We start from the raw sequence: 43,005 nt of genomic DNA, 5'->3' as shown, positions 1-43,005 counted from the left end.
CTTTCAAATCAACATCATGCAATGTCAACTTTTATGCGGTATTAGCTATCGTTTCCAATAGTTATCCCCCGCTAAGAGGCAGGTTACCTACGCGTTACTCACCCGTTCGCAACTCATCCGCTCGGTGCAAGCACCAAGCTTCAGCGTTCTACTTGCATGTATTAGGCACGCCGCCAGCGTTCATCCTGAGCCAGGATCAAACTCTCATTAAAATAATTGTTTGTCTTAAACTCATTCTGTCACTGACAGATTTATTGTTTTTTTATTGTTCAGTTACTATAACCTTAGTTATAGCGCCCTGCACATTGGTTCGTCTTGTTCAGTTTTCAAAGGTCTTTGTCGCTCTCGCGCGACAACTATATTAGTATATCATGACCTCTCCTTACTGTCAACACTTTTTTCCAAAAAAATTTATTTTTTTGAAAGTTTTTTTGAAATAAAAAAATAGAGAGGGAATCCTCTCTATTTATATTCTTGTCTGTATTTGTTTTCTTCAGCTTTGTTAGCCCATACATAATGACCTGGTTTAATTTCAACCATTTGTGGTTTATCTTCAGAATAATCATGTTGTTCTGGATCGTAGATTTTTAGAACTTTTTTACGTTCTAGAATTGGATCTGGAATTGGGACCGCTGAAAGTAGGGATTGGGTGTATGGATGGATTGGGTGGTTAAATAGCTCTTCAGTTTCTGCTACTTCTACAATAACCCCTTTATAGATAACTGCAATACGGTCAGAAATGAAGCGCACAACTGACAAGTCATGGGCAATAAAGAGATAGGTCAAGCCTAATTCTCTTTGGAATTTTTTCAAAAGGTTCAAGACCTGTGCACGTACTGAAACGTCAAGGGCTGAGATTGGTTCATCCGCAATGACAAATTCTGGTTCCATGACAAGTGCACGGGCAATACCGATCCGTTGACGTTGACCACCTGAGAATTCGTGAGGATAACGTGTCAAATGTTCTGCTAGAAGTCCAACCTCATGCATAATATTTTTTACTTTTTCCTGACGTTCTTCTTCACTGTTAAACAAATGGTGGTTGATCAAACCTTCAGAGATAATATAATCAACTGTTGCACGTTCATTCAAACTTGCTGCTGGGTCTTGGAAGATCATTTGAATTTTTCGGATCAACTCTGATTTTTCACTGTGAGAGTTTCTTCCGTTGATCTTGCGACCGTCATAAATAATTTCTCCAGCACTTGTATCATTCAAACCGATGATCGCACGTCCAATTGTCGTCTTCCCACTTCCTGATTCACCAACAAGAGAGAACGTTTCTCCCTTATTAATGAAGAAGTTGGCGTTCTTTACAGCAACAAATTTTTTACTTCCTTCACCGAAGGAAATTTCTAAATCTTTAATTTCAACTAATTTTTCAGTCATTTCCTTCCTCCTATTCTGTAATGTGAGTAAAGCCCATTTTTGAGCCAATCTTTTCGTGAAGGTTTTCGATTACTTCTGGTTTATGAACTGTCGGTGCATCTGGATGGAGCAACCATGTCTTAGCCCAGTGAGTATCGGTTACTTTGAAAGCAGGTGCCTCTTCTTCAAAATCAATCTGCATCGCATAGTCTGAACGAAGTGCGAAAGCATCTCCTTTAATCGGAGCATACAATGAAGGCGGAGTTCCTGGAATAGAGTAAAGATCACCATCTGAGGTTGACAATTGAGGCAAGCTTGAAAGCAAGCTCCATGTGTATGGATGTTTTGGATCGTAGAAAATTTCTTCTACTTTACCAAACTCAACAATTTCTCCAGCATACATAACGGCTACTTTATCTGCAATACTTGCAACCACACCTAAGTCGTGGGTGATAAAGATAACTGTAAATTGGTATTCTTTTTGAAGGGATTTCAACAAATCAATGATTTGCGCTTGAATGGTTACGTCAAGGGCTGTTGTTGGTTCGTCACAGATTAAGATATCTGGACGGCAGGCCAAGGCGATGGCAATAACGATCCGTTGACGCATCCCACCTGAATATTGGAATGGATACTCATCAAAACGACGTTCCGCATCTGGAATTCCAACTTTCTCCATATAGTCCAAAGCCATTTCTTTGGCTTCTTTAGCTGTTTTCCCTTGGTGTTTGATAATGACTTCTGTAATTTGTGAACCAATTGTGTTGATTGGGTCCAAACTTGTCATTGGGTCTTGGAAAATTGTAGCGATCTTAGATCCACGAATATTTTCCCAATCTTTATTCGATTTCAAATCTGTCAATTCTTGACCACGGTATTTAATCGAACCTTGGGCAATACGGCCGTTATCTTCTAACATTCCGGTGAACGTTTTTGTCAAAACTGATTTCCCTGAACCTGACTCACCAACTAAGGCAAGAACTTCACCTTCTTCTAGCTCAAGCGATACGCCACGAATAGCTGTCAATACGCGATCGCGCACGTCAAATTCCACTACGATATCTTGAGCAGATAAAATAATATTGTTATTTGATGTCATATCTACTCCTCCTATCTATGTGTACGTGGGTCGCTGGCATCGGCCAAGTTTTGTCCGACGATAAAGAATGACAAGGATACTAAAATCAAAACAGTAAGCGGAATCCAGAATAGGTAGGCATTTGTAGTTACGTTTTGAGAATAGTCAGAAATCAACCGTCCCAAACTTGGAACTGTGATTGGAAGACCAAGTCCGAAGAAGGAAAGGAAAGCTTCGTAAGAAATAAAGCTTGGAAGTAACTGTGATGTTTGTGTCACGATAACAGATACCAATTGAGGCAAAATATTTTTCGTAACAATTTTCAAAGTTGGTGTTCCTAATGTTCGGCTGGCCAAGTTGTACTCCAAATCACGGTAACGCATGATTTGGACACGAATGGTATAGGCAATTCCGATCCATCCAGTTAAGGACATGGCAAGAATCAAGTTCCAGAAACCAGATCCCATTGAGTAAGTCAAGACGATAACGATCAACATAAACGGAATGTTTGAAATAACGTTATAAACTTCCATCATGATACGGTCGATGGATTTTGAGATCCCCCAAATTCCACCAACGATAACTCCGACAACCACGTTAATAACAGTGGCGATGAAGGAAATGATAATTGAATTCCGAGCACCAAACCAAACTCCATCAAAGAGGGATTTACCGTTATTATCTGTACCAAAGAAAGCTTTGGCACTTGGTGGATTCAAACGTGCTGAAAAGTCATTTACCTTACTTACGTCGTTGTAATCAAAATTTGAAAACATAGGATAGACAAAACTCATCAAGAGAATCCCAATCAAAATAGCAAGCATAATGATAGTGGTTCTTTTTTTCAAGAATTGTCTGAATACAGATTTCCAGTATGAATACGCTGGAGCATCGATTACTTCAGAGGCAAAGTCATCACGTTTTACAAACTGAAATTTATTTTTATCGATTGTAGCCATTATTTGCCTCCTTTCGTATTCGTTAATTTAATCCGTGGATCAAGCACTGTCATCAAGATATCACCTAACATGGCAGCAAAGATACCAAGTGATGTGAAGATGAAGACAAGTCCGATGACCATGGTGTTGTTTGATGCTTTAATAGAGTCAATCAACATTTTACCCATACCTGGGAAAGCGAAGACTGTTTCAGTCAACGTCGCACCTGAGATAACTCCAATGATAGCCCCTGGAATTCCAGAAACTAGTGGAACCATCGCATTTTTGAAGATGTGTTTTCTTGAGATCTCACGTTCTGACAATCCTTTTGAACGAGCAAAACGGACGAAATCCTGAGAGTGAATATCGATCATATAACGACGAATCCAAACGGCGATAAATGGCGCACTCAATAAACCAAGAATCAGAGACGGCAATACATATGAACGCCAGTCCTGTGCTCCAAGTACTGGGAATGAGTCTGGAAGTCCAAAGAATGAACCTGCTAGACGCACGATATAGACAAGGGCAATGGTTGGGAGAGACATCATAAATGTCAAGGCCGCAGTAGAGATGCTATCAAACCATGAGTCCTTGAAAAGAGCCATATAAGATCCTAGTGGGATCGCAATCAAGTAGGCAATCGCAATACCAATCAAACCAATGATTGAAGAAGATGCAATCATGGATGGATTCTCATAGTTGCTCAACGTTGCTGTATAGGCATCCCCTTTACCAAATCGACTGATATCTTGTGAGTCTGCCTTACTTGGTGATTTGTAGGTACGTGAGTAGATATCGATGGAAGATGTCTTTTTACCTGTTGGGAAGTTCACTTCACTCTTCTTAGTCGTTCCTTGTCCTTGGGTAATAACTTGAAGAACAGGGGTATTTGAATAAGTTGGATATGAATTTCCAAGGTTTAAGGTCACAAAGTTTTGGTGTACATATGGGAACTGACCATTAAAGTACAAGAGGTATTTGTGTTTCGTACCAGAACCCACTACAGACCATCCAATAGATGGATCATTTTCAATACGGATATAGCGTTTAAGATTTGGATTCGAGGCATCTTTCACCCAACCTGGATGATCAAATTGAATCAAATTCGCATAGAAGCTAATAACACGTTCAAAAACCGGAATTTCACGCACCGCATAGAAAGACTTACTTTCTGGGAAACGTTTCAACTGCCAACCATGACCTAATTTTTCAATATATTTTTTGTAGATCTTTTCATTGGCATTTGTCGCATCAACCGTTACGGAAGAATCTTCTTTACTTGCTTTTTGTTGCAAGCTCTTTGAATCCATGTATTCCAAATAACCCATGCGATCATAGACTGTATTTTCGTAGTTGATCTTCGAATCTTTTGTCTTTGCTACTTTATTGTAGTTGGGGTCATTCTTAAAGATGAGATTTCTCGGTGTTAGCGTATAGATAATCATGTAGGTTAATGTCGTGACGAGAAAGATCGACACTAACGAACGCAAAATACGCATAAAAACATATTTTTTCATATTTCATTCCTTTAATGTCCAAAAGAACTTTCTCCCCTAGAAGAGAAAGTTCTAATGAAAAGCAATAATTTAATTATTTAACGTGTTTTTCAAGATCTTGTTGAGCTTTTTTGTTTGACTCAACTTTTTCTTTTTGCCATTTCTTAAGAGCTTCATCGTATTGTTTCTTAGTAACAGGTTCATCTTGAACTTCTACATATTTGAAGTATGCTGATCCTTTGTTACCAGCTTGAGCTGAAGCACCAGAGAATGGTACCACTTTAGAGATAACAGTTGCTGCTCCTGATGATGACATTGTAGGTACTACAATTGCGCTATCTGTCAACCAAGCTTGAGCTGCTGCATATTTTTCATAACGTTTCACAACATCTTGTGTTTCGTTGTTTGCATCGTCAAGAAGTTTTGCAAACTCATCCAAACCTACAGCTTTAGCTGATGGGTTATCTACACCACCTGCAAAACCAAGGTAAACTTTTGTTTGGTCTTCAGAAGATGGTTGAAGCGTATCAAGGTAAGTTGATGGATCTTGATAGTCTGGGTTCCAACCGACCATACCTTGAAGATCCCAATCTGCATCTGCAGCTGATGGAACATTCAATGTGATGTTCAACACTTCGTCTTGGTCCATCATTTGAAGGTCAACAACTACGTTGTCTTTACCAAGAGTTTCTTCTACCGTTTGTTTCAATGATTGCATACGTGTAACTATACTTGTTGCATTTTGAATAACAGGAACGTCAATATGAATTGGGAATTGAACGCCGTCTTTTTGAAGTTCAGCTTTGGCTTTTTCAAGTTGTGCTTTCGCTTTATCTTTGTTGTAAAGACCATCTTGACCATCTTCAAGGTTGATACCCTTCCATTGGTCTCCATAAGTAGTCAACTTATCTGCAACTACATTTCCGAAGTCTTTTCCGTCTACTTGTACGAATGCAGGTGCAACATATGTATTACGGATAGCTGGTTTAGCAAATTCTTTACCATTGACTTGTGCTGAGTAGTTTTCACGGTTCAAGGCAAAAGTGATGGCTTGACGGAAATCTTTGTTCAAGATTGCTTTCTTAGTAGAAGATTTTTCAGCATCTGATTTCTTTGCAGTGTGTTTGTAAGATTGACGATCGATGTTGAAACCAAGGATTGCTACACCTGAACCAGCTGGTGTGTTATAGATATTGTCCTTGTATTTTTTCTCTACTGTTGCAAAGTTTGAGCTTGATGGGAAAAGACGAGCAGCTGTATAAGCTCCATCAGAGAAACCACGTGCCAATGAATCTTGGTCTGATCCATCGTAATAAGTAAGTTTTACTTCCTTGACGTGAACGTTTTTCTTATCCCAGTAGTTGTCATTCTTTTCAAATACAACAGATGATTTTGATGTAATAGATTTAAGAAGGAAAGGTCCGTTTGCAAGGACTGATTTCACATCGTTTGGTTGACCAAAATCATCTCCCTTACTCTTCAAGAAATCTGTGCTAATTGGGAACAAGATTCCGTTTGTTGTTTTAGAGTTCCAGAAGGTTTCAGGTTTGTTCAATGTATATTGAAGTGTGTAATCATCAACCGCTTTGACACCAACTTGGCTGAAGTCTGTAGTTTTTCCTTGCACATAATCATCCAAGCCTTTGATTGAGCCTTGAACTAGTGGAAGTTCTTCTGATTTTTTATCAGCAGCGTGTTTCAAACCAGTCACGAAGTCTTTGGCAGTCACTTCACCGCGTTCTTCACCATCTGCATCGTACCATTTAACACCCTTACGAATCTTGTAGGTATAAGTCAAACCGTCTTTTGAAACAGACCAATCTTCCGCAAGTGATGGCACAAGATTTCCATACTTGTCATTTTCCATCAAACCGTCTACGATGTTTGTAGTGAGATCTTGAGTGGCAGATTTAGAAGACACAGTATAGTCCAAAGTTGTTGGGTCAGTAGTGTAGACATAACCATAGTTTTTGTCTTCGCCTGAGCTTGCTTTGCTAGTATTTGAACTAGAACATGCAGCTAACAATCCAGCTGCAAGGAGTGTTACTCCGGCAACTGCGAATACTTTACCTTTTTTCATAGGAATTCTCCAATAGTTTTTTTAGATTTGTTTAAGATTATATCACAAGTAGAAAAAAAAGTAAACTAAATTTTCTGAATATTCGTTTTATCACTATTCAAAAACCTTGCTATGACTGACTTTTTAGCCTAATTGATGATTTTACAATTTTCCATTAATCATTTGTATGATACAATATAGAGGACTAAGCAACGAGGAAACAACTGTGAAAAAATTCTTTCTTTCTTTTTTAACCTTCATCCTGCTGTTATGCAGTTTACCTTATCAAGTCGTTCTGGCAGATGAGCTAGAACTTCCTGCTCAAAGTGCTATTGCTGTTGAAGCTGATACAGGTAAAATTTTATATGAAAAGGATTCAGAGAAAAAGCGAGATGTGGGGGGTCTATCTACACTCTTGACCACTTATCTGATTTTCGAAGCTATTCATGAAAAAAAACTTTCTCTAAAAGATCCTATCAAATTGTCTGAGAAAGCTCTGGCTTTAAATGATATCGAAGGTGCTGGTACTCTTCCTATGGAAGCGAACCAATATACGGTTGAACAGTTATTGACTGCTCTTTTAGTTGGAAATTCTAGTACTGCTGCCTTGGCCTTAGCTGAGAAAGTGGGGGGCTCCGAAAAAAGCTTCGTTGAAAAAATGAAGCAAAAACTTTCTGAATGGGGCATTCAATCTCCTCATTTAATTAATGCTACCGGATTAAATACTCAAACCATTAGCGGAGATCCTGACGGGAAAGGAGACGAAAATCAATTGAGTGCTTATGATATTGCTGTTATTGCCAAGCACTTACTCCAGGATTTTCCTGAAGTGACCAAATATACTTCAAAACCCACTGCTCTTTTTTCAAACACGCAGATTGAAAACCCCAATCTGATGCTAGAAGGCATGCCGAATTACCGTTCAGGCGTTGACGGCCTTCGGGTCAGCAACTCTACCAAAGGAGGCATCACCTTTGCTGCATCAACGACGCAAAATGGCATCCATATGATCACAGTTGTCCTAGGAGTTGAGGCAGTTGACGGTGATCCATACGCACGCTTTGTGGCTACTTCTTCTCTGATGAACTACGTGGTACGGACCTTTGTTTCTTCCATCGTCGTCAAAAAAGGAGATCCCTACGGAAAAAGTAAGGCAACTATCATGGATGGGAAGTCAGAGACTGTTTTAGCTGTTGCAAAAAAAGACTTCTATATCGTCGAAAAGCAAGGCAGCCAAGCGGAACCAAAAATTCAATTCAAGAGTAACCAAGAATCATTCCGAGCACCTGTCAAATCAGGCACAAGTCTTGGAAAATTACACTACACTGATCCAGATAAAATCGGACGTGGCTACTTAGAAGATCAAGAACCAACAGTCGATATGGTAGCAGGAAGAACCATTGAGAAAAGCTTTTTCTTAAAGGTTTGGTGGAATGAATTCGTCCGTTATGTCAACGAAAAATTATAAGCAAAAAAATCACAATGGAGTCAAATCCATTGTGATTTTATTTTGCTATTAAAACGAATTATCCTACAGATCCTTCCATTTCGTAGCTAATAAGTCGGTTTAACTCAACGGCATATTCCATTGGAAGTTCTTTTGTAAAGGGTTCTACAAATCCCATGACAATCATTTCTGTCGCTTCTGATTCAGACAGACCACGACTCATCAAATAATAAAGTTGCTCTTCTGAGATTTTTGAAACCTTAGCTTCGTGCTCCAAAGCAACTTGTGAGTTGTGGATTTCATTAAATGGAATCGTGTCTGATGAAGATAAATCATCCATGATAATAGTGTCACACTCAATGTGAGAAACTGATTTTTTAGAGTTCTTGTTGAAGGTCACTTGTCCACGGTAGTCTACCTTTCCGCCACCCTTCGCGATGGATTTGGATACGATAGACGAGCTAGTGTGAGGGGCATTGTGGATCATCTTGGCGCCTGTATCTTGGTGTTGACCTGCATTCGCAAAGGCAATGGACAACATGGTCCCACGCGCTCCTTCTCCATCCAGATAAACAGATGGGTACTTCATGGTTGTCTTCGCTCCTAAGTTCCCGTCGATCCACTCAACTGTGGCATCTTTTTGAGCTTTGGCCCGCTTGGTGACCAAGTTGTAGACATTGTCCGACCAGTTTTGGATGGTCGTGTAACGCATATAAGCACCATCTAAGGCAAAGATCTCAACAATCGCTGCATGCAGGCTATTGCTTGAGTAGGTCGGCGCTGTACAGCCTTCCACATAGTGAACACTTGCTCCCTCATCCACGATAATCAACGTGCGCTCAAACTGACCTGTATTTTCATTGTTGATACGGAAGTAAGTTTGAAGGGGGACATCTACTTTTACGCCTTTTGGTACATAAATGAAGGTTCCACCAGACCAGACTGCTGAGTTGAGGGCAGCCAATTTGTTATCCGTTGGTGGCACTAACTTCGCAAAATACTGTTTGAACAGGTCTGGATATTCTTTTAGGGCAGAATCCGTATCGGTAAAGATAATCCCCAACTTTTCAAACTCTTCTTTCATATTGTGGTAAACCACTTCTGATTCATACTGAGCAGAAGCCCCCGCTAAGTAAGCACGTTCTGCTTCAGGAATCCCGATACGCTCAAAGGTTTCCTTGATTTTCTCTGGAACTTCGTCCCATGAACGGGCAGGTTTATCCGAAGGTTTTTGATAATAGATCAAATCATCAAAGTCAATCTCTGATAGATCGGCTCCCCAGGTTTGCATGGGCATCTTTTTGAAGGTTTCAAAAGATTTCAAACGGAATTCGAGCATCCATTCGGGTTCATTTTTTGCTGCAGACAATTCACGAATAACCGCTTCATTCAATCCCTTCCCGGTAGAGAGAATGGGTTGAACATCATCGTGAAATCCAAATTTATATTCACCGAGATCAATTGGTTTCGGTTCGACTCTTTCTTCAGCCATAATTTCCTTTCTTTCTCTGTTTCTTCTTTTAACTATTTGCTACGTTCGATCGCTTTTTTAAGAGCATTCCATGAGAGGGTCGCACATTTAATCCGTTGTGGGAATTTTGAGACTCCAGATAAGAAGGCTGCGTCTCCCAATTCCTCTTGGCGAGGATCTGACTGGCCTTGGACCATTTCTGAAAAGACCTGCGCCAATTCTTCGACTTCCTCTTTTGTTTTTCCCATTACAGCATCCGTCATCATACTAGCTGAAGCGGTTGAGATCGTACATCCTGAATTAACAAAGGCGATATCTTCCACCCTGTCATTCTCATCAAATTTCACACTTAACTGGATCACATCTCCACAAGTTGGATTGTTGAGTTGGATCTGATCAACATCTTCAATCTGGCCCTGATGGTGAGGGTGTTTTGAATGGTCAGCTACGACCGCCATGTACAGCGAATCTAATTTAGAAAGTGCCATTGAAAAACTCCTTTGCTTTGATCAATGCCTCAATTAATTTATCACAGTCCGCTTTAGTGTTGTAGATATAAAAACTTGCTCTCGTTGTCGCTGGAACTTGTAGGTATTGAAGGAGCGGTTGTGCACAGTGGTGACCTGCACGAACAGCAATCCCTTCATAATCTAATGCTGTTGCTAAGTCATGCGGATGGAGATCTCCTAGATTGAAGGAAATGACGCCAGAACGTTTTGCTAAGTCTTGGGAACCATAAATGGTCAAGCCTTCGATCGCCTGTAATTTTGGAAACACATAGGCAATCAATTCTTGCTCATGCGCTTCTACCTGGTCCATCCCCAGCTCTTCTAAGTAATCGATTGCTGCACCGAGACCAATTGCTCCCGCCATATTAGGTGTTCCAGCTTCAAATTTCCAAGGCAATTCCTTCCAAGATGCAGATTGTTCGTAAACAAAGTCAATCATCTCGCCCCCAAACTCGATCGGAGACATTTGCTCTAAGATTTCTTCCTTCCCATAGAGGACACCAATCCCTGTTGGTGCAGCCATCTTATGGCCAGAAAAAGCAAAGAAATCCGCATCTAAGTCTTGTACATCAATGGCCATATGAGGGGTTGATTGAGCCCCATCTACGACCATGATCGCTCCAACTTCATGAGCTAATCGAGCAATTTCCTTGATCGGATTGACTACCCCTAAGACATTCGAAGCATGGGTGATGGAGACAAATTTTGTCTTCTCACTAAGCTTGCTCTTTAAGTCCTGCATATCCAGTAAGCCATCTTTTAGATAGACATAGACCAGTTTTGCTCCTGTCTTCTTGCAGGCTTGCTGCCAAGGAATGATATTGGAGTGATGTTCCATGATGGAAATCAGGACTTCATCCCCTTCCTTTAGGACTTCTTCTGCATAGCGGGCTACCCAGTTGAGTCCAGTCGTTGTCCCTCTTGTAAAGAGCACTTCCTTGGTTGATGAAGCGTTGATAAATTTTCTGACTTTCTCACGCGCCGCCTCATAGGCTGCTGTCGCTCGTTCAGCCAAAGTATGGACTCCACGATGGACATTGGCGTTATCTTGCAAATAATAGTGATTAACTGCTTCAAGAACACGTTTAGGTTTTTGCGTCGTCGCTGCATTATCTAGATAAACCAAAGGCTCATCATGGACTAGTTGATCGAGAATGGGAAAATCTTGAGCAATTGTATTTTTATCTAGCATTGTTTCTCCTTAGCGTTGAGATAACTTTTCTTCAATGGTGGCAATCATTTCATCACGTACTTCTTTAACTGGGATTTCAACAATAACAGATCCCAAGAAACCACGCACCACTAAGCGTTCCGCTGTGTGTTGATCCAGACCACGACTCATGAGGTAATACATATCTTCTGGGTCCACTTGACCGATCGATGCAGCATGGCCTGCTGTGACGTCATTTTCATCAATCAAGAGGATTGGGTTGGCATCTGAACGTGCTTGATCCGATAACATCAAGACACGGCTTTCTTGCTGAGCATCTGCTCCTTTAGCCCCCTTGATAATATGACCAATTCCATTGAAGGTCAAGGTTCCTTTTTCAAGAATAACCCCGTGTTGCAAGATATTTCCGATCGAGTTGCAACCAAAGTTGGTCACGCGGGTGTCAATTCCTTGAACCTGACGACCGCTTGATAAAGCAACGACTTTCAAATCTGCATGACTTCCGTTTCCAACCAAGTCACTGTCAAAGTCTGCAACCACGTTACCTTCGTTCATAACACCGATAGCCCAATCAATGCTGGCATCCTGACCTAGTTTCCCACGTCGACTGATGTAGGCTGTGACATTTTCACCCAGACGGTCAATCGCCGCAAATTTCACTTGGGCACCTGAGCGGGCGATCACCTCAACCGTCACATTCGCAGTTGCTGTTGCTGAGCCTTCACCTTTTGATTCTAGGCGTTCCAAATAGCTAAACTTGCTGTTTTTGCCTGCAATAATCAAAATGTGTTTATTAAAAGGTACATCACTATCACTATCCTGGTAGAAAATACCTTCGATGGGTTCTGAAATTTCGACATTTTCTGGAATATAAAGGACAGCCCCACTATTAAAATAAGCCGTGTGGTAAGCTGCTAGTTTATCATCGTCGTATTTAACCGAAGACATAAAGTAGTCTTCTACCACCTGCGGAATTTCTTCTAGGGCAGAATGGAAATCTGTGAAAAGAACTCCTTGGTCTGCCAAGGCTTGTGGCACCTGTTCAAATACAGTTTGGGTTCCAACTTGGACTAATTTTAAATTTGAATCGAGGACTGTAAAATCGGGAACATTGGCAGAAGCCTCGCTTTCTGTGATCGTCCCATCTCCAAGATTCCAGCGGTGGAATTTGACACGTTCAATGGCTGGCAATTCCAACTGATCGATCTTGTCAAAAGCTTTTTTTCGTAAATCTTGCAGCCAGCTTGGCTCAGCATGCAGTTCCGAAAAGAGGGTAATATTTTCAATACTCATTTTTTTCTCCTAATAAAGATACTATCTGTTTGATTTTATGACAACATTAGATCACTTGTCATCAGGTTATAGTTCTTCTTTATAGTCGTAACCGAGTTCTTCTGCGAGTTGTGCATAGCCTTCACGTTCCAAGCGGGCAGCCAATTCTGGTCCACCTGAAAGCACGACACGGCCTTCCATCATCACATGGACGACATCTGGAGTAATGTAGTTCAACAAACGTTGGTAGTGGGTGATGATCATAGCTCCAAAACCTTCACCCCGCATTGCATTAACCCCTTTAGATACGACCTTAAGAGCATCAATATCCAAACCAGAGTCAATTTCGTCCAAAAGGGCAAATGTTGGTTCCAACATCAACAATTGAAGGATTTCATTGCGTTTTTTCTCACCACCTGAGAACCCTTCATTCAAATAGCGTTCTGCCATTTCTTCTTTCATGTTGAGCAGTTCCATCTTTTCATCCAATTTTTTGATGAAATCACGAATAGAGATCTTCTCGTCCTCTTCTTTACCAGCATTCATGGCTGCACGTAAAAATTCTGCATTCGTAATTCCTGGGATTTCTGAAGGGTATTGCATGGCAAGGAACAAGCCCATCCGTGCACGTTCGTCTACTTCCAATTCCAAGATGTTGACACCATCAAACAGAATCTCCCCTTTGGTTACTTCATAATTTGGGTTTCCCATAATGGCAGCTGACAGAGTAGATTTCCCTGTTCCGTTTGGTCCCATGATGGCTGCGATCTCACCAGTTTTTAGGGTCAGGTTTACACCTTTTAAAATTTCTTTGCCTTCAATTTCAACGTGAAGGTCTTTAATTTCTAATGTCGACATTGCATTCCCTTTCTTTTTACTTTGAAGTCTGGAAGGTTTCTCAAAGCAAAGATTCCTTCATCACAAAGTATTTTTTTACCTTTCAAGTATATCAAAAAAAAGCCTAAATGGCTTTTCTTTTGATTAGAACTATTCTTATTTAGTTTTTTCTTTTCGTTTTTGACGAACTTCCTCCCGGTAGGAAGAATTCCCTATATAGCGCAGAACATTTAACAAAGGACTATGATGTGGACCCAGAACCCCGATCAATTCTGCTAACAACTCTACTCCAAACAAGAGCCCGATCACAAGTAGGACGCCCCCAATGCGGCTCGAGATATTGAGTAAGAGAGAAATCAAGGAGAAGATCATCGAAATCCCATAGATCACAAGCACAGTTCCCCGATGTGTCAAGCCCAGAGAAAGAAGTCGGTGGTGCAAGTGATTGCGATCCGGTTTATAAAATTTTTGACCAGAAAGAGTCCGACGGATAATGGCTAAAAAGGTATCTGTAATCGGTACACCGAGAATAATCATTGGGGTGACTACCGCAACAGCTGTCGCATTTTTCAAACCTTGCAAGGACAAGACAGAAATCATAAATCCGATAAACAAGGCACCGGTGTCTCCCAAATAGAGAATGGCCGGATGGTAGTTAAAGGGAAAGAAACCAGCGATGGACGCAACCAATACAAAGATCGTCATGGTCAGAAAGAGATTGGGTACTGGTAGAAAGAAATAGGACACAATCCCCATTGTCACTAGGGAAATAATAGAGACCCCACTCACCAAGCCATCTAATCCATCAATCAGATTGACCGCATTGGTAATAGAAACAATCCAAATCACCGTCAAAAGATACGATAGCCATGGTTCAAAATGAAGTAAGGGCCCACCGAATGGAATCTTAAAATCATTTAGACGAAAATCTGTCAAAAACCAGACCAGACTCGCTGCCAGCAGGATGCCGATCATCTTTTTCTTGGCAGACAATTCTTTTACATCATCGATCAAGCCTGTGAGCGCGATAATCCATCCTGCGCCCACGACCGGCAAGGTATAAGATAGGTAACTTTTGATTGGTGCGGTAGTGGATGTCAGCATAGGAATAAACACAAGAGTCGCAATTGAAAAAGCAATCACAATAGACAGTCCACCCGCGCTTGGCATGGGCTTGGTATTGATCCGACGCGCATTCGGATAATCTACGGCATCAATCTTAAAGGAGAATAGGCGAACCAAGGGCGTCAATACCAAGGCAATCATAAAAGTCCCAATCAGCACCAGAACAAATTGCAAGGAAAAGGACATCATAAGCTAGCAACTTTCTTCAAATTCTCAATCGCACCAGACACCATTAATAAATGACCATGTTCCTGCAGAACAGCTCGTGTCACTTCTGAATCATCCGCATACTCCCGAATGATGGCAAGTAACCAGGTTGGATATTGATTTGGTTGATCCTCTGTATTGATCAAGACAGTTAAATAATAATCGGATCCCATTTTGTATAATTCAGAGGTATCCACTGGAAAGCTGACCGTTTTTGAAAAGGCAACTGCTTGCTGGATATTTGAAAAGCGCAAAATGTAATAAATATACTGACTTACTGGTGCTTCAGATGTCGGATCTTGTTCTTGATTGTCCCGTAACTCTTCTTGTTCCAAATGGTGAATAGCTTCTGCATCCCCTTTTGTCTTATCAGAGATTGTTTTTTCCAAGGTTTTGATAAATTCATCTGGAGTCATGCGCGACAACTCTTCCATATCAGGAAGATCTGACAAATCCTCAAAATCCAATTGTTGGTCAATTTTTGATTTGGTAACAAAAACATCCAATTTATCTGGTTTTGGTGTCACTCGAAAACTCAGCATTCCACTATCCAGGAAGCTTTCTGGCATTTCGAGCTCATCCAAAATGGCGTAGAAAAATTCTTCTGTTTTTTCTTGCGGGACAAGGAAATCAGCAATTTCCATCCCACGTTCTTCTAAGTCTTCTAGTTGGATCGTGATCTTAATAGTTGAATCACTAATTTGCTTCATCTTCATAGCATAACCTCATACTTCTAGTCTTACTATTATACTAAAAAATTGGATAGAATTCAAAAAAAGGATGCATCGAAAAGAGGTCGGGACAAAAGTCTCCAACCTCAGAAAACAATTTGATCAAGTTCAACCGTTCTCTTAGAAAATAATACGGAAGAGTCCATACAATAGCAAGATGGAACCAAGAACAATCCGGTATTTCCCAAAGACGGTGAAATCATGATTTTTCACATAATCTGTCAAGAAGCGTATGGCATACATGCTGACCACAAAGGCCACTCCCATCGCTACCAGTAGAATAAAGAGTTGCCCCAGTGCTAGTGAATGTCCGCCAAGAGCGAATTTTCCAACCTTTAAGAGGCTAGCCCCAAACATGGCTGGAATCCCCAAATAAAAGGTAAATTCTGTCACCACTGGACGGCTAACACCATTGATCAAGCCACCTACAATCGTAGCACCTGAACGGCTTGTTCCTGGAAATAGCGATAAGACTTGGAAGAGTCCGATATAAAGAGCTGTTCGATAAGGAAGCTTATGCAATTCCGTTACTGCTGGCTCAACCTGTTCCCGTCTTTCCAGATAGATAAAGGCAATCCCGTAGGTGATCAACATAATCGCAACGGAAATCGAATTGTGGAAATGCGCCTCAAACCAATCATCCAATTTAAAAACAAAGACAAGAGGGAGGGTTGCAACCGCAACTTTTGCCCATAATTGCCAGGTCCGACGTACTTCTAGTGGAGATTTACCAGGTTTGAAGGGATACAATTTATCGAAATAAATCACCACAACCGCTAGGATTGCACCCAATTGGATCACGACATTGAACATCTCCATAAAGGCCGGATCTTGATTTTTAAACTGCACAAAATCCTGTAACAGAATCAAGTGACCTGTACTTGAGATCGGTAACCATTCTGTAATCCCCTCGACAATCCCAAAAAGAACCGCCTTGATTAATTCGATCAGAAACATCTTTTTCTCCTAAACTTACATTTGCTCTATTATATCATAAATCTATGGACTGGACCAGGCCTTCTAAACTAGAAGGGAAAGAGCTACCAAGACCATTCTTAGTGCTACTTAGAAGGCACCAAAGCCTCCTCCGCCTCCTCCGCCAGAGAAACCTCCTCCACTACCAGAGGAAACTGTGAAATGACTAGCTGTCGATGCTGTCGATCCATAAGTAGACATGGCATGACTTGAGTGGGTCACATCATGATAGAACGGGGTGTAAACGAAGGCGTTTAAGGCTTGATTTTCTAAATGAATATTCCGAAGCTTCATGACCTTTGTGACCTGATCAGCTACACCATACAAGGCCGCATAGACCAATAAGCGATTCCATAGGACCAGAGACTGCAACTCTGCATCGTTGAGGTGGGCAATCTCTTTCAACATCCGACCAAAACTATCCCAGTAATAGCGTTGCTCAGCACCCGCAAGATTGACAACACCATCTCGTAGGCAGGCTTTAAAGACACCATTGAAGCGCACTGGCATAAACCAAAGTATGAGGATCCCTATCAAACAAGGAACAGAGAACCAACCCATCCCAAAGATGGCAAAGATTTCTGCTCCAAGGGCGATAAACCAAGCAGCCCAACCAAAGAAGAGACTTCGTCTAGCTTGCGCTTCTTCTTTTGCTTCTAAAGGGCGATAGTAGCTTGGCAAATGGAGATCTTCCACCTTGCGATGAACATCTCGGGCCACTTGGTTGACAGCCGTATCAAAGCGGCCTTGAGCCCAACTTCCTAGTGAACGAATGGCATCTTGATCTGCTTTTTTGGCATGTTTGTATACATCATCACTAAATTTATAATTCTCAAAGAGACGGTTAACAGGACAGGAAACTTGATCCCCAAAAGCCATATTCATAAAGGAACGTTCAAAATCATCTACATGCCCATGAGACTTTCTGGTCAAAACGACTTCATTTCCTTGTTGCTCGTAGACAATCACTCCACGATCCATCAAATCCAGCAATGTAGCTTGAAGCATTTTTTCAAATGTAAACACCGGCGGAGTTGCCTTCTCTTTATTGGTAGGGGAGGCCTCGTCTAATTCAGCTGAATAAACAACCGAGCTCATGACAAGAGGTGCAATATCCTGTGGAATTTCATAAAGACGAGTATCAGTCGGATAAGTCACACCAGGCCAAATCATTTTTTTGAACCGTTTGCGACCCAAGAGAGAAAGAAGCCAGAGTGCAATCAATAAGGCTGGTAAGATCCAGTTCCAAAACATGCGTGTCCAGTATTTTTCCTGTTCAATTTTAGCTTGGTTCTTGTGAAATTCATCCAATTTGGTCAATCCTGTATTTCGACCAGAATCATACAAGGTAGTTAGGTCTGACTTCAACCAGTAACCATACAACTCCACAGCTTTTCCTTTGCCTAGGTTATAGAAAGTGGCAGAATAGATTCCATCTTCTTTCTTTACAGTCACATCCGGTCCCATAAAGGCTGTATGGATATACAGTTCCGATTGGGCATTTGCGGGCGCAAACTTAGGAATAACACGAAATTGAACCTCGTCCACCTTCTGATCCCCATCTGTGATCGGTTTCCAGTTCAACTCCAAGATATCCTTGTGTGAATAGAGGAGATTTTTTAATTTCCATGTAACTTTAATTTTGACTGTATCTGTCGCTACACCACTGTTATAAATTTTCACTCGGTAGCCATCACCTAGATTCGTAATCTCGGGTTCTCTTTGAAGCTCACGACCTTCCACCTCAACCTTTGGCGGTATCTCAATTGCAAAGCCTTGTGGCATGTTCCCCGCAGTTCCTAGGCTAACATACTGCCCTCTATAAGAATCTTTGAAATAATAAACCAGTTCTTCCTCATAGGTGGCGTCGTCCCAGGTGTCCAAGGTCAAGGTTCCACCATAGTAAAGTACATCATAAGATGGACTAGATGCATGGACATTCTGACTGACAAAAAGGCAGGCCAGAAAGGCGAAAAAAACATACAAATACTTTTTCATTTGATCACGCTCCTTTGTATTATTATAACATTTTTTAAATAAAAAGAGGAGTATGTTTGAAATGTAGCCTATTTTACTGTACAATAGGAGAAGTTAAAATAAGGAAGAGGAGAAAAAATGAAAAAAACATTATTCGCGCTCTTAACAGGGCTTTTCATTTGCCTGGGGATCACACAGGTTGCTCATGCAGATGACTATTTACGAATCGGAATGGAAGCAGCCTACGCTCCTTTCAACTGGACCCAAGAAGATGATGCAAATGGAGCTGTTAAAATTGACGGTACTAATCAATATGCCAATGGGTACGATGTCCAAATCGCCAAAAAAGTTGCTGAGGAGTTAGGTAAAAAACCTCTGATCGTAAAAACATCTTGGAACGGTTTAATTCCAGCCCTCACTTCTGGTAAAATCGATATGATTATCGCTGGGATGAGTCCAACCGCTGAACGTAAAAAAGAGGTCGCCTTCTCCAAGAGCTACTATACCAGTGAACCGGTCATGCTCGTTCGTAAAGATGGAAACTATGCAAACGCCACTAGTCTAGATGACTTTAAGGATGCAAAGGTCACCTCTCAACAAGGGGTCTACCTCTATTCTCTCATTTCCCAACTCAAGGGTGCGAAACAAGAAACTGCAATGGGTGATTTTGCCCAGATGCGTCAAGCTTTAGAATCGGGTGTTATTGATGCCTATGTTTCTGAACGTCCCGAAGCCCTAACCGCCGAGTCCGCTAATTCTAAATTTAAGATGATTCAATTCAAAAAAGGATTTGAAGTTGGGGAAGAAGATGCGACTATCGCTATCGGGATGAAGAAGGGTGACACTAGAATTGACCAAGTCAATGCCGCACTAGCTAAGATTTCGTCTGAAGACCAAGTTAAACTCATGGATGATATGATTAAGAAGCAACCAGCTTCCAGTGATGCTAGTGATGATAAGCAGACATTCTTTAGCCAAATGATGAAGATTTTAAAGGATAATGGCCCACAGTTCTTACGGGGAACTGGAATGACCCTCTTAATCTCTATGACTGGAACTATCGCTGGGTTGATTATCGGTTTGTTAATCGGTGTCTTCCGGACAGCTCCGAAGGCTAAAAATAAATTCCTTGCTGGATGCCAAACTGCCTTTGGTTGGTTCCTCAATGTCTACATTGAAATCTTCCGTGGAACTCCGATGATCGTTCAATCCATGGTCATTTTCTACGGTTCCGCCCAAGCCTTCAACATTTCCTTGGATCGTACCTGGGCCGCCATCTTTATCGTATCCATCAATACCGGAGCTTATATGAGTGAGATTGTTCGTGGTGGGATCTTAGCAGTGGATCCAGGTCAGTTTGAAGCAGCGACTGCTCTAGGAATGACCCATGGACAAACCATGCGCAAGGTCGTCCTTCCACAGGTTGTTCGCAATATCTTGCCAGCAACAGGGAATGAATTTGTTATTAACATCAAGGATACATCTGTTTTGAATGTTATCTCTGTAGTTGAACTGTACTTTACAGGAAATACGGTCGCAACTCAAAACTACCAATACTTCCCAACCTTTACGATCATTGCTGTGATTTACTTCGTTCTCACCTTTACTATCACACGAATCCTTCGCTACATCGAACGTCGCTTAGATTCTGATACTTATACTACAGGTGCCAATCAAATGCAAGTCAAAGAGGTGAAATAATGGCAGAAAAAATTCTTGAAATCCAACATTTAAAAAAATCTTACGGTCAAAATGAGGTCTTGAAAGATATTTCGCTCACCGTTGAAAAAGGAGAGGTGATCTCCATCATCGGGAGCTCTGGTAGCGGAAAATCAACCTTCCTTCGCTCCATCAATCTTCTAGAGACTCCTACTGCTGGAGAGATTCTCTATCGTGGACAAAATGTTCTTGATCCTGAGTATGATCTTACCCACTACCGCGAGAAATTAGGGATGGTTTTCCAAAGCTTTAATCTCTTCGAAAATTTAAACGTCTTGGAAAATACGATTGTTGCACAAACGACCGTCCTCAAGCGTGATCGTGAAACTGCAGAAAAAATCGCCAAGGAAAACCTTGAAAAAGTCGGTATGGGATCTCAATATTGGGCTGCCCGTCCGAAACAACTTTCAGGAGGCCAAAAACAACGGGTTGCTATCGCACGGGCCCTTTCCATGGATCCTGATGCCATCCTCTTTGATGAACCAACTTCCGCCCTGGACCCTGAAATGGTTGGAGAAGTTTTGAAGATCATGCAGGACCTCGCTAAAGAAGGTTTGACCATGATCGTCGTAACCCACGAAATGGAATTTGCCCGCGATGTCTCTAGCCGTGTCATCTTCATGGACAAGGGGGTCATTGCTGAACAAGGAGATCCAAAAGAAATCTTTAGCAATCCAAAAGAAGAACGGACCAAGGAATTCCTTCAACGCTTCTTACATTAATCTCTTGAAACAGTTTGCTTACCAGTATGGAAGCAAGCTGTTTTTTGTATCGCTTCTGCTTTTGAGGCATCGAAAAAAACCAGAGAGCAAACTCTCTGGTTTTCAATTGGAACAACAAATTAATCTTCGAATTTTTGATGATTTTTATCATAAAAATCAATCAATCCAAGTGCCGTTTCGAACGAGATGTTCTTCACTTTTGCACGTCCTTGAGCCAAGGCAATGATAGACATTTCACGGGCATTTGTTTCCTTACTGATACGATACCCTGTGATTTTCTTATCACGTACCCATCCAACAACTGATTCTACTTTTTCAAAGTTCGATTTAGCCATGATCTTTCTCCTATATTATTATTTCCAATACTAATATAAATTTTTTTGCACATTTTGTCAACTAAAATCGCTGAAAATACGAACCTTTTTTAAAAAATGAAAAAAAGTTTACTTTGCTTTCAAGGCTGATAATATTTGTGTACGAATGTTTTCGACGCCATCTGGGTTTGCTGGTAGGAAAATCGTATTATTCCCTTCTTTATCTGCAAAATTATTTAAGGTATCCAAGTATTGGTTGGTTAAGAGAATAGACATGATTTGTTCTTCGGTTAAATCTACATTCGCACCTTTTAACTCTTTAATAGAGTCTGCCAATCCATCGACAATGGCCTTCCGTTGCTCGGCAATACCAACCCCGTGCAAACGGTCTTTTTCCGCCTCTGCTTCGGCAGCAGTAACGATCTTGATCTTGTCTGCTTCTGCCAATTCCTGAGCTGCCACGCGTTTTCTTTGCGCCGCATTGATCTCGTTCATGGATTGTTTCACTTCGGCATCTGGCTCAACTTTGGTGATCAAGGTTTTAACAATAATATATCCATAAGTTGACATTTCTTCTGCTACTTGTTTTTGAACTTCAAGGGCGATTTCATCTTTTTTCTCAAATAATTCATCCAAGGTCAACTTAGGCACAGAAGAACGAAGAGCATCTTCAATGTATGATTTAATCTGTGATTCTGGACGCATGAGTTTGTAGTAGGCATCCTTTACGTTGCTTTCGTTCACTCGGTATTGCGTCGCCACATTCATGGTAACGAACACGTTATCCTGAGTTTTTGTTTCAACCACGATCTCACTCTGCAAGACGCGCAATTGAACACGTGCTGCAATTTTATCGATGCCAAAAGGCGCTCTCATATGAATACCACTGTCGCTAATTTTTTGATAACGTCCGAATCGCTCGATGATGGCAACTGATTGTTGCTTGACCACATATAGTGAGCTAATCACAATGAATCCTGCAACCATTAGCAAGAATAAAATAAAGATAAAAAATCCAGGCATAAAAAGTTCCTCCTTTTAATTTACGCATATCATATCACAAGTCTTCATAAAAAAGCAATATATTCCATAAAAATATATTGCTTAAATAGTCGATTATTTCTTCATGATACTCAGACCAGCATATTATAGAGAGTTTCATTTCCGTTCAAGTTAATGAAAGACGGATCAAAACGCTCAATACGATTGACCAAACCTGCATAGTCATGCTTATTGGCCAAAGTAACCCCAATCAAGACAGGGCCTGTTCCTTTACTAGCACGCTTGATGTATTCAAAACGTGTAATATCATCATTTGGCCCTAAGATATCATTTACAAATTCACGAAGGGCACCTGGACGTTGTGGGAAATTGACGATAAAGTAGTGTTTGACCCCATCGTAGATCAAGGCACGTTCTTCCATCTCAGGCATACGGTTGATATCATTATTCCCACCTGAGATAATACAACAAATGGTTTTCCCCTTGATGTATTCGCGCAAGATTTCAAGGGATGCCACACTGGCCGCTCCTGCTGGTTCAGCTACGATCCCTTGTTTGGAATAAAGATCAATCAAAGTCTCTGAAATCAAGCCTTCATCGACCCCAACCAAAGTTTCCACATGTTGACGGGTCACTTCATAAGTCAATTGTCCCACTTTTTGCACAGCAATCCCGTCTGCAAACTTATCGATTTCTGGCAATTTGACGGGACCACCTGCTTCAAAAGCAGCCTTCATAGAGCGCGCTCCTTCGGCCTCTACCCCAATGACTTCAATCCGAGGCTCTGTTTCTTTGATGTAGGTAGAAACACCTGAAATGAGCCCACCACCTCCTACAGGAACAAGGACTGCATCAAAAGCAATCGATTCTTTTCGAGCTTCCTCAAGGATTTCGTAGGCCACTGTTCCTTGACCAGCCTGTACGTTTGGATCATCAAACGGGTCAATAAAGGTCCGTTTTTCTGCAAGAGTAAATTCTTGGGCTGCCTTCGCTGAAGCGTCAAAGGTATCCCCCACCAACTTGATCGTTACATAATCTCCACCAAAGAATCGGACTTGGCCGATCTTTTGTTGCGGTGTCGTAATCGGCATGAAGATGGTCGCTGGAATCTTCATTTCATTACAAGTATAAGCAACCCCTTGCGCGTGGTTTCCCGCAGAAGCACACACTACCCCACGCTCACGCTCTTCTTTTGAGAGTTGAGAAATTGCAAAATACGCTCCACGAATCTTGAAAGAGCGAACGCGTTGGGCATTTTCTTTTTTCAAATAAATCTTTGCCCCATATTTTTCAGATAAATAGTGGTCGTATTCAAGAGGCGTATTAACAACGACCCCTCTTAATATTTTATGGGCCTTAGCCACATCTTTTGCTGTTATCATTTCATACCTCTGTTGCTGTGTTTTGATGAAAAAAGCAAGCCAGGGTGTCCCAACTTGCTTAGTCTTCTACAGACAATTAGTTGTAGATTTTGAAGGCGTCATCGTCGTTTTGACCAACGAACGGCATTGCTTTACGTAATTCAGCACCAACTTTTTCAATTTCAAGGTTAGCAGCTTGTTCACGGTAAGCAGTTAATTTTGGACGTCCAGCTTTGTAGTCGTTAACAAAGTCGTTAGCGAAGTTACCATTTTGAATGTCAGCAAGAACAGCTTTCATATTTTCTTTCACTTGCTCAGTGATGACACGTGGGCCTGATACATAGTCACCGTATTCAGCAGTGTTCGAGATTGATTGACGCATTTTCTTGAAGCCACCTTCGTAGATCAAGTCCACAATCAATTTCATTTCGTGAAGAACTTCAAAGTAGGCCAATTCTGGAGCATAACCAGCTTCAGTCAATACTTCAAAACCTGCTTCGATAAGGGCAGTCAAACCACCACAAAGTACCGCTTGTTCTCCGAACAAATCTTCTTCCGTTTCTTCTTTGTAGGTTGTTTCAAGAAGACCAACGCGTGCCGCACCAACACCTTTACACCAGTCCATAGCGATATCTTTGGCGTTACCTGTAGCATCTTGATAGACAGCGTAAAGTGCAGGAACACCAAAACCTTCAGTATAAGTACGACGAACCAAGTGACCTGGTCCTTTCGGTGCACACATAAAGACATCGACATCCGCTGGAACTTTGATGAATTCAAAGTGGATATTGAATCCGTGTGCAAAACCAACAGCATTACCCGCTTCAAGATTTGGCGCAATTTCTGTTTCGTACAATTCTTGTTGGATTTCATCCGGAGCCAAAATCATGATCACGTCTGCCAATTTAGTCGCTTCTGCTACTGTATAGGTATCAAAGCCATCTTCTTTTGCTTTATCGAATGATTTACCTGGACGTACACCGATGATGACATCGTGACCTGTATCACGCAAGTTTTGTGCATGCGCATGACCTTGTGAACCGTAACCGATAACGGCGATTTTTTTACCGTCAAGTGCTGCAACTTTAACGTCTTTTTCGTATTCCATTTGAACTGCCATAAGTAAAATCTCTTTTCTATTTTAATTTGCCTTTTTAAGGCGAGGATAACAATTTTCAGTCGAGAATTAATCTCGAGTAAAACCGGTTGCACCGGTGCGGGCAATGTTTTTAATCCCATAAGGTCGAATAACACGAATGAGGGCTTCGCTCTTTTCTGCATTTCCCGTCATTTGAACGGTGATAGAGCTTGGGGCTACATCGACCACGGTCGCACGGAAAGGTTGAATAATGGCCAAGATTTCCGCCCGCTTCTCAGCAGGTGCAGAAACTTTCACCAGGATCACTTCGCGCTCCAAGTGTGGTTTATCAGTGATATCCCGGACACGGATCACATCCACTTGGCGGTTGAGCTGTTTGATGATTTGCTCTACTTCATCATGCGAAGCAACATCAATGATAATGGTAATCCGCGATACATTAGGGTTTTCTGTTGCGCCAACAGAGATACTTTCGATATTGACTTGACGTCTCGACAAGACTCCAGTAAAGCGGTTCAGAACACCTGATCGGTTTTGAAGTTTGGCTGTTAACATTCTACGCATTAAACTTCACCCCCAACATCTCATGATTACTCTTACCAGCTGGTACCATCGGCAAGACATGCTCTTTCCGAGAAATGTCTACTTCGATGAACATTGGTACATCTTCTGTGATGACTTCCAAATCCTTCTCAAGAGTTTCAGGATTATCAAATTTATAATTCTTGATCCCGTAAGCTTGCGCCATCAATTGGAAATCCGGAAGGCTATCAAAGACTGACTCTGACGTCCGACCATCATAGAAGGCTTCTTGCCATTGACGGACCATCCCAAGCGAGTGGTTATTGAGCATAACGACCTTGATCGGAACCTTATAAATATTTAAGATCGCCAATTCTTGGTTGGTCATTTGGAAACCACCATCTCCGACAAAGAGAACAACTTCTTTATCTGGATTGGCAATTTTCGCTCCGATAGCTGCAGGAACACCGAATCCCATCGTTCCTAGACCACCAGATGTTACCAATTGGCGCTCATTTTGGTAAGGATAGTATTGAGCTGCCCACATTTGGTGTTGTCCAACGTCTGTGACGACAATAGCGTCCCCCTTGGTCAACTCTCCGATGCGTTCGATCACAGCTTGTGGTTGCACAACCCGTTCTTTCTTGTCGTATGAACGAACCCGGTTCTTATCTTGGGTCACCTTTTCGATCCATTTTTCTGTGTTGTTATGAACCGTTGGCTCTGCTAGCAATTGTTGCAAGGCTTTCTTTGCATCGCCAACCACAGGAATGTCGACAGCAATGATCTTACCAATCTCTGCAGGATCAATGTCGATATGGGCAACCTTAGCATTTTTAGCGAAAGTCTTTGGATTCCCTGTCAAACGGTCGTCAAATCGACAACCAACACTGATCATGAAATCCGTCTCTGTCATAGCGATATTGGCCGCGAAGGATCCATGCATCCCTCCCATCCCTAGGAAAAGAGGATGACTGGTCGCAATCGTTCCTTGACCTAACAGACTGGTCACTACTGGAATCTGATAGCGCTCTGCTAGAGCAATCAACTCTTTTGCAGCTCCAGCGTAACTTACTCCACCACCAGCAAGAAGAACTGGTTTTTTAGCCTTACTCAATTGCTTCAAAATCTTTTTGATCTGCAATTCATTGGGTTCAATGGTAGGCTGGTAGCTTGGAAGCTTCACACTTGGTTCATAGATAAAATCTGTCTCTAAAGCAGAGACGTCTTTCGGTAAGTCAATCACCACCGGACCAGGACGGCCAGTCGTCGCAATATGGACAGCTTCTGTGATAATTCGCGGAAGATCTGCCGTCTCACGTACTTGATAGTTGTACTTGGTAATGGGCATGGTAATTCCCACAATATCCGCTTCTTGAAAGGCGTCTTTCCCGATCCCAGCACGATTGACTTGACCAGTGAAGACTAATAGGGGAACGCTATCGCTCATGGCATCTGCAATCCCTGTAATGGCATTTGTAGCCCCCGGTCCACTAGTGACGACTGCGACACCCAGCTTTCCAGTTGATTTGGCGTAGCCTTCAGCCTCATGCAAGCATCCTTGTTCATGACGACCCAAGATATGCTGGATACCCTCAAAGCTATAGATGGCATCGTATAAAGGCAAAACCGCTCCACCAGGATAACCAAAAATCGTGTCAATGCCCAAATCACGCAGGGTTTCAAGAACGAGCTCTGAACCGGTTTTTGCAGTTTCTAAGGTAATTTTCTCCATGTCTCTCCTTTCCAGTACTTTGTATATCAAATTAGCATGCTACTATCATACCATTTTTAGGAAATATTTCAAGGAAAAATAGTAAATTTTCTGAATTTTCTATCCAAATCCGAATAATGAGAGCTCTCCTAAAACAATGACAAATCCAATCAAAAAAGAGGCTGGGACAAAAGTCCTAGCCTCTCAATTGTCTTTGGATTATCGAGCAAGACGCAGTGGTTGAGTGGGCTCTACTACGCTGATTTCATCAGCTTTTACAGCCCTACTCAACTGTGCGGAGGTGGGACGACGAAATCGAATTCTAACGAATTACCGATTTCTGTCCCACTCTCTTTTCTTTCTTATAACCATCCCTTTTCTTGGGCGATCTTTGCTGCCTCCGTCCGATTTTCCGCATCCAACTTGGTCAGTATGGCTGACATATAATTGCGGATGGTCCCGTTTGAGAGGAATAAGCGATCAGCAATTTCTTGGTTAGAAGCCCCTTTTGCGACTTCTTTTAAAACCGCCTGTTCCTGAGAGCTTAGAGGATTGGGATGGGTCAAGATGCCTTCCATTAATTCTGGTGAATATTCTTTTTGCCCTGCTAAAACTGCATGAAGAGTCGCCATCAAATCTGTAATGCGACGTTCTTTTAGAACATAGGCATCGACACCAGCCTTGAGGGCCCGCTCAAAGTAGCCCGGCCGCTTAAAGGTGGTAACGATGACAACCTTGAGTTGGGGTCGTTGACGTTTGGCCCATTCTAACACTTCTAGCCCTGTTTTGATGGGCATCTCAATATCTAAGATAGCAATATCAACTGGATGGGTTTCGAGTAAACGAATAGCTTCTTGCCCGTCTCCAGCCTGCAAGACTTCGTCTACATCCTCTTGCAAAAGCAAAAGCTGACAGAGGGCATCGCGCAACATACTTTGGTCTTCTGCAACTAATAAGCGCATCTTATTTCCTTTCTTGATAGGGGATCCGTATTTCTATGCGGGTCGGCTTGTGTTGATGACTGATTTCCAGCTCTCCTCCCAACAAGGCAATCCGTTCGCGAATCGAGTGCAGGTCCTTATCGGAGACTTTGTCAAAGCCAATCCCATTGTCTTCTGCGATCATTTCCACACCTGTCTCGGTGGAGCGATAAGAGAGAAAGGCTTGTGTTGCTTTGGCATGTTTGATCATATTAGTGGCTAATTCCAGAGACACCATGGCCAGAGCAGACTCTAGGATCGGCGAGATGCTGGCTGTATCGAGATCGTTTTGGATCTCCACTTTGACTTGGGCCACTTCTAGCATTTGCTGGACAGTTTCTAGCTCTCTTGCCAGGGTTCGCTGCTTCAAGTTCTCCACAATCTCTCGGACTTGGTGCATGGACTCTTGACTGATAGCTTGAATCTCTTGCACCTGCTCCTGCGCCTTCTCAACTTGGCCCAATGCTAAGAATTGATCAGCCAGGTCCGCCTTGACACTGAGCATGGCAAAGGTGTGTCCTAGACTGTCATGCAGATCACGGCCAATCCGATGGCGCTCGTTTTCTGCCAGCAAGAGATTGATCTGGGCATTTTGCTTGGCATGGTCAGCTTTCAACTCTTCCATCATCTCAGCCCGGACCATACTATAGGTCATGATCGCGATAAACAAAAAGACGATCAGGACAAAAAGCCAATCATTTTCTCTCATATCCCTATTAAATAACAAGGCTCCCAAAAGGATCAGTTGTGATCCAAAGGCCGTCCAAAGAAAGGGCGAGCGAAAATTGTGGATTCTAAAACAATAAACTAAAATATTGCTTAGATAATAGTAAAACCAACAAAAGCCCGTCCCAACATAAAAGGTATTTCCTGCAATATAAAGTAGAAGATAAATCCAAAAAAGCCAGGTCAGTTTCTTATTTTCAGTAATGAGGATTCCTAGATAGCTTATCATAAAGAAGATGGCTAAAAAGAAATGCCACCAGGGAATCTGCCCCAAGAAAATAGAAGCAAAGGGAAAGGCCATAAAGATTAAGCCTACGTAAAACATATGGTGAATATGTTTGAGTTTTTCAATCATGAACGAACCTCTGAATGACGACGATAAACGATGACAAGGGTAAACAAGACCAGGGTAAACAAGATTAAATAGAGACTAGCAAAACCATTGACCTGCCCCTTATTCAAAAAGGTCTTGATCAGTTCCATCAATTGATAGGTTGGCAGGCATTTGCCGATGGCTTGCATCCATTCTGGAAAGACACTAATGGGCATCCATAGGCCACCCATAACAGCCAGTCCCATATAGAGGAGATTGCCCGCAACCGACATCAATTGACTGGAAGGAAGCAAGGTCAAGACCAGACCGATAGCTACAAAAGCTAGACTTCCTAGGATGAGAAGGAAGGCCGCTAAGACCCAATCCTGTAGAGACATGTTCACATGCCGCACCACATGACCCACGGTAAAGACGACCCCAATCGATAGGAGAAAGTCTACAAAGAGACCCGCAACCTTTATTAGATAATATTCTACCATAGATACCGGGGTATGGCGCAAGACTTTTTGCCAATTATTGAGTCGATCAGTTTCAAGAACTGTTGGAAAGGAAAATAGAGCCGTAGACATCATGGAAAAAGCCGTCATGGAGAGGAGATAATCCCTCATAAAGTGAGCGGGTCCCCCTGGTGTATCCTGGTACATCCCTGAAAAGAAGAGATAAAAAGCCGTGGGCATCCCTATTGATAATAAATAATAAATGGCTTGGCGTCTGGTCAAATGCCACTCAACCACGCCGAGAGCTTTCATGCGTTTCATCTTCTCTACCTACTTCCTTTGTATTTTCAAAAATAGAATCCAATAAACTTCGATTGGTCACTTCGATCTCTTGGATCGAACAGCCTTCTTCTTGCAATCGAGTCCACAAACGATTGGCATCGCCTGTCACAACTTGGAGGGCATCAGGTTTGACCGTCACTTGACCAATTCCGTCCATCCCTGCCACTAGAGCTTGGTAGCGCAAAGGCAGGGTAAAATGTTTTTCTACCTCTTCACTTCTCATAGCTAGTGGCGTCGTATCCCGAAGCAAACGTCCCTGATGCAAGACCAGGATCCGGTCAGCTGTATGCTCTACTTCCTCGATATAATGGGAAGAATAGACTATAGTCACACCTTGGTCCTTTAAATGCCCGACGATCTCCCAAAAGCGTTGGCGAGTGGACGTATCCATGGCAGCCGTTGGCTCATCCAGAAACAGAAGACTGGGACGACCAATCAAGGTCAACACAAAGGATAAAAGACGCTTTTGCCCACCAGACAGCTTACTGGCTAATTGCTTCTTTTGTTCTGGAGTAAAACGCAATAAATCATCGATGTCATTGACCGTTAAAGGGTTGGGATAAATGGAGCGAAAGAAACTGATCAGTTCCTGCACGGTTAGCTTTTGCACGATGGCATTCTCTTGAGGGAGATAAGAGACACTATCCTTTAACTGAGGATGACCAGGAGCTTTTCCTTCTATTTTAATGATTCCAGAAGTTACCTTCCTATCTCCTAGGAGGCAATCCATCAAGGTTGTTTTCCCAGCTCCGTTTGGCCCAATAAAAGCCAAGCAATCCCCTCTCTCAACTTTGAAAGAAAGATCTTCTAGGATCAACTTTCCTTTGATACTTTTGTTCAAGTTCTCTACTCTAATGACACTCATGAGACTCTCCTTTCAACCAAATCTGACCAGCTGGAATGATGACATAGACGACCAAGGTCACTCCCCAAACCGTTTGGAAAAACCAGCTAGGAAAATGGGCAGAAAACCAGCCCGTCACCATCTCAGTTGCCCAAAGGAGCAAACACAAAACAGCTACCAATCCAATTTCAAGTTTCTTTTTCATTGCTCCATCTCCTTTTTAACAGCCTTGACCATTTTCAATCCTTCTTGGACCGCCCAGCTCATGATGCCAATCCCAGCAAATAATTCCCAAGGGAAATGGTAATAGAGACTATCATCCTTTGAAAAGATTAAATAGACGACCATCCCAACCACTGTTAACGTAAACACTTTATAGAACCATTGTTTCATTTTTCCTTACCTCTTACTTTCTGACTTTATTATAGCGAAAGGAATAACAGGCCACTAGATGATTTTGTCACTGGCTCACATGACAAATGTCACTAAAAAAAGCCAAGTAACTTCACTCGACTTTTTCTCTTCTTACTGGCCTTCTTCTTTCATCCCATGCAATTTCAAGGCCTTCACCAAGGCATCCGCCTTCATGTTTTTCAAATCATTGAGACCAGCATCTTTGAAGTAAGAAATTTCTTCTAGAGACTTGGCATCAATTTGGTTGAGGTCAATCACACTGGTTGAGAGCAATTTCTTTTCTGGTGTGACTGTGTATTCCAAACTAAAACCGGGAACGGTTTTTAGTTTCTTATAGTCTTCATTTTGCTCCAGCAAAGCTTGAATAGCTGCTGTGAGCTCTTCAGGTGACTTTTCTGCTGCGATGGTCCCAAGTTGTTGGGGCAGATCGGCCGTCACTTCGATGCGAAGGTTTTCAACCTTATCTCCCTTAGACTTGATGATATCCCGGTGTTTTGTTCCATTGATATCTCCTACTAAGGTTGTGGTTTTTTCTTCATTTTTTACTTCTTTTTTAACAGTGGAACTGCTAGATGAGCTAGCGGTTGTAGTTTTCTTTGTTTGGGATTGCGAACAACCAGTCAATACCAAAATGGCTAGCCCAAGGGTTACAAAAAATTTCTTCATTTTTATAACTCTCCTTTCACATACTGATACCAGTATAACATATCGCGTCTTTCTTGTCTAAAAACTCCACTGCTCAAACCATTTCCCCCTCTTTTCAAGCTCTTCCATTTGAATAAAAAACTGATGAATTTGAGACTTTTTGCAGAAACTCCTTTTTCTCACGAATAAAGCCTCAGTGGACGGTTCACTTCAGTCTCAATCCCTCTGAATCACGCCGATTTCATAGGAATCTCCTCGTTTTTCTATATACAAAAAAAGGTTCCGAAAGGAACCTTCTGTTCAATTATTCTACACTAAACAAGTATGGGTAGACGGGTTGGCCACCTTGGTGGATTTCCACTTCTACATCCTCATACTTCTCAGCAAGGGCTTGGGCCAATTCATTTGCCAACTCCTCACTGCCGTCTTCACCGACATAGATGGTCACAATTTCACTGTCTTCATCCAACATATGAGCGAATGTTTCTTCCAAGGTTTCCATCATATCTGGATTTGAAACAACGATTTTGCCATCGACCATTCCAAGATTATCATTTTCATGGATTTCAAGCCCATCAATAGTGGTATCGCGAACTGCTGTCGTTACACTACCAGACGCAACATCACCCAATGAAGCGCTCATGCGTTCGTAGTTTTCTTCGATCGATTTGCTTTCATCAAAGGCAAGAAGACTAGTCAATCCTTGAGGGATAGTCTTGGTCTCAACAACTGCTGCAGGTTGATCAATCACTTCTGCTGCAGATTGAGCCGCCATCAAGATATTTTTGTTGTTTGGCAAGATAATGATGTTGCGCGCATTCAACTCTTCAACCGCTTTGACAAAGTCTTCTGTTGATGGGTTCATGGTTTGACCCCCAGAGATGATGTAATCAACTCCTTGCGCTTTAAAGATATCAGCCAATCCGTCACCAGCAACTACTGCGATGATGGCATATTCTTTTTCTTCAACTGGCTTCGCTTGACGCTCTTCTTTTTCAACTTGCGCTTCGTGTTGGTTGCGCATGTTGTCGACTTTCACCTTCACCAAGCTTCCGTATTTAAGACCTTCTTGCATGACAAGACCTGGATCTTCTGTATGGACGTGAACTTTGACAATCTCATCGTCATTCACCACCAATAGGGAATCCCCAAGGTTGTTCAAATAGTTACGGAATTCATCGTAATCGAAGTCTTTGACATAAGTTGGACCTTGTTTCAAAGCGACCATGATTTCTGTACAGTAACCAAACTTGATGTCTTCAGTTGCGACATGGCCAGCGACTGACTTGTGGTGTTCTGCATTGATCATTTCTGACATGGTTGCAGGTGTTGCTTGGAACTCTTCAGAAGCGATGAATTCTCCTGTCAAGGCTGACAAGAATCCTTCATAGATGAAGACCAAACCTTGACCACCAGAGTCTACCACACCAACTTCTTTCAAGACCGGCAACATATCTGGAGTCTTAGCAAGAGCTGTTTTAGCTCCTTCAAGAGCTGCACGCATGACTTCTACCGCATCATTAGTCGATTCTGCTTTTTTCTTGGCCCCGATGGCTGCCCCACGAGAAACCGTCAAAATGGTTCCTTCAACCGGTTTCATAACGGCTTTATAAGCGACTTCTACACCAGACTGGAAGGCTGCTGCAAGTGCTACTCCATCCAATTCTTCTTTGTCTTTGACACTTTGAGAAAATCCACGGAACAATTGAGAAGTGATGACTCCTGAGTTCCCACGCGCGCCCATCAAGAGTCCTTTAGCGAAGATCCCTGCTGCTTCACCAACAGTTGAAGCAGAACGGTCCGATACTTCTTTGGCCCCATTTTCGATGGTCATTCCCATATTGGTTCCTGTGTCCCCGTCTGGTACAGGAAAGACGTTCAAAGAGTTTACATATTCCGCTTGTTTATTTAAGCGCGTAGCCCCCGCTTGAACCATTTCTTGAAATAAACTTGTAGTAATATTAGCCACGATTATTCTCCCACAATCTTGATATTTTGAATATAGACATTCACAGTATCCGTAGTGATTCCAAGTTGATTTTCCAAACTAAATTTCACACGTTCTTGAATATTTTTTGAGACTTCGCTAATTTTTGTTCCATAGCTCAAAACAGTGTAAACATCAACTGCGATAGTTCCTGCTTCCGTTGTTTTGACAACAACACCTTTAGAGAAGTTTTCTTTCCCTAGGAGGGCTTGGAAATTATCTTTGATCGCATTTTTGCTGGCCATTCCAACCACACCGAAGATCTCAGTAGCAGCACCGCCTACAACAGTTGCGATAACCTCATCAGTCAATTCAATTTGACCGTCCTTTGTATTGATTTTTACTGTCATAATTTCTACCTCAAAAGTATTTTATATTCTATTTTACCATAAAAGAGGTCAACTGTAAAAGGGTAGGGACTATTCTTCTCCCGCTGTGACAGCTATCTCTAGAGAAAAAGAAAAGAACCTCAAGGAGGTTCTTATTTCTTTATTAAACGCGTTCTACTTTACCAGATTTCAATGCACGAGCTGAAGCCCAAACTTTTTTAGGTTTACCATCGATAAGGACAGTTACTTTTTGAAGGTTTGGTTTTACGGCACGTTTTGTTTGGTTCATAGCGTGTGAACGGTTGTTACCTGATACAGTCTTACGACCTGTGAAATAACATACTTTAGCCATTTCTGTGTTTCCTCCTATTAGATCTAATATAACGGATGTGCTAGCACCACATACCGTACTATATTACCAAAAAAAATCTCTCTTGGCAAGCTTTTGGCCAAAGTTTTTCAATTTCTGACTTAAGAAAACGAATTCGCTCCTACATAGATAATTTCTAGATTTCCCAAGGAAACATCGCCTGTAATGTAGAAATCCTTGCTAGTAAGAGCACTTGGATTTTCCTGATGTTGGATCGCTGAGAGAGAATTATCCACATTAACATGGACGCGCCAATCGCTTGGTACATAGAGGCTCAGACTCCCAAGGGAAACATCGACAACAAACTGAGCAGAAGGACCGTCGATACGGCAATTGTCAAAATAAACTGAAGCTTCTCCCATACTTACATCTGCACTTCCGTGGGTAAAGTGTTGGTCATTGAGATATTTTGTCACTGTGGAAAAAGTGACATCGATGTCATTGCCATCAGACTTACTCATCGAACCAGCAGAATAGGAACCATGGGGAATTTTTATTTTCTTAGAGGGTTTGAACAAGATGTTAAGTCCAATCACAGCGAGAATTGAAGAAAGGATGACAACCGAATTGGACACCGGAAGGAAATGGTATTGCCCATTGAGACAAAAGAGGGCTAAAAGTCCATAGATGAAGCCCCAACCAAAATGGCGTTTCAAGAAACTAGAGAGGGACAGGACTGCAAGCAAGGTGACCCAAGCTAAGGTCCAGATGCTGATGTCCCATTTTACAAAATAGCCTTGTAAGAGGAGTAAGGCTGCTAATAGGATTAAGAATACTCCGATTAATTTTTTTCTCATAATATTACCTCATTTCATTTAGTCGTTCTTTTAAGAGTTGATAGTAGCGTCTGGATACGTGGACCTGCTTATGGGTCTGGTAGAAATTGACCGTGCTGGTCCCTGAAAAAGACTTTTCCAGAGAGTAGATCTGCTTTGCGTTGACAATGGTGGATTTGGAAATTCGACAAAAGGCGATGGGAAGCAACTCCTCCAACTCATAGAGCTTCTGCTTGACTTCATAGGCCTCGTCCTTGGTGTGTCCAAAAATCTTCTCCCCATCCGTCTCAAAAAAGAGGATTGATGCCACATCCAGAAAATACTCACTTCGATCCTTGTAGAAGGCTAATGGAGCGACTTTTTGTTCTAGGATTCTCTCTTGCAGCTGGGTCAACTCCGGGGTCAAGCGCGGGGCTCGAATCAAGATCTCAGGCTCGTCCATTGATGGATCCAATTCGATTCTAACTTTCATAAAACTCCTTTCCCAACGTTTTGATAGTACCATTATAACAGCTGTTGAAAACAAAACAAGGGCTTTTCAGTAAGTGGCACCTTTTCCCCATCAAGAGGTAGCTTTTGAGAAGTAAAGAGGCTGGGACAAAAGTCCTAGCCTCTCAATTGTCTTTGGATTGTCGAGCAAGACGCAGTGGTTGAGTGGGCTCTACTACGCTGATTTCATCAGCTTTTATAGTCCTACTCAACTGTGCGGAGGTGGGACGACGAAATCGAATTCTAACGAATGACCGATTTCTGTCCCACTCTCTTTCTTTATTTGTTACTTTCCTTATCCGGTAAAAGAAAACTAAGACCCAGGCAAGCGAGCACACCCGCTGTGATCACTAAGCCATTTGAAACCGGCAAGAGATCGTAGATCGCGTTTGCAATCATCAGAGCAATTAAAGCACAGATGACACTTGCCTTGTAGTCCTGTTTCATCAGATTTTCAAGAGTAAAGAAAGCAAATAAGAGAACGGGGAATAAAGGCCAGATATTCACATCAAGCTTTGGAAAGCCAACCATTCCCATTATAACAACCGCAAGAGCTGCCAGAATAAAACCAAGTCCAAGTAATTTTTTCATCATAGTATACCTCTTTTTCATTAATTGGAAGTATTGCTTCCTTTGATGATTCTATGATAGCAGAGAGCCCCTATGGAGACAAGGACTTTTGACTAAGCGGTCAAAAATGGCGCCTATGCGGTCAAAAAAAGAAACGAGACAGAACGAATATGTGATCACCATTATTCATCGTCTCGCTCCTTCAAAGCAGTTTTTTCTATGCCGATTGCAGGGATCGAACCTGTGACCTACGCGTTACGAGTGCGTTGCTCTACCAACTGAGCTAAATCGGCGATTACCTTCTTAGTATAGCACTCTGATAGCGGATGTCAAGCACTTTTAGTTGATCTTTTTAATCAGAATCTGACATGGATTCTGTGGATCCCATAGTTGCGGAAAAATCTCTAATTTTTTAAAACCAAGACTGCGATAAAAGACATTTGTTCGGTCATAATCTTTATTTGAACCTTCTGCGACTGTTTTGACCTGTAGGTAGGCCACTTGTTTGACTGCTTCTCTTTCTATAGTCGTAACTAATTCCCTTCCAATTCCTTGACCTTGGAATGATTTTTTCACGCCTAGACAGTCAATTTCAGCACAATCTTCACTCGAATATGATAAACTTATAAACCCTACTACATCACTTTCTTGATAAGCAGCCCAAACTCGTAAATCCTTAGCTCCTTCAATGTAGGCTTGCGTGCTTTCTGGTATTCCAAACCATTCTGGCAAATCCCTTAAAATCTCAGCGACAACTGCCATTTTTTGATCTTCACCCTTGACTTCTTTAATTACAAACATCATAAGTTCCTTTCTTGATTTTAGTCTTACTTTACCTCTTACGAACCAGCACTTTCGTAGGCATCCAATCCCCTGTCCCAAAGTTTGAGGGAAATAACAAAGAAAACAAGGGAAATCAGAATCAAACCACCAATATTAAAGAGTCCATCCTTGTCCTGCAAGAAATAGCTGGCAGGATAGTAGGCCGTAAAGGCGAAAGGTACAATAAAGCTAATTAACCAACGAAGGAGCGAATTGTAAATAGAAATAGGATACTTGGCAAAATCATTAAACATATAGAAAATGTAAATCATGGCACCTGACTGCTTGGTCCAAAAAGCGATGCTGGCTGTAGCAATTTTCAAGGAAGTATAAATCAAGGTCGCAAAAGGAATACAAACTAGAAAAATCAGGAATTTTGGAAGAGTCCAAGCAATGCTAGTCGCCGTTGTCGCTAGTAAAATTCCACCGACCAAAAGTTCACCTAAGGCATCAATCTGAAAGGTCTCAACGAGGATGTGAAAGAGAGGATTGATAGGACGAGTCAGATACTTGTCAAACTCCCCTTTTCGAACTAGTCGTTGACCTAAAGCCCAGAGATTGTCAAAAAAGAGATGATCTAGTCCCTTTGGAATTAAGGAAAATCCATAGATAAAGGCAATTTCTTGAAAAGTCCAACCTTCTAGGGAGGGAATGTGTTGAAAGATGACATTGAGAAACAAGAGGTTCAGGCCTTGAGTCAGAAAGACTCCCAACACACCAACCACAAAATCTACCTTGTATTCCATGATTTGCTTGATGTACTGTCTGATAAAAATCAGATGCATGCGTTGATATTTTTTCATACTAACCTCCCTGAATGGTGATAAATGACTGGACTCGTTTCCAAATCAACTGAGACAAGCCCACCATCACTATAAGCCAGAAAAGCTGAAGCAAAAGTGCTTGAAGAATCTGACTAGCATCGTATTTCCCAACAATAATCATGACCGGAGTGTAAATTAAGGATGAGAAAGGTAAGAAGGACAGAATATCTGAAATGACCTTTGGAAAGAAAGCCAAGGGAATCAAACTCCCAGACATAAAGGCCACTATGGAAGTCTTAAGTAGGTTGGAACCCCAAAGATTTTTAAATACAAAGGCTGAAAATCCAAAGCAGATATTAAAGAAAAAGTTAATCAGATAGGCCAGCGTTAAGCTAAAAAGATAAAGGGTAGTTAGTCCCAACACTTCTACAATTCCTTGCCCAGACAAGATTTTCATCAAAACAATGACACTTAAAAATGGCAGTCCAACAGAGATAAAAATCAACCACCTGGAACCAAGCTCCGTAAAGAGGTAAGAAGCCGCAAAATGCACTGGTCGCAACAAGCGCATGATAATGGAACCATCCTTGACCTCATCACCAATCATAAAGGAAGAATCCGACCTAGTCAGAAGATTAGTCACAAAACTCATGATGATGTAGAGGGTGATATCCGCCATACTGAAGCCCTGAATCAAAGGCTCCTGGGAGGAATCAAAGACAGCCTTCCATAGATAAAAAGCCACAAAAGCACCCATGACATCGCCAATCCGATAAAGAATAAAGTTGACTCGATAGCTAATCAACTCCTGAATCCCTGCATTGATAAAGGGTTTATAACGTCTCCACAATTTGACCATCTTAGAGCTCCTTTCGATAGAAGCGACGGATAATATCTTCAATATCCGTATCTACCATCTTCAAATCACGGACCTCAAAATCAGATAAGGTTTGCTTGATAATATCGGCCGACTGGTAGCGGGAACTATCGAATTCAATATTGAGAGTATTTCCTTGTCTATCAATGGACATATCAGGCAAGCCCTCATAATGAGAGACTAGATGATTTTGACCTGGCGTCAGGTCAAAGGAGAGAGTCTTCATCTTTCCAAAGGTCTCCTTGAGCTGGCTAACCGTTCCATCAAAAATCTCTTGCCCCTTATCAATCATAAAAATCCGATCACAGAGTTGCTCAATATCACTCAAATCATGAGTAGTCAAGAGAATAGTTGTCTCCTCCTCCTGATTAATCTGAGTAATGGCCCGACGAATGTTGTCCTTGACCGACACATCCAAACCAATAGTCGGCTCATCTAAAAAGAGAACTTTAGGATTGTGAAGCAAGGAAGCCGCAATATCCGCCCGCATCCGTTGACCTAGTGAAAGAGTCCGCACAGGATCCTTTATAAATTCCTTCAAATCCAAAACTTCATTCAAAAAATCCATGCGCTTATGGAAAAGCGAGTCCGGTACATCATAGATCTCTTTCAAAACCGTGTAGGTCTCTTGCAGAGCCAAATCCCACCATAGCTGGGTGCGTTGTCCGAAAACGACTCCAATATCCTTGACATAATCTTGGCGATTATCCTGGGGAATCTTGCCGTTAATCCGACAAAAGCCAGATGTGGGCTTCAAAATTCCTGTCAGCATTTTGATGGTGGTTGACTTCCCAGCACCATTTGCCCCGATAAATCCTAAAATCTGCCCTTTTGGAACTTCAAAAGTTAAATCCTTGACCGCTTCAAAGGTCTGCTTTTCAGGATGAATAAAGGAGCGTAAGGCTCCCTTTAACCCCGGCTCCTTAACTGTCTTCACAAAATTTTTCCGAAGATGTTGCACTTCTATCATTGCCATATCTATCTCCCTATCGTAAGAAGCAACATTGTATTTTTGACTACAAATATTCTAAATCCTTACTTTCTACACTTTCTCAATATTATTACAGAAGGCTTTATACCAACCTATTATAATCTAATAAAAATAGGAATGCAAGCGTTTGCTTATTGATTATGAAATTAGAGATTTCTCTCTTAAAATGAAACTTTTAATCAAAAATTCTGTTAAATAGTTTCCTTAAGACACCAAAAAAACCACCCTCACGGGCAGGTTTATTGTTAAGAAAAAGAATTTTTTTAATCGAGAAAATTAACGATTCTACTGTTAATCCTTCAGCATTTAATTATTACCATCAGTCTCAATGGATTTTTAAGCCCTCAATTATTCTCCAAAAATTCTTTAATGCGAGAAACAATAGCATTGCTTTGATAATGATAGAGGTCGTGAGGCGCATCCATATAGACGACTTGAACATTAGACTGGTCGCTTGCAAATCTCTCTGCATAACGTTGCCACTCTGATTGGCTAAAGGTCGTGCCTTCACCGTTAGAAACCAGGAGTAAGGCTGGAATTTTCGGATTAATGCTAGATGGAACTTTCTTGGCATTTTCCTTTGCCAAACGGGATTCATGAAGCATGGCTTGTGACATCAACTGCTTATATGCTAGTAATTTATATTGTTGTCGTTCAGTTTCAGTCAGAGTTGGATTTTTTATATAAAAGGACTCAGGGAAATAGCGTAATAAGCCAATCTTACTCGTCCAATAGGCTAAGGTCATGAGAGTTGGATGTTCCTTTAAATCCTTATAACTCGCCGGCAAGGCCCAATCAAGACCGATCAAAGCCCTCACTTCATTCGGATATTTCTCTTGCCAAGCCAGACTTTCAAGACTAGCCATTGAATGAGAAACAATCACATAAGGCCCCGAAACTTCGGCTTGAGACAAAGCTTGACGGGTCTCAGAAAAAACCGTCATCACATCTCTTGATTGATCACTATCTTCACTAAAACCATATCCTGCCCGCTCTACAACGACTACTTTGTATTTTTTGGATAGGGAATCTGTTAGATTCTTAAAGTCTAATATAGGTGAAGCAATACCTGCACCTGAAAGAAATACGATCGTTTCAGATCCTTCACCTTTAATGTATACATTCATTTGATGTCCATTGACTACAACCTTCTTACCTATAGGCATGAGAAGCTTACTTTCTTTTTGCAAACTAAGTTGGTGAAAACCAAATGTACCTCCTAGAAAAAGGATAAGAACAACAAAAATGATCCAGCTAAACTTTTTAAATTTTTTCATAGGCATATTGTACAAAAATTAAATCCCGGAAGCAACTTTTCCCAAACAAAAAAACAAGATCCACATGGGACCTTGTTTTCCTGTTTTTATTAAGCTTTGCCTTCTGAACCGAATACGTCGATACGTTCTTCAACAGCTGCTGTAATTGCTTCGAAACCTGGTTTCAAGAATTTACGTGGGTCGAAGAGTTTCTTCTTGTCGTATTCTGCTTCGTTTGCATCGTATTCACGTACGAATTGACGAGTAGCATTTGCAAATGCGATTTGGCATTCAGTGTTAACGTTAACTTTTGCAACACCAAGTTTGATCGCTGCTTGGATTTGATCGTCAGGGATACCTGATCCACCGTGCAATACGATTGGGAATCCTGGAACAGCTTCAGTCAATTTTTGCAAGTGGTCAAGGTGAAGACCTTTCCAGTTTGCTGGGTAAGGACCGTGGATGTTACCGATACCTGCAGCCAAGAAGTCGATTCCTGTAGCAACCATTGCTTTAGCATCTTCGATTGGTGCCAATTCACCGTCACCGATGATACCGTCTTCTTCACCACCGATAGTACCAACTTCAGCTTCTACTGAGATACCTTTAGCATGAGCTTTTTCAACGACATCTTTCGCCAATTTAAGGTTTTCTTCAACTGGAAGGTGTGAACCGTCAAACATGATTGAAGTGTAACCAGCTTCGATACATTCAAGAGCATCGTCGTAGTGACCATGGTCAAGGTGAATAGCAACTGGTACAGTGATACCCATTGATTCTACAAGGTTTTCAATAAGGGCTTTACATACTTTGTAACCACCCATGTATTTAGCAGCACCCATAGAAGTTTGGATAAGTACTGGAGCTTTCTTAGCTTCTGCTGCACGCAAGATAGCTTGAGTCCACTCAAGGTTGTTTGTGTTAAATCCACCAACTGCATAACCGTTGTCACGAGCTGCTTGGACAAATTTTTCTGCTGAAACGATTGCCATTTGTCATAGGCCTCCTATAAATTTTTGTGGGATTGATCCCACTTACATTGTTTATTTTATCACTTTTTAGATGAAATTGCTAGCTTTTCCTGTGTCTTTAAGCACTTTCTTATGATAATTAGGGCGGAATCTCCTATCTCCTAAGGCTTTCATCCTAGCAAATAAGGAAAAGAGAGTGGGACAGAAATCGGTAATTCGTTAGAATTCGATTTCGTCGTCCCACCTCCGCACAGTTGAGTCGGGCTGTAAAAGCTGATGAAATCAGCGTAGTAGAGCCCACTCAACTACTGCGTCTTGCTCGACAATCCAAAAACAATTGAGAGGCTAGGACTTTTGTCTCAGCCTCAATTCTCTTCTTTATTTTTTTTTAGCGAAAGGAGAAAGGCGATCCCGCAAATCACAAGGAGTACTGCTACAACCCATTGAGAATAGAAATAAGCAGCAAATAATTGACTGTCGGTGAACATTTTTCCAAAAAGCCCGTTTAGCACTCCCTCAAGAAAGGGAATATTCTCACACATAGCAAGGATTGACGCAAGAAAGAGAATACTGCCCGCTATCAAGAAAAGATTGGGAATCCACTTTTTAATCCTTTTCTCTTTTCTGAGAAAATACTTAGAAGCAATCGCTGCTAGAAAAATGAAAACATTCCATATGTTTAAGGCGATAAAATATCTAAAAGTATCCTTGTATGCGCCTATCGCCATAGCTAAAATCAGGATAGGACCGAAAAAATTAATGGCACTTCCCAATAGTGCAAAGAGGCCATCGACCAAAACAAGATACTTTTTCATGTTCTCACCTCATCTCACACCTATTCTACCACAAAGAAATTTAAAAACAAAAAAAGATAGCCAAAGCTATCTTGATCCGATGCGGAGAGAGGGACTTGAACCCTCACGACCTAAAGCGGTCACAGGATCCTTAGTCCTGCGCGTCTGCC

Annotated in this window: 43 protein-coding genes, 2 tRNA genes and 1 rRNA gene (1 of these 46 running past the window's edge); 3 read left to right on the top strand and 43 right to left on the bottom strand. The window is 41.7% G+C overall.

The window, feature by feature from the left end:
• From NMM13_RS08080 to NMM13_RS08055, 6 genes are all read right to left on the bottom strand, one after another.
• A 16S ribosomal RNA gene (locus NMM13_RS08080) occupies positions 1 to 212 on the bottom strand; the annotation flags it as partial.
• Between the two features lie 250 nt (positions 213 to 462).
• Entirely contained in the window at positions 463 to 1,389 is a 927-nt protein-coding gene (locus NMM13_RS08075) for an ATP-binding cassette domain-containing protein (protein ID WP_021154496.1), read from the bottom strand.
• Between the two features lie 10 nt (positions 1,390 to 1,399).
• Positions 1,400 to 2,467, bottom strand: coding sequence for an ABC transporter ATP-binding protein (locus NMM13_RS08070; protein ID WP_003010293.1), 1,068 nt, complete (start codon positions 2,465 to 2,467; stop codon positions 1,400 to 1,402).
• A gap of 11 nt (positions 2,468 to 2,478) precedes the next feature.
• The gene (gene oppC, locus NMM13_RS08065; protein WP_003010290.1) at positions 2,479 to 3,405 is read right to left on the bottom strand and encodes an oligopeptide ABC transporter permease OppC; all 927 of its coding nucleotides are present in this window, start codon (positions 3,403 to 3,405) and stop codon (positions 2,479 to 2,481) included.
• Entirely contained in the window at positions 3,405 to 4,904 is a 1,500-nt protein-coding gene (locus NMM13_RS08060) for an ABC transporter permease (RefSeq protein ID WP_070595566.1), read from the bottom strand. Before NMM13_RS08060 ends, oppC begins: the two co-directional genes overlap by 1 nt.
• A gap of 73 nt (positions 4,905 to 4,977) precedes the next feature.
• Complete coding sequence (locus NMM13_RS08055; RefSeq protein WP_070595567.1) at positions 4,978 to 6,963, bottom strand: peptide ABC transporter substrate-binding protein; 1,986 nt, start codon at positions 6,961 to 6,963, stop codon at positions 4,978 to 4,980.
• A gap of 205 nt (positions 6,964 to 7,168) precedes the next feature.
• Between NMM13_RS08055 and NMM13_RS08050 the strand changes: the two genes are divergently transcribed.
• A complete protein-coding gene (locus NMM13_RS08050; RefSeq protein ID WP_254728418.1) occupies positions 7,169 to 8,410 on the top strand; it encodes a serine hydrolase in 1,242 nt (413 codons plus the stop codon).
• A 58-nt stretch (positions 8,411 to 8,468) separates the two neighbouring features.
• Here the strand turns inward: NMM13_RS08050 and sufB are convergent, their stop codons facing one another.
• From sufB to NMM13_RS08005, 9 genes are all read right to left on the bottom strand, one after another.
• Positions 8,469 to 9,881 (bottom strand): Fe-S cluster assembly protein SufB, encoded by a 1,413-nt coding sequence (sufB, locus tag NMM13_RS08045; protein WP_118397432.1) that lies wholly within the window; start codon positions 9,879 to 9,881, stop codon positions 8,469 to 8,471.
• Positions 9,882 to 9,913: 32 nt separating this feature from the next.
• Positions 9,914 to 10,348, bottom strand: coding sequence for a Fe-S cluster assembly sulfur transfer protein SufU (gene sufU / locus NMM13_RS08040; RefSeq protein ID WP_003010276.1), 435 nt, complete (start codon positions 10,346 to 10,348; stop codon positions 9,914 to 9,916).
• Entirely contained in the window at positions 10,335 to 11,561 is a 1,227-nt protein-coding gene (locus NMM13_RS08035) for a cysteine desulfurase (protein WP_024056228.1), read from the bottom strand. Before NMM13_RS08035 ends, sufU begins: the two co-directional genes overlap by 14 nt.
• A gap of 9 nt (positions 11,562 to 11,570) precedes the next feature.
• On the bottom strand, positions 11,571 to 12,833 hold the full coding sequence (gene sufD, locus NMM13_RS08030) for a Fe-S cluster assembly protein SufD (RefSeq protein ID WP_254728417.1): 1,263 nt from the start codon (positions 12,831 to 12,833) through the stop codon (positions 11,571 to 11,573).
• A 66-nt stretch (positions 12,834 to 12,899) separates the two neighbouring features.
• Positions 12,900 to 13,670 carry a Fe-S cluster assembly ATPase SufC gene (gene sufC / locus NMM13_RS08025; protein WP_003004238.1) on the bottom strand — a complete coding sequence of 257 codons (771 nt, stop codon included), beginning with the start codon at positions 13,668 to 13,670 and terminating at the stop codon, positions 12,900 to 12,902.
• 135 nt (positions 13,671 to 13,805) lie between these two features.
• A complete protein-coding gene (locus NMM13_RS08020; protein WP_049475088.1) occupies positions 13,806 to 14,963 on the bottom strand; it encodes a glycosyltransferase family 4 protein in 1,158 nt (385 codons plus the stop codon).
• Positions 14,960 to 15,697 (bottom strand): adaptor protein MecA, encoded by a 738-nt coding sequence (gene mecA / locus NMM13_RS08015; protein ID WP_195190105.1) that lies wholly within the window; start codon positions 15,695 to 15,697, stop codon positions 14,960 to 14,962. The genes NMM13_RS08020 and mecA overlap by 4 nt, the downstream gene beginning before the upstream one ends.
• Positions 15,698 to 15,832: 135 nt before the next feature.
• Positions 15,833 to 16,669: an undecaprenyl-diphosphate phosphatase gene (locus tag NMM13_RS08010; protein WP_251458533.1), complete on the bottom strand. Its 837-nt coding sequence runs from the start codon at positions 16,667 to 16,669 to the stop codon at positions 15,833 to 15,835.
• A 108-nt stretch (positions 16,670 to 16,777) separates the two neighbouring features.
• A complete protein-coding gene (locus NMM13_RS08005; RefSeq protein ID WP_254728416.1) occupies positions 16,778 to 18,685 on the bottom strand; it encodes a DUF2207 domain-containing protein in 1,908 nt (635 codons plus the stop codon).
• A gap of 117 nt (positions 18,686 to 18,802) precedes the next feature.
• Between NMM13_RS08005 and NMM13_RS08000 the strand changes: the two genes are divergently transcribed.
• Both NMM13_RS08000 and NMM13_RS07995 read left to right on the top strand, forming a co-directional pair.
• Complete coding sequence (locus NMM13_RS08000; protein ID WP_070590528.1) at positions 18,803 to 20,365, top strand: ABC transporter substrate-binding protein/permease; 1,563 nt, start codon at positions 18,803 to 18,805, stop codon at positions 20,363 to 20,365.
• Positions 20,365 to 21,105 carry an amino acid ABC transporter ATP-binding protein gene (locus tag NMM13_RS07995; protein ID WP_155127046.1) on the top strand — a complete coding sequence of 247 codons (741 nt, stop codon included), beginning with the start codon at positions 20,365 to 20,367 and terminating at the stop codon, positions 21,103 to 21,105. Before NMM13_RS08000 ends, NMM13_RS07995 begins: the two co-directional genes overlap by 1 nt.
• Positions 21,106 to 21,224: 119 nt before the next feature.
• Here NMM13_RS07995 and NMM13_RS07990 read toward each other — a convergent pair whose 3' ends face one another.
• The 28 genes from NMM13_RS07990 to NMM13_RS07855 all read right to left on the bottom strand — a co-directional run.
• Positions 21,225 to 21,440 (bottom strand): hypothetical protein, encoded by a 216-nt coding sequence (locus NMM13_RS07990; RefSeq protein WP_003004771.1) that lies wholly within the window; start codon positions 21,438 to 21,440, stop codon positions 21,225 to 21,227.
• A 108-nt stretch (positions 21,441 to 21,548) separates the two neighbouring features.
• Complete coding sequence (locus tag NMM13_RS07985; RefSeq protein ID WP_003010253.1) at positions 21,549 to 22,442, bottom strand: SPFH domain-containing protein; 894 nt, start codon at positions 22,440 to 22,442, stop codon at positions 21,549 to 21,551.
• A 110-nt stretch (positions 22,443 to 22,552) separates the two neighbouring features.
• The gene (gene ilvA, locus NMM13_RS07980) at positions 22,553 to 23,803 is read right to left on the bottom strand and encodes a threonine ammonia-lyase IlvA (RefSeq protein WP_014712946.1); all 1,251 of its coding nucleotides are present in this window, start codon (positions 23,801 to 23,803) and stop codon (positions 22,553 to 22,555) included.
• Between the two features lie 76 nt (positions 23,804 to 23,879).
• Entirely contained in the window at positions 23,880 to 24,902 is a 1,023-nt protein-coding gene (gene ilvC / locus NMM13_RS07975; RefSeq protein ID WP_254728415.1) for a ketol-acid reductoisomerase, read from the bottom strand.
• A gap of 66 nt (positions 24,903 to 24,968) precedes the next feature.
• Positions 24,969 to 25,445 (bottom strand): acetolactate synthase small subunit, encoded by a 477-nt coding sequence (gene ilvN / locus NMM13_RS07970; RefSeq protein WP_003010242.1) that lies wholly within the window; start codon positions 25,443 to 25,445, stop codon positions 24,969 to 24,971.
• Positions 25,438 to 27,138, bottom strand: a complete 1,701-nt coding sequence (locus tag NMM13_RS07965; protein ID WP_254728414.1) for an acetolactate synthase large subunit — start codon at positions 27,136 to 27,138, stop codon at positions 25,438 to 25,440. Before NMM13_RS07965 ends, ilvN begins: the two co-directional genes overlap by 8 nt.
• Positions 27,139 to 27,479: 341 nt before the next feature.
• Positions 27,480 to 28,079: a response regulator transcription factor gene (locus NMM13_RS07960; RefSeq protein WP_254728413.1), complete on the bottom strand. Its 600-nt coding sequence runs from the start codon at positions 28,077 to 28,079 to the stop codon at positions 27,480 to 27,482.
• 1 nt (position 28,080) lies between these two features.
• Entirely contained in the window at positions 28,081 to 28,806 is a 726-nt protein-coding gene (locus NMM13_RS07955) for a sensor histidine kinase (protein WP_254728412.1), read from the bottom strand.
• A gap of 368 nt (positions 28,807 to 29,174) precedes the next feature.
• The gene (locus NMM13_RS07950) at positions 29,175 to 29,915 is read right to left on the bottom strand and encodes an ABC transporter permease (protein WP_254728411.1); all 741 of its coding nucleotides are present in this window, start codon (positions 29,913 to 29,915) and stop codon (positions 29,175 to 29,177) included.
• Positions 29,884 to 30,801: an ABC transporter ATP-binding protein gene (locus NMM13_RS07945; protein WP_254728410.1), complete on the bottom strand. Its 918-nt coding sequence runs from the start codon at positions 30,799 to 30,801 to the stop codon at positions 29,884 to 29,886. The genes NMM13_RS07950 and NMM13_RS07945 overlap by 32 nt, the downstream gene beginning before the upstream one ends.
• A complete protein-coding gene (locus NMM13_RS07940; protein ID WP_048691475.1) occupies positions 30,788 to 30,985 on the bottom strand; it encodes a hypothetical protein in 198 nt (65 codons plus the stop codon). The genes NMM13_RS07945 and NMM13_RS07940 overlap by 14 nt, the downstream gene beginning before the upstream one ends.
• Positions 30,982 to 31,173, bottom strand: a complete 192-nt coding sequence (locus NMM13_RS07935; RefSeq protein ID WP_023027681.1) for a hypothetical protein — start codon at positions 31,171 to 31,173, stop codon at positions 30,982 to 30,984. Before NMM13_RS07935 ends, NMM13_RS07940 begins: the two co-directional genes overlap by 4 nt.
• A gap of 132 nt (positions 31,174 to 31,305) precedes the next feature.
• The gene (locus NMM13_RS07930; protein ID WP_201037694.1) at positions 31,306 to 31,860 is read right to left on the bottom strand and encodes an SP0191 family lipoprotein; all 555 of its coding nucleotides are present in this window, start codon (positions 31,858 to 31,860) and stop codon (positions 31,306 to 31,308) included.
• Between the two features lie 283 nt (positions 31,861 to 32,143).
• Complete coding sequence (locus NMM13_RS07925; protein ID WP_254728409.1) at positions 32,144 to 33,808, bottom strand: DAK2 domain-containing protein; 1,665 nt, start codon at positions 33,806 to 33,808, stop codon at positions 32,144 to 32,146.
• Between the two features lie 2 nt (positions 33,809 to 33,810).
• Complete coding sequence (locus NMM13_RS07920) at positions 33,811 to 34,176, bottom strand: Asp23/Gls24 family envelope stress response protein (RefSeq protein WP_003004393.1); 366 nt, start codon at positions 34,174 to 34,176, stop codon at positions 33,811 to 33,813.
• A 142-nt stretch (positions 34,177 to 34,318) separates the two neighbouring features.
• The gene (gene rpmB, locus NMM13_RS07915) at positions 34,319 to 34,507 is read right to left on the bottom strand and encodes a 50S ribosomal protein L28 (RefSeq protein WP_001140948.1); all 189 of its coding nucleotides are present in this window, start codon (positions 34,505 to 34,507) and stop codon (positions 34,319 to 34,321) included.
• 119 nt (positions 34,508 to 34,626) lie between these two features.
• Positions 34,627 to 35,322, bottom strand: coding sequence for a hypothetical protein (locus NMM13_RS07910; RefSeq protein WP_254728408.1), 696 nt, complete (start codon positions 35,320 to 35,322; stop codon positions 34,627 to 34,629).
• 4 nt (positions 35,323 to 35,326) lie between these two features.
• The gene (locus NMM13_RS07905; RefSeq protein ID WP_003004160.1) at positions 35,327 to 35,773 is read right to left on the bottom strand and encodes a LytTR family DNA-binding domain-containing protein; all 447 of its coding nucleotides are present in this window, start codon (positions 35,771 to 35,773) and stop codon (positions 35,327 to 35,329) included.
• A 296-nt stretch (positions 35,774 to 36,069) separates the two neighbouring features.
• A complete protein-coding gene (locus NMM13_RS07900; RefSeq protein ID WP_254728420.1) occupies positions 36,070 to 36,381 on the bottom strand; it encodes a hypothetical protein in 312 nt (103 codons plus the stop codon).
• Between the two features lie 199 nt (positions 36,382 to 36,580).
• A tRNA-Thr gene (locus NMM13_RS07895) sits at positions 36,581 to 36,653 on the bottom strand.
• 46 nt (positions 36,654 to 36,699) lie between these two features.
• Positions 36,700 to 37,161 carry a GNAT family N-acetyltransferase gene (locus tag NMM13_RS07890; protein ID WP_049513999.1) on the bottom strand — a complete coding sequence of 154 codons (462 nt, stop codon included), beginning with the start codon at positions 37,159 to 37,161 and terminating at the stop codon, positions 36,700 to 36,702.
• A gap of 38 nt (positions 37,162 to 37,199) precedes the next feature.
• Positions 37,200 to 37,985 carry an ABC transporter permease gene (locus NMM13_RS07885; protein WP_003017328.1) on the bottom strand — a complete coding sequence of 262 codons (786 nt, stop codon included), beginning with the start codon at positions 37,983 to 37,985 and terminating at the stop codon, positions 37,200 to 37,202.
• A 1-nt stretch (position 37,986) separates the two neighbouring features.
• Positions 37,987 to 38,805, bottom strand: a complete 819-nt coding sequence (locus NMM13_RS07880; protein WP_023919334.1) for an ABC-2 family transporter protein — start codon at positions 38,803 to 38,805, stop codon at positions 37,987 to 37,989.
• Between the two features lies 1 nt (position 38,806).
• Positions 38,807 to 39,799, bottom strand: coding sequence for an ATP-binding cassette domain-containing protein (locus NMM13_RS07875; protein WP_013904684.1), 993 nt, complete (start codon positions 39,797 to 39,799; stop codon positions 38,807 to 38,809).
• 359 nt (positions 39,800 to 40,158) lie between these two features.
• Positions 40,159 to 41,097: an alpha/beta fold hydrolase gene (locus tag NMM13_RS07870; protein WP_254728419.1), complete on the bottom strand. Its 939-nt coding sequence runs from the start codon at positions 41,095 to 41,097 to the stop codon at positions 40,159 to 40,161.
• 83 nt (positions 41,098 to 41,180) lie between these two features.
• Entirely contained in the window at positions 41,181 to 42,062 is an 882-nt protein-coding gene (locus NMM13_RS07865) for a class II fructose-bisphosphate aldolase (protein WP_003004573.1), read from the bottom strand.
• Between the two features lie 344 nt (positions 42,063 to 42,406).
• Complete coding sequence (locus NMM13_RS07860) at positions 42,407 to 42,856, bottom strand: hypothetical protein (RefSeq protein WP_254728407.1); 450 nt, start codon at positions 42,854 to 42,856, stop codon at positions 42,407 to 42,409.
• An 80-nt stretch (positions 42,857 to 42,936) separates the two neighbouring features.
• A tRNA-Leu gene (locus tag NMM13_RS07855) sits at positions 42,937 to 43,005 on the bottom strand; it runs 17 nt beyond the window's last position.

It is taken from the genome of Streptococcus sp. CF8_St5-11 (assembly GCF_024295625.1).
In the GTDB taxonomy this organism is placed as follows: Bacteria; Bacillota; Bacilli; order Lactobacillales; family Streptococcaceae; genus Streptococcus.
The sequence above is the reverse complement of the archived record's forward strand: the minus strand, read 5'-3'. Positions and strand labels throughout refer to the sequence as shown.

What these genes read in the sequence shown, in the direction of transcription:
- NMM13_RS07920 (WP_003004393.1), bottom strand. Translation starts at nt 34,176, where the DNA reads ATGACAGTAAAAATCAATACAAAGGACGGTCAAATTGAATTGACTGAT.
- ilvC (WP_254728415.1), bottom strand. Translation starts at nt 24,902, where the DNA reads ATGGCAGTTCAAATGGAATACGAAAAAGACGTTAAAGTTGCAGCACTT.
- rpmB (WP_001140948.1), bottom strand. Translation starts at nt 34,507, where the DNA reads ATGGCTAAAGTATGTTATTTCACAGGTCGTAAGACTGTATCAGGTAAC.
- sufB (WP_118397432.1), bottom strand. Translation starts at nt 9,881, where the DNA reads ATGGCTGAAGAAAGAGTCGAACCGAAACCAATTGATCTCGGTGAATAT.
- NMM13_RS07905 (WP_003004160.1), bottom strand. Translation starts at nt 35,773, where the DNA reads ATGAAAGTTAGAATCGAATTGGATCCATCAATGGACGAGCCTGAGATC.
- NMM13_RS07945 (WP_254728410.1), bottom strand. Translation starts at nt 30,801, where the DNA reads ATGAGTGTCATTAGAGTAGAGAACTTGAACAAAAGTATCAAAGGAAAG.
- sufD (WP_254728417.1), bottom strand. Translation starts at nt 12,833, where the DNA reads ATGAGTATTGAAAATATTACCCTCTTTTCGGAACTGCATGCTGAGCCA.
- NMM13_RS07900 (WP_254728420.1), bottom strand. Translation starts at nt 36,381, where the DNA reads ATGAAAAAATTACTTGGACTTGGTTTTATTCTGGCAGCTCTTGCGGTT.
- NMM13_RS07890 (WP_049513999.1), bottom strand. Translation starts at nt 37,161, where the DNA reads ATGTTTGTAATTAAAGAAGTCAAGGGTGAAGATCAAAAAATGGCAGTT.
- oppC (WP_003010290.1), bottom strand. Translation starts at nt 3,405, where the DNA reads ATGGCTACAATCGATAAAAATAAATTTCAGTTTGTAAAACGTGATGAC.
- NMM13_RS08010 (WP_251458533.1), bottom strand. Translation starts at nt 16,669, where the DNA reads ATGTTTCTGATCGAATTAATCAAGGCGGTTCTTTTTGGGATTGTCGAG.
- NMM13_RS07910 (WP_254728408.1), bottom strand. Translation starts at nt 35,322, where the DNA reads ATGAGAAAAAAATTAATCGGAGTATTCTTAATCCTATTAGCAGCCTTA.
- NMM13_RS07940 (WP_048691475.1), bottom strand. Translation starts at nt 30,985, where the DNA reads ATGAAAAAGAAACTTGAAATTGGATTGGTAGCTGTTTTGTGTTTGCTC.
- ilvA (WP_014712946.1), bottom strand. Translation starts at nt 23,803, where the DNA reads ATGATAACAGCAAAAGATGTGGCTAAGGCCCATAAAATATTAAGAGGG.
- NMM13_RS08075 (WP_021154496.1), bottom strand. Translation starts at nt 1,389, where the DNA reads ATGACTGAAAAATTAGTTGAAATTAAAGATTTAGAAATTTCCTTCGGT.
- NMM13_RS07995 (WP_155127046.1), top strand. Translation starts at nt 20,365, where the DNA reads ATGGCAGAAAAAATTCTTGAAATCCAACATTTAAAAAAATCTTACGGT.
- NMM13_RS07960 (WP_254728413.1), bottom strand. Translation starts at nt 28,079, where the DNA reads ATGCGCTTATTAGTTGCAGAAGACCAAAGTATGTTGCGCGATGCCCTC.
- NMM13_RS07935 (WP_023027681.1), bottom strand. Translation starts at nt 31,173, where the DNA reads ATGAAACAATGGTTCTATAAAGTGTTTACGTTAACAGTGGTTGGGATG.
- NMM13_RS07955 (WP_254728412.1), bottom strand. Translation starts at nt 28,806, where the DNA reads ATGAGAGAAAATGATTGGCTTTTTGTCCTGATCGTCTTTTTGTTTATC.
- NMM13_RS07870 (WP_254728419.1), bottom strand. Translation starts at nt 41,097, where the DNA reads ATGCCTATGAAAAAATTTAAAAAGTTTAGCTGGATCATTTTTGTTGTT.
- NMM13_RS07865 (WP_003004573.1), bottom strand. Translation starts at nt 42,062, where the DNA reads ATGGCAATCGTTTCAGCAGAAAAATTTGTCCAAGCAGCTCGTGACAAC.
- NMM13_RS08005 (WP_254728416.1), bottom strand. Translation starts at nt 18,685, where the DNA reads ATGAAAAAGTATTTGTATGTTTTTTTCGCCTTTCTGGCCTGCCTTTTT.
- NMM13_RS07950 (WP_254728411.1), bottom strand. Translation starts at nt 29,915, where the DNA reads ATGAAACGCATGAAAGCTCTCGGCGTGGTTGAGTGGCATTTGACCAGA.
- NMM13_RS08000 (WP_070590528.1), top strand. Translation starts at nt 18,803, where the DNA reads ATGAAAAAAACATTATTCGCGCTCTTAACAGGGCTTTTCATTTGCCTG.
- sufC (WP_003004238.1), bottom strand. Translation starts at nt 13,670, where the DNA reads ATGTCGACATTAGAAATTAAAGACCTTCACGTTGAAATTGAAGGCAAA.
- NMM13_RS07930 (WP_201037694.1), bottom strand. Translation starts at nt 31,860, where the DNA reads ATGAAGAAATTTTTTGTAACCCTTGGGCTAGCCATTTTGGTATTGACT.
- NMM13_RS08055 (WP_070595567.1), bottom strand. Translation starts at nt 6,963, where the DNA reads ATGAAAAAAGGTAAAGTATTCGCAGTTGCCGGAGTAACACTCCTTGCA.
- NMM13_RS07880 (WP_023919334.1), bottom strand. Translation starts at nt 38,805, where the DNA reads ATGGTCAAATTGTGGAGACGTTATAAACCCTTTATCAATGCAGGGATT.
- NMM13_RS07860 (WP_254728407.1), bottom strand. Translation starts at nt 42,856, where the DNA reads ATGAAAAAGTATCTTGTTTTGGTCGATGGCCTCTTTGCACTATTGGGA.
- NMM13_RS07985 (WP_003010253.1), bottom strand. Translation starts at nt 22,442, where the DNA reads ATGCCTGGATTTTTTATCTTTATTTTATTCTTGCTAATGGTTGCAGGA.
- NMM13_RS08035 (WP_024056228.1), bottom strand. Translation starts at nt 11,561, where the DNA reads ATGCTAGATAAAAATACAATTGCTCAAGATTTTCCCATTCTCGATCAA.
- NMM13_RS07990 (WP_003004771.1), bottom strand. Translation starts at nt 21,440, where the DNA reads ATGGCTAAATCGAACTTTGAAAAAGTAGAATCAGTTGTTGGATGGGTA.
- NMM13_RS07885 (WP_003017328.1), bottom strand. Translation starts at nt 37,985, where the DNA reads ATGAAAAAATATCAACGCATGCATCTGATTTTTATCAGACAGTACATC.
- mecA (WP_195190105.1), bottom strand. Translation starts at nt 15,697, where the DNA reads ATGAAGATGAAGCAAATTAGTGATTCAACTATTAAGATCACGATCCAA.
- sufU (WP_003010276.1), bottom strand. Translation starts at nt 10,348, where the DNA reads ATGGCACTTTCTAAATTAGATTCGCTGTACATGGCGGTCGTAGCTGAC.
- NMM13_RS07965 (WP_254728414.1), bottom strand. Translation starts at nt 27,138, where the DNA reads ATGGAGAAAATTACCTTAGAAACTGCAAAAACCGGTTCAGAGCTCGTT.
- NMM13_RS07875 (WP_013904684.1), bottom strand. Translation starts at nt 39,799, where the DNA reads ATGGCAATGATAGAAGTGCAACATCTTCGGAAAAATTTTGTGAAGACA.
- NMM13_RS08020 (WP_049475088.1), bottom strand. Translation starts at nt 14,963, where the DNA reads ATGATGTCCTTTTCCTTGCAATTTGTTCTGGTGCTGATTGGGACTTTT.
- NMM13_RS08060 (WP_070595566.1), bottom strand. Translation starts at nt 4,904, where the DNA reads ATGAAAAAATATGTTTTTATGCGTATTTTGCGTTCGTTAGTGTCGATC.
- ilvN (WP_003010242.1), bottom strand. Translation starts at nt 25,445, where the DNA reads ATGCGTAGAATGTTAACAGCCAAACTTCAAAACCGATCAGGTGTTCTG.
- NMM13_RS08070 (WP_003010293.1), bottom strand. Translation starts at nt 2,467, where the DNA reads ATGACATCAAATAACAATATTATTTTATCTGCTCAAGATATCGTAGTG.